Genomic DNA, 57,671 nt, shown 5'->3' with positions numbered 1-57,671 from the left:
CTGTCATCCCAAACCAATTCGGCACGGCCAATGCGTACCACATCACCGTCTTGCACACCGGCAGCAATCAGGGCCTCGTTAATCCCGCTCGCCTCAAGCACGCGCTGAATGCGGTCGATAGCCTCGTCTTGTTCCAGATTACTCATCGCAATCAAGCGTTCGATCTTCACCCCTCGTACTCGGAACGCATTACCTTCACGTTCGATGGTAAAGGCATTCTCATCAACCGGCGGCAGCGGCCACTCAAGTGGCGGCTCATCAGGATCGACGGGATCGCGCTGGGGCGGTGGATCGGCCCGCAGCAACTCAGCCACCCGCTGCAAGAGTGGTTCAATACCGGCTTGGGTAGCAGCGGAGATGACAAACAAATCTTCCGGCGCTACCGGTAGGCGTTCACGCAAGATAGGTAGATTAGCCTGGGCAGCCGGTAAATCAGCCTTATTGAGCGCCACTACCTGCTTACGCTGCGCTAATTCAGGCTGATACAGGCGTAGCTCGGTATTAATCTGCTCGTAGTCATCCCATGGGGCACGACCATCAACACCGGCAGCATCGATAATATGGATGAGCAAACGCGTCCGCTCGATATGGCGAAGAAAATCGTGACCGAGACCGACGCCGGCGTGGGCACCTTCGATAAGACCGGGAATGTCGGCCACCACAAATCGCTGCACCCCCACCTCAACAATTCCAAGGTTAGGCGTCAGCGTGGTAAAGGGGTAGGCTGCGATTTTGGGGCGAGCAGCACTAATCACGGACAATAGCGTTGATTTACCGGCGTTAGGAAAACCTACCAGACCGACATCGGCCAGCATCTTCAATTCTAGTTCAAGGGTCAATTCCTGGCCGGGTTCACCCAGTTCGGCCAAACGTGGGGCTTGGCGGGTCGGGGTAGCAAAATGGATATTCCCCAGCCCACCGCGTCCACCCCGAGCAGCAAGCAGGCGTTGACCGGGGCGGGCCAGATCGACCGTGTAAGTCACTCCGTTGATCGTCGCGCGCACGACGGTGCCGGGCGGTACCGGTACGTAAACATCGGCCCCATTGCGGCCATGCATGGCATTCTTACCGCCATGACCACCATTTTCGGCAACAAACTTGCGCTGATAGCGAAAATGGAGCAGCGTATTATACTCTGGGTCGGCGATGAGATAGACGTGTCCACCACGGCCACCATCGCCACCGTTGGGGCCACCGCGTGGCACATATTTTTCACGCCGAAACGTTGCGGCACCGTTACCACCATTACCGGCGCGCACCACAATTGTTGCCTGATCGAAAAAGTCAGTTTCCGTTGCCATAGCAAACAGTCGAGGGGCGCAGCTTACGCGCCCCGTTCCTTTACACGTCTCATCTTTCGGGTGAAGTAAAACCTTACCGGTGCCGGCTCATGTTGCCAAATCACCGTGATATAGTATCGCTTTACAGGAGTTGCCGTCAACGGTAGATGATACACCCTCGCGACACGAAAACAACACTCCCGTTGAGGAAGGCGAACGAGGGTTGTTGATACAACCGAGTAAGGATGCTGTTCAACCGCGCCAATGGTTACCCAAGGAACCAATACCAACGTTCCATAGCATCGGCGAGGATTGAAGATACCGTCGAATGTTACGCCTTCGTTTCACCCTCAGTCTTGGTATCACTCCGCGGCTCGTCGTCGCCCTTCACCGCCTTACGGAACTCGCGAATGCTACTACCGAGCGCGCCACCCAAACCGGCCAGCTTTCCGGCACCAAAAATCGCGATCACAATGATCAGAATAATTAACAGTTCACCCCAGCCAAGACCGCCAATCATAACTACACTCCTTCCGCATGCCACCCATGCGCAACAGCGTTACGCATTCCGAATCATTATACTCCAGTGCAAGGGGGTGTCAACGCGAAGCTACCAACAACGCAGAACAGGGACAGGTATCTCAGCGTATATACGCCATTTCGGTGCTCACTTCCCGATACACCGCCAACGTCTTGGCAGCAGTTTCGGCCCACGAGAAGCGACGAGCACGTTCCAAACCACGTTGGCGTAAGGTGGCATGCAGATCGGCATCGGTAAGCAACTGCATCATCGCATCGGCGAGCGCGGCAGGGGCGGCAGGATCTACCATCAAACCGGCATCGCCAACCACTTCCGGCAGGCTTGACGTATTGGAGGTAATCACCGGCGTTCCACATGCCATTGCCTCAAGTGGTGGCATACCAAAGCCTTCGTAAATCGACGGGAAAACGAAGATAGTAGCAGCGGCATACCACAGCGGCAATTCCTCTTCGGGAATATAGCCAACAAACTTCACTCGGTCTTGCAGGTTCAATTGCGCGAGACGGGCAAAGATCGGTTGATACATCCACCCCTTCCCGCCACCGATCAGCAATGGGACTGAGGGAACACGACGGCTGACCAGGGCAAACGCTTCGAGCAGCGTCGTCAAATTTTTGCGTGGTTCAAGGGTGCCGACGTACAAGATACAGCGAGCGGGTAACCCCTTACGAGCACGAAATTGGTCGATGATGTCCGCTGCGAATGGACGAAAATGGCTGCGCGTTGCATTTGGCGTCACGACAATACGTTCTGGTGGGATACCGAGCAAGCCGGCTACTTCGCGTTTGGTATGTTCAGACACGGCTAAAATCCGACTGGCCCGTCGTGCGCTCAGCCGGGTCGCCAGATCAAGATAGATCCGGTTGTAGGCACGAAAGGTTTGGGGAAAGCGAATAAAGGCCAGATCGTGAATTGTGATAACGGTAGGTACTGGACTCAGCAACGGAGCTACGTTAAGACACCCGTGATAGAGATCGACCTTGCCGCGCAGGAGGAACGGCGCGATACCCTGTTCCCATGGAATACGGATCCGCGGGTTGATCGTCGGCAACCGTGATGGTTTGACGACAAAGTTGGGTGGCAAACCCAATGCCGCTTGATCGAGGCCGCGCGTCGTGTAGATCGTATACCGATTCTCGTGGTCGATCTGGGCAAGATGGAGCAGAACTTGCTCGATATAATGCGAGACACCAGCACGACGAAACGAGGTAGTATGGGCCAAGAGATGAGCATTAATTGCAACATGCATACCGATCGAACCGTTTCAAGGGGTGGCAACCGTCGTTGTATTGTAACGATGGTGCGGCACCAACCCCCAATCGCTAAAGGGGTAGTAGATCAACCACGCCTGCCCAATAACCCGATCAAGAGGCAGGGCATCCCATTCACGTGAGTCGGAGCTATTCCCCCGATTATCACCCATCACAAAGATCGAGTTAGGCGGCACCGTCACCGGCCCTTGAGCGCACGGATACCCACCAAGGCAGTAGGTAAATGCGCCGCGTAAGTATGGTTCATCGAGCAAGACGCCATTGACGTAGACTTTGCCCTCAAGAATCTCGATCACATCACCTGGTAGCCCGATCACCCGCTTGATATAATCACGGCGCACATCACGGGGATACTCGAACACAATAATATCGCCACGTTGGGGTGGACGGAAGGGATAGACAATCCGTGGCGGTAGATCGGACTGACCGGGGAGGAGCCGCAACGGGGCATTGAGATCAAAGTGAAAATAGATCAATTTATTGACCAAAATATATTGACCGGTGTGAAGCGTCGGCTCCATACTTGAGCCTTCGATCTTGAAATTTTGCACCACACTACGCACAATCAGAAATACCAACAGAATAAAAATCGCCGTTTCAAGTAACTCGCGCACAACGTACCGCAATGGGGCACGTGGATGGCGCACTGTCTCGGTTTCTGGCAGTGTAGGAACCGATTCAGATGGTGAATGTAGATCGTTCATAGCACCGTTTTGCGCGCTCTATGCTACACTACAGGGTAAGGTGCAATCTAGGATCACCGGCAGAGGGAAGGTTTTCCTCCATAATCTCTGGCATTATACTCGAACGAACTGTAAATTGCCAGTACCTGAAACCATTTAAGGATTATTTAAACCTATGTCATCGTTGGCCACTTTAGCACAACCGCTCGCCGACGGACGCTTCCAGTGTCTCGCTTGTCAATGGCAATGCAGCCTAGCTGCAGATGAGCCAGGACGCTGCCGGATGCGAGTCGGACGAACTGACGGCATTGAGCTGCTCAATCATGGAATGATCAGCGGTGCGGCAATTGGCCCTATCGAAGACCATCGGCTCTGGCACTTTTTTCCCGACACCACCGTCCTCGCAATTGGCGGCTGGGGATACGCCTTGCCGCTCGATCAACAACGTGGGCAATACGGTTCTTTACCGGTCGAACCGGCCAAGCGGCGGCGTCTCGATCCACAACGAGCAGCCGATTTCGCGCTTGAACGGCTCTGCCGAGGCGTGGTGTGGGCTTTTGGTGAACCGGCGGTCAACTTTGAATACGTTCTGGCACTCATGCAACTCAGTCGGGCAGCGAGTCGTTATACAGCGATTGTCACCAGTGGGCTTCTGAGTAGCGAAGCCCTCGCCGAACTTGGCCCGTATCTCAACGGTATTAGTCTTGATCTGCGCGGTTTTTCCGACAATGCCTATCAACGGCTTGGCGGGATCAGCCATTGGCGTCCGATCTTGCGCTTTGCCGAAGAGGCCCAGCAGCGTTGGAAGTGTCATATCGAGATAACCACCCGCATCCACCACGGTGTGAACGATCACCCGGATGAACTTCGTGAGTTGGTGCATTGGATCAAGACGACGCTCGGTGAGGAGACGCCGTGGCATGTCTTACCGGGTAATGCCGGGAGCGAAACGGCGGCTGCCACTATGCGCGCACGCCGTATCGGTCACGAGGGCGGATTACAGTTCATTTACGGTGCTGAACCAAACCAGCCTACCCGCTGCCCGCTGTGTCACGCAACGTTAATCAGCCGGCAACAGGGAACGAGTCGTCGGGTGGGGCTTGACGGCAATCGTTGTACGAACTGTGGATACGCGGCGAACTTCTATCTGTCGATCTTTAAACACCATCGAGAGAGCGAGACGTGAGTACAACAACCGACAGTTGCCACTTCGGTAACGTATGACCACCAACCAATCGGTACACACCATGCATAAACCCGAAATTATGAGTCCGGCCGGCTATTGGCCGCAACTCCATGCCGCGATTGAGGCCGGCGCCGATGCCGTCTATTTTGGTTTGACACATTTCACGGCACGCGCGAAGGTCGGTTTTACGCTCGATGAGTTGCCGGAGGTGATGAAGACACTCCATCGCCGCGGCGTTAAAGGATACGTTACATTCAATACCTTAGTGTTCGACCACGAGCTACGCACGGCGGCAAGAACTCTTGCAGCGATTGCCGCAGCCGGCGCCGATGCGATCATCGTGCAAGATCTCGGTATCGCAGCACTGGCCCATCAGATTGTGCCCGATCTCCCTATTCATGGCAGCACGCAGATGAGTATCACCAGTGCGGAAGGAGTAGCTTTTGCCGCACGCTATGGCGTCTCGCGGGTGGTATTGGCCCGCGAGTTGTCGCTGGCCGAGATTGCCGCCATTCGTTCACGTAGCCCTATCGAACTCGAAATCTTTGTCCATGGCGCCCTCTGCGTCTCGTATTCGGGACAGTGTTTTTCGTCAGAGGCATGGGGCGGGCGCAGTGCGAACCGTGGTCAATGCGCGCAAGCCTGTCGCCTACCCTACGAGTTGATCGTCGACGGACAACCGCGACCCCTCGGCGCGGCGCGCTATTTGCTCTCACCCGGCGATCTGGCCGCTATTGATGACATGACGACTATCGCTCGCCTGGGCGTGAGTGCACTCAAGATCGAAGGGCGGTATAAAAATGCTGAATACGTTGCGATCACAACCAACGCATATCGCCGCGCACTCGATGCGGCATGGGCCGGGCTTCCTTCCGATTTGACCGTTTCCGACCGGCTGTACCTCGAACAAGTGTACTCTCGTGGTTTGGGACCGCACTTTTTGCGCGGCACGAATCATCAGGCTGTCGTTGAAGGACGCGCCCCTCGCCACCGCGGTTTGTTGATGGGACGGGTGGTGCGTGTGCGTGCAGACGCGATCATTATCGTACCTGAACCGGGCCGCGAGGCGGCACCGCTCAAGCCTGGCGATGGTGTTGTCTTTGATGCCGCTGATTGGCGCAGCCCGGAAGAGCCAGAAGAGGGTGGTCGCATCTTTACGGTTGAACCGGTCGGTGATGGCTTGCTGGCAATTCGTTTCGCAAAGGGGGCGATTAATCCACGCCGTATTCGCGCTGGAGATCTGCTGTGGCGCACAAGTGATCCGCAAACCGAGCGAATAGCCCGCCCCTTCGTCCAACCGGCTGCACCGGTACGCCGCCAACCGGTGCGGGTCACAGCGCTGGTACGCGCCGGTGCGCCGCTTGAACTGCATTGGTCGCTTATTGCCCAACCGAGTTTGACCGTAACGGTACAGAGTCCGACACCTCTGACCACAGCCCAGAATCGGCCACTCGATGAAACGACGCTGCGAGAGCAATTGGGGCGGTTAGGCGACACTCCCTACCAATTGACCGAACTCAACGCGGTCATTGAAGGCAACCCGTTTGTGCCGGTATCGCTGCTCAACCAATTGCGCCGGCAAGCCACCGCTGCGCTCGCCGAGTTGCAAGGACGGCCACCGGCAATGAACATCCTTGATCCGGAGCAGGTGTTATCTACCATGCTTGCTGCCGTGGCCCCATCCGCACCACCGGACACTGCTCAGATTCACCTCCTGATCCGTTCACCCGATCAACTCGAAGCGGCGATTGCACTACAGCCAGCGAGTATCACGCTCGATTATCTCGACCTTGAAGGGTTGAAGCCGGCCCTGACCCACGTGCGCGCTGCCGGGATTGCAGTCCGTGTTGCCGCACCGCGGGTGCTCAAACCGGAAGATGAGCGAGTTACCCGCTTTTTACGTAAACTCAATGTACCGCTGCTCGTGCGCTCGACCGGCTTGCTCGACAGGCTGCGCGACGATCCGACGGTTGAGTTGACCGGTGATTTTAGCCTCAACGCAGCCAATATCCTCACCGCCGATCTGCTGCTGCGGTCAGGATTACAACGGCTCACGCTGACCCACGATCTCAACGCCGAGCAGATCGCGCACTTAGCCGAACGGATCGGTGGTAGTCGGCTAGAAGCCATCGTCTATCACCATCTCCCTGTCTTTCATACCGAGCACTGTGTCTTTTGTCGTTTCTTATCAACTGGAACCAGTTACAAAGACTGCGGTCGCCCGTGTGAACGTCACCACGTTGCGCTGCGCGACACTCATGGTCGGGCGCACCCGGTCATTGCTGATGTTGGTTGCCGCAACACGGTCTTTGGGGCTGAAGCGCAAGAAGTGAGCAAATATCTCGACCGCTGGCACGCTGCCGGGATTGCTCACTACCGGCTCGAATTTGTCCACGAAACAGCAGCGCAGATTACTGCGGTGACAGAAGCCTTCCGTGCGTATTTGCAGGAAGAGATTGATGCTGCTGAACTAGGGCGACGTTGGCAACAAAGCGCACCACAAGGCGTCACCGAAGGTAGTTTCTTCCTACCGGCAAATTATCAGTACATTCCACTGATGTGAGGAGATGGACTATGGTCACCAGCTTGTGGGATCAACTGGCACGAAGACTGGTTGACGCGATTGGTGCGCAGCGCGGTGAGTTGATCGAAGTACGCGATGAGGCGGGTAATCAACGTCTCCTGCATGCCATCTTATGGGCGATTGAGAGCGTTGGCGCCGAACCACTGGTGCAAATATTGCCACCCAACAACGTCGAACGGTTATTGACTACCGTACCGGCAGCAATTTTAGCCGAACGTGATCGGCGACGGGCCGAGTGGCTATGTCAGGTTGAACGTTCACTCACGTTGATCGGCGCCCAACCGAATGTACAAACTGCACCGGTGGAAGCCCGTCGCGTGTTTACCGAGGTATATGATCGGCTCGCAGCAATCAGAGCAGAACGGCGGATTCCACAGGTCATTGCGGCCATTCCCACTATCGGCAAAGCGGCTCAACTCGGCATCAGCCACGAGGAGCTAGAGCTGCGGGTGATGCCGGCATTGCTGGTTGAACTAACCGATCTGGCCGTACAGGGCGAGCGCATAGCAAGCATGGTAGAAACGGCAACTGCTATTACCATCACGAGTGGGGCAGATTGCGAGCTACGGATGCGGCGCAGTGCGCAACCATGGTTGCGCAATTTTGGACGACTGGAAACGGTTTCTGATCGACCCGGCCAGCCGGTGATTAACGTACCGGCCGGCGCACTAACCACCACGGTTGATGAAGAGAGTGTTGAGGGAACGCTCTTCCTGCCGGTAGCCGGACCGGCCCGCGCTGTCCGGCTTACGTTCGCTCAAGGGCAGTTGATCCAGATCGAGGCGGCAAATGGTGGAGAACAGCTCACGGATCTGCTCAACCGCACGTCACGTCGGATGCGCTTGATCGGCATTGGTTTGAACCCACATTTATGCCAACCGCTCGGCTGGTCAATCGTTGATAAGCACGTTCAGGGCGCGATCTTCACGACCTTCACCGCCGGTAACGCATATCACTCGTGGCTGAACATCGATGTTGCCACAACCTCGGCTAGTTTGCGCGCCGATGATCGGCTCATTGTGGCAGAGGGGAAGCTGGTAGGGTGAGAGGTTTCGCTCCTCTCCCCTGTGGGGGGAGAGGAGCGTCTTCACCTACCTTGTTGCGCTGCTGCGACGATCTTACCCTTCGCTACCAATTCGCTCATTGTGATGATGTAGGGATGCAGCAGCGTATCTTCGGCGATAAACGGGATGTGTTGACGGATCAACTCATACACCGGGCCGGTGCCGCGACCAAGTCGTGCTGCTGAACCCAAGGCTTGACGGCGAAAATCGATGCCTTGTGCGGCGGCAAATAGCTCCAACGCCAAGATCTGAGCGACATTATCGAGGATCGAACGTAATTTAAGACCGGCGGTTAGACCCATACTCACGTGATCCTCGACGTTGGCCGAGGTCGGAATACTATCAACGCTGGCCGGATGGGCGAGCACCTTATTTTCAGTGGCTAAGGCAGCAGCGGTATATTGGACAATCATAAATCCTGAGTTGAGACCACCGTCACGGGTGAGAAACGCCGGTAATACGTGCGTGTTGGAAGCTTCGTCAGTTAGGCGCATTAAACGTCGCTCAGCGATGTTGCCCAATTCGGCAACGGCTAAGCCGAGGTAATCTAACGCAATCGCGAGGGGTTCACCGTGAAAGTTTCCACCGGAGATTACCTCAACGTTACCATCATCATCGACAAAAATCAGTGGATTATCGGTCACGGCATTGAGTTCGATGGAGAATACCCATCGTGCATACGCAATCGCATCACGGACAGCACCATGGACTTGGGGAATACAGCGTAACGTGTACGCATCTTGGACGTGACGAGGATCGTTCGTGCGCACAAACTCACTACCGGCGAGTAAGTCGCGCAGATGAGCGGCACACTCGATCTGCCGCGGAAAGGGACGTAGCGCATGGAGACGCGGATCGAACGCTGCCGGTGTACCGTGAAGAGCCTCAAGGCTCAGACAACCGGCAATATCGGCGGTCGCACTCAACAACTCGGCACGTGCTGTTTCGAGCACGCCCAGCGCACACATGACTGCCGTTCCGTTCGTGAGTGCCAAACCCTCTTTTGCCGCCAAGTGGAGCGGTTGCCAGCCTAACCGTTGCAATACGACAGTTGCCGGCATCACCTCTCCATGCCATTCGACCTCTCCCAACCCGAGCATCGGTAACGCCATATGGGCGAGTGGCGCGAGATCACCGCTCGCCCCCAGCGAACCTTTACCAGGGATGCGCGGATGAACACCGTAGTTGAGCATATCGATCAGCCGTTCGAGCGTTTCCAGGCGCACACCCGAATGACCACGGGCGAGAGTATTGGCACGGATGAGCATAATGGCCCGCGTCGTAGGCAGATCGAAGACCGGCCCCACTCCTACAGCATGGCTGACCAGAATGTTGTACTGCAATTGTTCGACTTGTTCGGGCGCAATCACCCGATCCTTGAATGCCCCAAAACCGGTGGTGATCCCATAGGCGACCACGCCACGAGCGAGTAAATCTTGAACAGCTTGGGCTGCGCGGGTTACTCGCTCGCGCGCTACGGGGGCCAGGCGTACCGCCGGGTTACCGGGTTGACCATAGGCTACGGCCAAAACCTGCTCGATAGTAAGGCTTGCCCCATCAAGAAGCACTTCGTCACCAGACATAGCTTTCAACCATCGTAAACGTTACAATACGCTCGGTACCATGCTTAATCATTGGTAACTACGACCTGCCCTCGTTTGATCACCTGTGCCACCGGCATTCCACCTAACTCATACATCAGCCAGCGATAATCATCGGCGGCCAAGATGAGCAGATCGGCCTGCATGCCCGGCATTAATGCTCCAACACGCCCACCGCGACCGATCGCATAGGCAGCGTTGACCGTCGTTGCAATCAATGTCTCGGCAGGAAGCATGCGCAGATAGCGACAGGCGATTGCCATTGTCAACGGTAATGACAGCGATGGCGCCGAACCGGGGTTGGCATCGGTGCTGAGCGCAACGGCAACGCCGGCATCGATCATTGCCCGCGCAGCAGCAAAATGGCTCAGACCGAGATTGAGCGAGACGAGCGGTAACAAGACGGCGACGGTCGAGCTGGCTGCAAGTGCTGTAAAGGCCGACGGGCTGGTGACATCGAGGTGATCGACTGACGTGGCGCCCAGTTCAAGCGCCATTGCCAGCCCACCCAGCTCGACAAACTCATCGACGTGGGCTTTGCGCAGCAGGCCCAAATTGCGTGCTGCGTCTAACACTCGCCGGCTCTGCGCCACATCGAACGCACCGCGCTCACAGAAGACATCAACGAAGAGCGGAATCTCGCGCGCAGCGAATGATGAGACAGCATACCAGTCGCGAGCGAGCGGCAACATCGACTCGACCACCAGATCAATGTAGGCATCGGCTCGACCGGTAAACTCTGGTGGCACCGCATGCGCCGCGAGAAAGGTAGGGACAAGCTCAATCGGTTGTGCCGCATCAAGCAGCGCAATAGCTGCCAATTGACGTAATTCTGCGTCGCGTTCAAGACCGTAACCGGTCTTCACTTCGGCGGTAGTCGTCCCGAACGACAACATCTGCCGCAAGCGAGGTAGTGCCGCATGAACCAGTTCAGTAGTTGTCGCCGCACGGGTGAGCCGCATGGTGCGCAAAATACCACCACCGGCGGCCATAATCTCTTGATACGTAGCGCCGGCACAGCGCTGTTCAAATTCCTCAACCCGATCACCGGCGTACACGATATGGGTATGACAATCGACCAAACCGGGACACACGGCCCGTCCACGGGCATCAATCTCATGGGACGCACGGAAGCGACGGCGGACATCGGTGTCAGGACCAACGGCCACAATGGTCGATCCACGAATAGCGACTGCTCCGTCGCGGATGACTCCCAATTCGCGCATCGCCGGGCCACGACGCAAACCGGGCGGCCCGGCACACGTTACGAGTTGTGTGGCCGAGTGGATCAGCAGGTCACAGGGTTCTATCATACGCTACTGCCCCAACATCGGCATATCGATCCCGTGCCGGCGAGCAAATGCAATCGCCTCTGGATAACCAGCATCGGCGTGGCGCACAACGCCCATACCGGGATCAGTGGTGAGCACCCGCTCGATCCGGCGCGCGGCTTCGGGGGTACCATCGGCGACGATCACTTGCCCGGCGTGGATGCTGTAGCCGATACCGACGCCACCACCGTGATGAATGCTGACCCACGTCGCGCCGCCAACCGCATTGAGCAGGGCATTGAGCAATGGCCAATCGGCGATGGCATCAGAACCATCACGCATACCTTCCGTTTCACGGTTGGGACTCGCCACCGAGCCGGCATCGAGATGGTCGCGCCCGATAACAATCGGTGCTTTCACCGCTCCACGGGCGACAAGATCGTTTAACAGAAGACCGGCCTTTGCTCGTTCACCATAGCCAAGCCAACAGATGCGAGCCGGTAAGCCTTGAAACGTGACGTATTCACGGGCCAGCCGTAGCCAACGACCAAGATGCTCATTATCGGGGAACAACTCGCTGATTGCACCATCGGTAATGTAAATATCTTCGGGGTCGCCGGAGAGCGCCACCCAGCGGAACGGGCCTTTACCTTCGCAAAACAAAGGGCGGATATAGGCCGGCACGAAACCGGGGTAGCTAAAAGCATCCTTAACGCCGGCATCGAACGCGCGCTGACGCAGATTATTGCCGTAATCGAACACGATGCAGCCACGCCGTTGCCATTCAAGCAATACGCGCACATGCTCAGCCATCGACTCCAATGCCCGGCGATCGTATTCGTCAGGATCACGCTCGCGCAACGCAGCCGCTTCTTCCAACGACAGACTGGCCGGAATATAACCGTAGCGCACATCGTGGGCACTTGTCTGATCGGTAGCGACATCGGGTGTTACACCACGACGAAGCATTTCGGGTAGCACCTCACTCGCATTCCCGATCAACGCGATTGAGAGAGGAGTACCGGCTGCCCGCGCCTCTTCTGCCCACGTCATCGCTTCTTCGAGATCATCGCTCAGGCGATCAACTTGGCGGAGACGGAGACGCCGTTCAGCCCGCCAACGATCAACCTCTACGGCAATAATCACGCCCTCGTTCAAGGTCACGGCCAACGGCTGCGCACCACCCATCTCGCCAAGACCGGCAGTCACCACCAGTTTGCCACGCAGCGTCCCCCAACCGGCCGAGCGGGCCAGTGCGCCGAACGTCTCATACGTACCTTGCAAAATCCCTTGCGTGCCGATATAAATCCAACTCCCTGCCGTCATCTGCCCGTACATCGTCAGCCCGGCCGCTTCCCAACGGTCAAAATTGGCCTGCGTAGCCCATGCCGGCACGAGATGAGCGTTGGCGATCAAGACCCGTGGTGCATCGAGGTGGGTACGAAAGACGGCAACCGGCTTACCCGATTGTACGATCAGGGTTTCGTCAGGCTGAAGACGGCGCAAGGTAGCGAGAATCGCGTCGAAGCAAGCCCAATTGCGGGCAGCACGCCCACGCCCACCGTAGACGATCAAATGCTCTGGATCGAAGGCGACATCGGGATCAAGGTTATTTTGGATCATACGGTATGCCGCTTCGATCTGCCAATTTGCACAGGTGAGTGACGTACCGCGAGGGGCGCGAACAATCCGAGACATGCGTACCTCCTTGTACAAGCATGGCATTCATTGCCGCAGTGATGATATGGTAGCGCGAAATACGTATTCCGACAAGCGATAGCCGGCGCCAAGACGAGACGTACCTTACGGCACCCTTCATCAGCGTGCGCTCGCTGCTGCATGGCAATACAATGCAGCGGCGGCAGCATCCCATCCCTTGTCCATCATCGCAAGACAGCAACAGAACCGGTCTTGGGGAAGAAGCAGCAAGAGTACGACACAAACACCTGAATGGAGTGAAGAATTGCAAGCCTGCAAGACGATGCCATTTCAGGCAACCATACTCTCGACCAGCGGAGGAAACAGCAAGAGGATAACCATCATCAGTCCGGTATTCTGGTTCAGGCGCAACGGTTCGGCCAACAGCATTACTATAATCACCGCACCCGCGCCGATCAGCCAGAAGAACCAGGCTTTGCGTCTCCTGCCCTGACGTTTTGCCATTATAGCAGCACCTAGTCCGTTACCCACCATCACACCGAGGATTGAGCCGAGCACACCTAGCCCCAAATCTAACATTGACATTGAGCCACTGAAGAGGAAGCGTCCTATTAGCAAGCCCAAGGCACCTCCCGTCGCTCCAAGTATCATCGCGCCACTCAGTGCACCCATAAAGATCATGAAACGAGATTTTAATTTCATACAGAGAACTTCCTTACATCTTTGAGCGTTACCGTGGGTGACCATTCCTTGTATGAATTCGGCATTTGTTGTCGCAGTGATGATATAGTAGCGCGAAATACGTGTTCCAACAAGTGATCGCCGGTGCCAAGACGAGACTCACCTTGCGGCACTCTCATCAGCGTGCGCTTGCCGCTGCATAGCGATGCAATGCAGTGGTGGCGGCCCTTCCCGACAACGCCGGGCCGTAGCCAAAACAGAGTGTTGCAAACTGACGTTGGGCTAGACGGTGTACACTGTGGACCAACGCAGTGGCATCTTCGAGCACGATGGGTTGCTGTAAACTTTTTCCTCGATGCATAACTGTATCGGCAGCAAAAAGTACCTGTTGGCTCGACCAATACAACCCGATCTGACCGGCACTGTGGCCGGGTAGATGAATGACTTCGAGACCACCGGCCACAGGGATCGTTTCGCCATCGGTGACCAAGCGGTCAACACACGCCGGCGAAAACGTTGACGGCATAAACCGTTTGGCAACACCACACGCAACCCGATTAAACCAGCCGGGGGAACTGACGGTTGTTGGGCGTATCGCTTGGCCGGCTGCCACCAATTCGGCATCAAGCGGATGCATCCAGACCGTCGCGCCAGTTTGTGCTTGCAGCGCAGCCACATTACCGGCGTGATCGATATGGTGATGCGTCACAATGATATGTTGTACTTGTTTGGGAGAACGCCCAAGGAAGTTCAGTGCAGCCAATACTCGGGCGCCTTGATCGGGGTAGCCGGTGTCAATAATGGTGACGTGACCGGCCATCAGAATAAAGAAGACGTTGACTGAAGAGAGGGGAATCGGTAGGGTGAGTTCGTACAATCCGGGAACCAGCAGACGCGGTTTTGGCATATGGGTCTATACCCTTTCCATTATTAGGCGCGGGGTCGGGGCAACCCTTGTGGTTGCCCCAATGGTTGCCCCAACAGGACGACCCTCGTGGCTACCATCTCTGCTCAGTAATTCTCTTTCAGCCACTGCCGCCAACCAGCATCGAATTCGGCGTAGGTTATGCCAAACGCTTTTTGCAACGCCTTATCGTAAAACTCGATCCCAGTACCCGGCGTATCACGCACCGCAGCCGCAAAACGCCAGAACCCATCCAGCCCACCTTGCGTCTCAACGATATATGCGACCAGCGAGTACGCAAACCCGTAGGCAAGGCTCCGATCAACCTCCAACGTCGTCATATGGTCCATGTCCTGCGGACGAACGCCACCGTTAGGGTCGACCAACGGGATAATGCGGCCCCGGCGTACTGCGGCACTCACTGCATTGCGCCGCGGATTGTTTGAGACATACTCGGCCAAACCCTCACTCATCCAGTCAGTGATTCGATACTCTTGGGCAAATGCACGGGTATACGCCCAATGGGTCAGTTCATGCACAATCGTGCTGTACAGCTCCGCTTCCCAACCCACATTCGGGTCGTAGAAGCCAAAGGCATAGGAGAAGGGCGCAAAAATATCGACGCGGTCGTTGCGGGGGCGTGAACCTGCCGAATACCAAGCTAATGAGTTGGGATTGACCGGTGGCGTAATACCAAAGATCGGGCGGAGATAGACGTTGAACTTGTTCTCAGGCGTGCGACCAAGGGTGTCGATTACTTGCTGGCGGGCGCGCAGGACCATATCTTCAATGATAGTGTTGACTTCTGCCGACCATTCGTAGGTGTTGAGTGTGAAATACTCATTGTCGATCTTGATCTTTGCACCCAACTGCTCCTCGGTTGGCTCGCTCATCACCCAACGTCCGTCTTCCATCTGGCGGAAGAGCAGATCGCGCCGGTAGCCACCGTCATCAATTGCAGCCTGCCAAAAGCCATGCTCGCGCGGTTTGACCTCGAGCACACGCATACGGCTAAACCGTGAACCGCTGAACGATGACTCCTGAAACGTGTTGAACCGTTCTTCCACCAACCGACGGAAAGGCGCATTGGTCTGATCAACGACTGAGCGGAGTAATTCAACGTTGTTGGTATTGTACGCTTCAACATAATCATCGAGTACTTGCTGAATACCGGCAGACACCGCTTCCGGCGTCAACGTGTCGGTAGCCGGTGCAACCGTTGGTGGTACCGATGTGACAACAGCGGTCGGTGCTGCTGTTGGTTCAGCAACGGTACTGGCCGGCGTTTGCACTGTTTGGGGTGTACATGCTGTCAAAACAACAAGCAACAGCATCAACCAACTTCCGATGCGTAACATATAACCTCCCAGGGCAACTATTTAGGTATCTCACGATATTGTACCGCGTTCAGGATACTTATGGGATATACTACGGCGAGAGAAATGGTCGTGATAGGGAACTGAGAATCTATCCATTCTATCTTTGCTTCGCATGGATCTTACACTCATCGAATGGCTACACTCGGCAGAAGGTCAGGCGATCTTGGCCGAACTTGCTATTCGCGAGCTACGCGAAACCGACCTCTTGGCCGAACTAAACCGGCTTCGTCGCCACCTACCTGCTGAACGAGCGCGAGCGGCGATTGAACAAGCATTGCTACGGCGCAAAGCCATCGCGAAGTTTCCGTATGCCGACCGAATGCTGTTTACCCGCGACGCCCTCGAACAGGCATCGGCGGCTCCGGTAGCCGCACACCGTGCTGCGCGATTAGTCTGCCAGAGCAGAGTGGCCGATCTAGGTTGTGGGATCGGCGGTGATACGATTGCAATGGCCCTTGCCGGCATACAGGTGATCGCGGTGGAACGCGATCCGATTCGGTTGGCACTGGCGCAAGCAAATCTCGCCGCATTAGGGCTGGATGAGCGGGTGCTGTGGCTCGAACGCGACCTGTTGCACGAACCGCCACCGCACGCCGATGCGCTCTTCTGTGACCCGGCTCGTCGCATCGGCGACCGACGGGTCTTTGATCCGGCTGCGTTTCAGCCACCGCTGACTCACGTGCTAGGCTGGCAGCGCCACAATCCGGCACTCGTGGTCAAGTTGGCGCCCGGCATTGACCGCAACCACATACCGGCAGAGGCAGAACTGGAGTTTGTCTCGTTCGACGGTGAATTGAAGGAGGCAGTGCTCTGGTGCGGCCCTTTAGCGACGACCGAACGGCGAGCAACGGTATTGAACGGTGCAGGCAACGCGGTATCGCTGACCACCGGCGCAGCACCGCGACCACCCTTGAGTACACCGCAGACCGTACTCTACGAACCTGACCCCACCATCATCCGGGCCGGGCTAATTGCCGAACTGGCCGCTCAACTCGGTGCTGCCCAACTTTCACCCGATATTGCCTACCTCACCACCACGACCTATCACCCCACACCATTCGCCCGCCCATGGCCGATTGTTACGTGGCTGCCCTTTCAACTGAAGCGGCTCCGGGCACTACTGCGCGACCTTGACGCCGGCCCGGTCACCGTCAAGAAGCGAGGTTCACCGCTCGATACAACGACACTGGCCCACCAGCTCAGCGGCAATGGCAATCGTCGGCTCGTGGTCGTGCTAACCCGACTCCCCTCTGGCCCTATTGCAGTGATATGTGATGAAATGATCGCAAACGACAATCGGTAAGAGCAAACCCAGCAACTCGAAGGAACCCACTCCTGCACGGTCCACCTTGCGATTGATGGCAAACCTAAGGCAAGCATGCTACCTTATGCCAAGGAATTATTGACTCAGCAAAAGGTTTACCACAATGACCCTCGCACAGCACGCTCGCTATCGGGGCTTAAGCATCCTCATCGTGATTAACTTCATGATGTACGCCGGCTTTTTCATGGTCATCCCGCTCGTATCAGTCCATTATGTCCAAACGATGGGCTTTGCCGCAGTGACGGTCGGGATGGCGCTCGCGTTGCGCCAACTCGTTCAGCAAGGGGTGAGTGTCGGCGGTGGGGTGCTCTCAGATCGCTTTGGCGGACGTAGCCTGATTACCGCCGGCGTCTTGATCCGCGCTCTTGGGTTCGTCAGCCTTGCCTTTGCCAACACACCATTGCTGCTCTTCGCCGCGATGCTACTCTCGGCGCTCGGTGGAGCACTCTTTGAAGCACCGAGTCGAGCCGGAATTGCTGCGTTGACAACCCCTGACGAACGCGCCCATGCCTTTTCGATCAACGGAGTGGGCAGTGGTTTAGGTATGGTAGTCGGGCCGCTCGTTGGTTCACTCTTGCTCGATTTTGGCTTTACTACGGTAGCCCTGGCAGCCGCCATCTGTTTTGCCCTGATCGGCGTGCTCAGCTTACTCTTGCCGCCACTTGAGACGGCAAGTGATCGGACACGGCTAGGGTTTGGTTTAGGGTTGGCATTGCGCGACCGGCCCTTTCTGATCTTTACAGCCTTACTAATGGGCTACTGGTTTATGTGGGTCCAATTGACGATCAGCTTACCACTGGCCGGCGAGCGATTAGCCAATGCTGCCGATGCGGTGCGGTGGATCTATGGTATCAATGCGGGGATGACCGTCCTCTTGCAAATACCGATCATGGGGCTGGTTGAACGACGCCTCCGACCACCCACCATCCTGATCCTCGGGATTGCGTTGATGGCCGGTGGTCTGGGAATGGTTGCCATCGCCGAGACGTTTCCATGGCTCATCGGTTGTGTCGTTATCTTTACCATCGGCACCTTGCTTGCCACCCCATCCCAACAGAGCGTAACTGCCGCACTCGCCGACCCACGCGCACTTGGTTCATACTTCGGGGTTAATGCCCTGGCACTCGCATTTGGCGGCGGACTAGGGAACCTGAGCGGTGGTCTGTTGATCGATCTCGCTACCGTTCTCCATCTCCCGGCACTCCCGTGGATCATTTTTGCAACGATTGGTCTTATTAGCGCTACCGGTCTCGTCATCCTCGATCGTAAGTTGCAACGACAATCAAACATCGCCGTCAACGCCCAACAGCAATCATCGCCGTAAGCTGGTTTAGAATAGACACACTGCCCCTGATTTGGCTAGAAAGGACGAGCATTATGCCCAACAACCGTTTCGCATTCTTTAACGGCGACATCGTTCCGATCGAGCAAGCGCAAGTCAGTGTGATGACCAATGCGCTCAACTACGGTACCGGCTGCTTTGAGGGTATTCGTGGGTATTGGAATCCCGATCATCAACAGCTCTACGTCTTTTGTCTGCGCGAACATCTGGAGCGTATGCACCGCTCGGCCCGCATCTTGATGATGAAGATGCCTTACAGTGTTGACGAATTATGCCAGATTACCATCGATCTGTTGCGGCGCGAAGAGTTCCGCGAAGATGTCTACATTCGTCCACTGCTGTACAAGAGTGATCCGGCCATCTCGGTACAAATGCACGGTCTCACCGACAGTTTCACCATGTTTGCGCTTGGCTTTGGGCAATATCTCAGTGGTTCGTCCATTCGCGTGTGCGTTTCCTCGTGGCGACGGATCGATGACAACATCATCCCATCGCGGGCGAAGGCGTGTGGTGCATACCTTAACTCGGCGCTGGCGAAGAGCGAAGCCTTGCTCAACGGGTACGATGAGGCGATTGTGCTGAGCAGCGACGGCCATGTCTCAGAGGCATCGGCAGCGAATCTGTTTATCGTGCGTAACGGTGTGTTGATTACTCCGCCAACCAGCGGCGATATTCTGGAAGGGATCACGCGACAAGTCGTAATCGAGCTGGCACACAAGCAGTTAGGCTTGCCGGTAAAAGAAGCGCCGATTGATCGAACTGAGTTGTACGTCGCCGACGAAGCCTTCTTCTGCGGCACCGGCGTCGAGATCAAACCGATTGTTGAGATTGACCGCCGTCCTATTGGGAACGGTACCATCGGCCCGATCGGCACGATGCTGGTCAATTTGTACGCGGACGTGGTACGGGGACGGATCGCGGCCTACCGACACTGGTGTACGCCGGTGTATGCCAACTAAAAGGCGTTCTTGCCCTTCTCTGTTGAGGAGGGCAACCAACTATTCCGTATCTCGACGTGGCACAAAGCACATGTTATAATACGTATAACCTTTGACAGTGTTGTCAGCATAACGGCCCGACAAAGGAGTTTGGCCATGATTACGAAACGTCTCGGTCCTACCGGCAAAGTGCGGGTGACCTTCTCGCTACCCGCCGCTCTCTGGGCCGACACCATCTACCTCGTCGGTGATTTCAACGGTTGGAATCGTCATGCAACTCCCCTCCGCGCCACTGAACACGGTTGGATGGTAACGCTCGACCTTGAAGCTGGGCGCACCTACCAATACCGTTATCTCGTCAACGACAACGAATGGCATAACGACTGGAACGCCGACGGCTATGTACCAAACCCCTACGGTGGTGACAACTCGGTGGTAGATACAACTATCTTTGCCCACCTTCCCCCCGACGAAGAACGGGCTGTCCGTGAACCGATCTTGACCCCATTGCCCAAACACCCCCCTCGCCTACGGCACGTCTCAACCGGATGAAGCAAAGTTTGTTATAATGCCGATAGCGACGCGAAAGGGCGCAGCAACCTGCGCCCTTTTGTCTATCGGTACTTACAAGACAGATAGATCAGGTACATGATGACGACTCATAGTATTCCGGTGCTCGATTTTGGTTCCCAGACGGCGCAGTTGATCGTGCGACGGCTACGCGAATTGGGCTATTATAGCGAGTTGCTCGCACACGATACGCCGGAAGCGCAGATCCGTGCGCTAAACCCGGTTGGAATTGTCCTCAGTGGTGGGCCGGCCAGTGTGTATGAACCGGGGGCACCAACCTTACCGCCATGGCTCCTCGAAAGCAAGCTACCCGTGCTTGGAATTTGCTACGGTATGCAACTGATCAGCCACACCCTCGGCGGTATGGTGCGTCGTCCATCTGGGCGTGAGTACGGCCCGGCGATGATCACCGTCACCCAACCCCACCCACTTTTTGCCGATACCCCCACCGAACAGCCGGTCTGGATGAGTCACGGTGACCGGATCGAGCAGTTGCCCGCCGGCTTTACGGCAATTGCCTCCAGCCAGGCCACGCCGTTTGCCGCCATTGCCGACGACCACCGACGCTGGTACGGTGTCCAGTTTCACCCGGAAGTGGTGCATACCGTGTATGGGCGAGCACTTTTGACCAACTTTGCCAAACTATGCGGGGCAAAACCCGAATGGCAGCCGAGCAGTTTTGTCACCGAAGCGATTGAACGGGTCCGAGCACAGGTCGGCTCACACGGGCGCGTTATCTGCGCCCTCTCCGGCGGGGTTGATTCGGCAGTGGCGGCCCTGATCATCCATCGCGCTATCGGCGACCGGTTGACCTGCGTGTTCGTTGATAACGGCCTCTTGCGCGCCGGCGAAGCTGATCAGGTCATCAACACCTTCCGCGAACATTTTCACGTACCGCTGATCGCGGTTGATGCGCGTGAAGAGTTTCTCGCTGCATTAGATGGTGTGGTTGATCCTGAGCAGAAGCGCAAGATTATCGGTGAGAAGTTTATTCGCATTTTCGAGCGCGAAGCGCGTGCGTTAGCAGGCGTGGAGTTCCTCGCTCAAGGGACGCTCTACCCCGATGTGATCGAATCGACTGCACCGGACCGACCGAAGGCAGCGAAGATCAAAACGCATCACAACGTTGGCGGGCTACCCGCCGACATGCAACTGAAGCTGGTTGAGCCGCTCCGCTACCTCTTCAAAGATGAAGTACGCGCAGCAGGGCTGCAACTCGGCTTGCCCGAAGAGTGGGTATGGCGACATCCTTTCCCCGGACCCGGTCTCGCCGTGCGGATCATCGGTACCGTAACGTGGGAACGGCTAGAGACATTGCGCAAAGCCGACAGCATCTTCCTTGAAGAGCTGCGGGCAAGCGGCTACTACCGTGCAACCCAACAGGCATTCGCCGTTCTTCTGCCGGTGCAAAGCGTCGGTGTGATGGGGGACGGGCGTAGTTATGGGTTCACTATCGCACTGCGCGCGATTACCACCGAAGACTACATGACAGCCGACTGGGCGCGCTTACCCTACGAATTACTGGCACACGTCAGTAGCCGAATTGTGAATGAGGTCGAAGGCGTCAATCGCGTCGTATACGATATTTCGTCAAAGCCACCGGCTACTATCGAGTGGGAGTAGCGATCATCGCTGCCGGTATGCTACAATAAAGCCATGCGTGTACCACAAACCATCGCAATCGACGGTCAATCGGCAGCAGGGAAAAGTACACTCGGCGCTTTATTGGCCGAGGCGCTAGGCTATCTCTATTTCGATACCGGAGTGATGTATCGCGCACTAGCACTAGCCGCATTACGGGCGGGTATCGATCCCGACGATGAAGCAGCCCTGAGCGAATTGGCCCATCAGTTAGTCATTGATGTCACCCAACCGACAGTCGCCGATGGACGGCAGTACACCGTTTTGGTCAACGGTGAAGATGTAACGTGGGCAATCCGCAGCCCCGAAGTCGAGCGGATCGTCTCACGCGCCGCTCGTTTCCCTTCGGTGCGACGCGAAATGGTTCGTCAACAGCAACTTATCGGTCAGCGCGGACGAGTGGTGATGGTAGGGCGCGATATTGGTACCGTGGTCATGCCCGACGCCGATCTGAAGATCTATTTGCAAGCGTCATTGGCCGAACGTGCCCGCCGGCGGGCTGCCGAGTTGCGCAGCCGGAATATTGACATGCCCCTCGAACAAATTGCCGCTGCCCTGGCCGAACGCGATGCGCTCGATGCCCACGTTTCACAACCGGCTGCCGATGCGATCATTCTCGTTAACGATGGGTTGACCCCGGCAGAAGAGGTGGCATTGGTGCTCAACCGTTTTGTGTATAGCGAACAGGCGCTGGAGAATGGCCATTAATGTAGATTGACCTATGCCTCGCACGTTTAGCCAGTCATACGCTGGGGAACGCTGGTCTTCCTGCCCGTTGACCGATACGAGAGGGGCTGTACGGTGAAAATCGGTAAAGCCATCGATAAGCTACTCTACGAAGACGCTGACGCAGCGCTTGATCTGGCACCGAGTGAGGAGATCCTCTACGTTACCGGGCGCCATTGGCTCATCTTGATGGCGCGGCTGATCATTCCGTTAATCGGGATCGGTCTCTTCGGTGGCATTGCTTTTTATCGTGCGATTGGTGGTGGCTTTCTTGTCACCGATACCGGCGAACCAATCGGTTTTGATTTGTTCAATATCCTGTTGGTCCTGATTGAAGCGGTTTTGCTGCTCTTCTGGGTCGCACTATGGGTGCGCGGTGGCAAAGACCCAAATCCGGGGCGAGTGTTGTTGGCCGCGAATCTGGCTGTGCTCGCTCTGATCTATTTTCGCTATAACGGTGGACGCATTTTCTATATCGATCCCGGACGGTTCTTCGGGCAAGCTTTCGATCCGCTCAATCTGGTGTTCATCAGTCTAGCTATCGTCAGTCTCTTCTCCATCTTCCTTATCGTCTACGATTGGCTCAACGATGAACTGATCCTCACCAACCGCCGGGTCGTGTACGATAATGATCAGGTCTTTATTCCGCGCTTGATTGAACGGCGGGTACAGGAGCAAATCTTTATCGAAGAGATTCAAGACGTGGTTGCAACCACGAAGACCTACTTGCAACACTGGTTCCAATACGGCACTATCACGATTAAGTCGGCACGGATCGGCGGCAATATTGTATTCCACGGCGCGCGTAATCCGAAAGAGATGCAGCGCCGTATTATGGCACAGGTGAACGAAAACCGACGCAAACGTACCGAGACCGATCTCGAAAAGATGGTCGAAGCGCGGGTCTACAATGAACCACCACCGAAAGTCAAACGACCGTTACCGCCGGTCAAACCTCGGTGGGATTGGTTGAGTTGGCTGCTACCCGCCAACCCTGAAGTCAATGCGGAAAAAGAGACGGTCATTTGGCGCAAGCACTGGGTTTTTCTCTTGCGCGGATTATTCCCGCCTTTCGCCATGCTCTTTGTCGGATGGATAATCGTGGTGCTTCTTGGTAGTTGGGGGCTCCTACCGACGGTATGGATGACGGTGCTGATCGGTGCGCTACTGATCGCCTTTGTGCTGTGGTCGCTGTGGGAAGTAGAAGATTATCGCAACGATATTTACATCTTGACACCAACGAACATTATTGATGTTGAAAAGAAGCCGCTTGGTCCTGAAGATCGGCGTACCGCCAGTCTTGGGGCAATTACCAACGTCTCATTTGAGACGACCTTTATTAGTAACTTGCTGGGTTATGGTAATGTGGTAGTCGAAACGGCGGGCGGCGGTGGCAAGTTCACCTTCAACCACGTGCCAAACCCACGTGACGTAGTGGCGATGGTCAATGAATACTACGTGATGTTTAAGCGCTCTGAGAAAGAACGTTCACTCAACGACATGCTTGAATTGCTCCGCCATTACCATTTGGCTCAGCAACGGCACCACGAACTCCTCCCGATGAATGGCACTGGGGCGAACGAACCTACACCGGCTACGCAATCTCTTGCCGGGGCACCACCAACAACGGCAGCAACGGTATTGGCACCCGCCGTTTCTCCCGTGCAAACCGCGGCAACGATGCCGGTTTCCACCGAACAGCAGTTACACCCGGCAACAGACCCCAATCTGGCCGTGACCCAGACGGCAACCGACTCTGTACATTCTGTTCGTCCTGGAAAAGAGCAGTCATCAGCATGAGAGCACGCCTGTACCTCATAGTTATACTGGTACTCACGTTGGTACCAATCAGCACGGCTGCCCAACAATCATCGCCAATTAGCATCACCGTACAGGTAGGACTTGACGGCGAGGGAAGTTTTCGTCCCAAATACTGGATACCGGTCTTCGTAACGCTTGCCAATGACGGGCCAGACCAGCAGATCAAGCTCGAATGGCGAGACCAGAGCACAGGGTCTTTCACCCAAAGCTATGTGCTTGATCTACCCGGCGGTGCGCGCAAGCAGATCGTGTTACCGGTTATCCAAACCTCTCGTAGCGCAATCTTGACTGCGACGGCAAACGGCGTACAGGTGTTTCGCGAGCGGGTTTTCCTCAAGCAACTGCCTGATGATCAGATAACAATCGGCTTGCTAAGTACCGATCCCACTGTGTTGAGTAGCTTGACGATTGCCGATTTCGGAACAACCCGCGGCGCCACGATTATCCCGCTGACACCGGCGTTGATGGTCGATGACCCACTGCTACTGACGGCAATTGATGTGATCGCCGTGCGTGAACTCACCGCCGAACTGCGTCCAGAACAGCGGGAGGCTCTGATCACATGGGTGCAACAGGGCGGCACCTTACTGATAGGCGGTGGAGCAGTCGGCGAAACGGCCATCCGTACCTTTGCCGATGTGCTCCCAGTCACCGTTGGGCCGCTCCAGGGGAATTGGCCGGTCAACGCTTTGGAACAACTTATCGGTTTGAGTGGGTTAAGCAACAGCGTCCCCCAACTTACGGCACATACCGTCACGTTACGGGCAAATGCCTATGCACTGACCAATGATACGCTGATTAGCCAGATGGAGCTAGGAGTGGGAAAAATCATCTTCGCCGCGTTCGATCTTGCCACATTGCGGGCCTGGCCGGGTGAGGCCAAACTGTGGGCGAAGGTTCTCGCGTTCCAACCCCGAATTGACATCGGGGCAACGTTCCGTTTTAGTTTTAACGATCTGTTACAAAGTAGTTTGAATCAACCACTGTTTGAGCTACCATCAACGACGGTGATGCTCGGCCTTATCAGCTTGTACATTATCGTGATCGGGCCACTTCACTTCTTCATTTTACGTCAACTACGTCGGCTTGAATGGGCATGGCTGACCACACCACTGCTGATCGTTATCTTTCTGCTCGGCACTTATGGCATGAGCTTCGCCCTTCGTGGTACCCAAACGCAGATCGTTCAACTCACCATTGTACAAACCGCGGCTGAAAGTGAGACGGCCATCACGACAACATTTGCCGGCATCTTTTCCCCTCAACGGGAACGTTATACGCTGACCATCCCCAATACGACCTTCGTCACCCCAATGCGTACCGATGTCGGGCAGGTCGAGACACAACGCGACGACAACGCAGTGACCATCCCCGATCTTCAACTCGATGCGTCAGCATTTCAGACATGGATCGCCGAGGAAGGAGGCCCCAATCCGGTACAGATCGGTGCGCAAATCACGCGCGAGGGCCAGGCTTGGAATGGAAGTGTAACCAATATCGGCAAATTCCCACTCCGCGATGTTATGGTGGTCTGGCAGAACAATATGCAGTGGATCGGCGACTTGCCACCCGGCGCTGAGGCAACGATCTCGCTCAACTCCAATCAAGGTAATTTCCTGCGCGAATTCATCCCCAACGATCAGCATAGTTTGCTGAACCACACGTTTGTGCTAGAGAACTTGTTTTGGTATGGTCAGACAACGAACCGATTTATACCACCTGACGAACTACCTAGCATGCCCGGTACTAGTCTGTACTTGATCGGCTGGAGTGAGCAAGCCACACCGGTATTCCAGATCGACGGTGTCGAGACACGGACCCGTGGTGAGACGTTGTACATCGTAGCCCTACAGCAACGGTGATACTGATAGCGGTTGGTGGACAAACGTATGACGGCGATGGTTGAAACCAAAAATCTTACCCGCTACTACGGCGAACAACGAGCACTTAACCATCTCAATCTCCAGATACCGGTCGGGGCAGTGTACGGCTTTATCGGGCCTAACGGCGCCGGTAAGACCACCACGATGCGAATTCTCACGACTCTCTTGCAGCCATCGGGAGGGGAAGCGTGGGTAGCCGGACTATCGGTAACTCAGCAACGGGCCGAGGTACGACGTGTCGTTGGGTTCATGCCCGACTCGTTTGGCTTCTATAACAACATGACCGCTGCCGAATACCTCGACTTTTTTGCCGCCGCCTACCACGTACCACCGGCACGACGGCGAGCCTTGATCGATGATCTATTAGCACTGGTCGATCTCACCCATAAACGCGATAACGATGTTATGTCGCTTTCACGGGGGATGAAGCAGCGTCTCAGCCTTGCCCGTACCCTCATTCACGATCCATCACTCCTGATCCTCGATGAACCGGCTAGTGGTCTTGACCCACGCGCACGGGTGGAGTTGCGCGAATTGCTCCGCGAACTACGCCGGCTCGGCAAGACGATTATGATCAGCTCGCACATTCTCACCGAGCTGGCCGAGATGTGTACGCACATCGGTATTATCGAACGAGGCACATTACTGGCATCGGGCGATGTCGAAACGATCATGCGCTCATTGCGTCCGCATCGTACTTTTGCGATCCACGTCATTAGCGACATCGCAACCGCTGCCGAGATTGCCAGCACCGCCGATCATGTTCTGGCGGTACGTACTATCAATGACGACGGCCCACCCCGGATCGAAGTTGACATTGACGGCGATGATCATGCGGTGAGTGCATTGCTAGCACGCTTGGTGAGCAATGGCACTGCGATCATTCATTTCGCTGCCCAGACCGGCAATTTGGAAGAAATCTTCCTTAAAGTGACCGAGGGCATCGTAGGCTCATAGGCAGGCGTAGGATGAGCGGATCAACGTAGTACCTGCCTGCTCCAACGCGCCGCAGCACCGTCGTCGCATAAACGACCGGTCTACTCAACCTTTACCTCACGCAACCTGCTCTGCACCAACTCGATCAATTGTTGGGGAGTAACCCGCGGGAAATAATCGAAGTCGATCATGATTGCAGGCACATCATCGCACGCAGCCATACAATCTAGCTCAACAACCCGCAGTTTGCCAGGATGATCAGCACGCAGGCGGGCTAACGTTTGCCACAGATCAGGTCGGCTGCGGGCACAAAGCCGGCAGACGGTTAGTTCAATAGCGGCCATCGCCTGCCTTCCTTTCTTGATCCAGGCAGTGACTCGAAGGTGAGCACGGACAGCAACAACTCAGCGAGGCTCCGATTGAGTAAACGAGAACGTTCCGCATCGAATTGATCACGTAGCGTACCATCTAGCGATTACTGTCGGTTACTGCCGGTACCGCTCTTGGAGGGGAACGGGGAATACCAAGGGCGGCTTAACCGAGATGTCATTAACCTTTCAACATACATGCTGTGGAATGCAGTAGTCTTACTGCTACAAGCCATACACAGACCATACTGCCGCAGGCTACAGTCCGCACACTCCACTAACACACTGCCGCTCACAGATACTTTATCAGGACACCATCAGATAATGCTGTGCAAACCGGCACAATGTATGTTCCTAGTGTACACTCTTTGTCAATAGATTGCAAATACAAAATTCTGCACACATCGGAATACAACCGAGCATAGCGTTCGGACGAAACCCTCAGCACAATGGAATTATCTGGCACCGGAGGAGTATGAGCGTAGAGGTGAACAACGGTTCACCTCCACATCTACATATCACCAACCCGCACCGATGGGAGAACTACCCCCAGTTACCGACCGTCGCCTCATCGCGAAGTTGGGCAAGCTTCACGGCCAGCCCGATATACGCGGCTGGGGAGAGCGCCTGCAACTCAGCACGCACAGCATCGCTCACCGGCAAGCTCGTGATAAAGCGAGCCAATTCTTCGGCGGTTAGTGCTCGTCCGCGCGTAAAATCTTTCAGCAACTCATAGGGTTGCGCAAACCCTTCACGGCGGAGAATAGTCTGGATCGCTTCGGCCAACACTTCAGGATGAGCTTCGAGATCGCGACGTAGCCGCGATCGGTCTACTGCTACCTTCGTGAGACCACGCAGCAACCGTTGATAGGCAAGGAGACAGTAGCCGAAGGCCAACCCAAGGTTACGCAAGACGGTACTATCGGACAAATCGCGTTGCAAGCGCGACACCGGCAACTTACGGCTAAACAGCTCGAGCAATGCACCGGCGACGGCGAGATTACCCTCAGCATTTTCAAAGTCAATTGGGTTCACCTTGTGCGGCATAGTGGAAGAACCAACTTCACCGGCATAGGTCGCCTGCACCAGATAGCCATCACTGATATAACGCCAGCAATCTTGGCTCAGGTCGGTCAGAATAGCACCAATCCGCTTGAACGCATCACACAGGGCGGCCAGGGTATCGTGTGGCTCAATCTGGGTGGTCAGCAAGATCGGCTCAAGTTCGAGCGAGCGAACAAAGGCCCGTGAAAACTTCAACCAGTCAACTTGCGGCAAGGCCGCGTGATGGGCAGCAAAGACACCACTGGCACCGTTCAACTTACCGGTGATTCGAATAGCCATCAGATCGGCGAGCGCCCGTCGTAACCGCATATAAAACACATTCATCTCTTTGCCGAACGTGGTTGGGGTGGCGGGCTGCCCATGGGTACGCGCCAGCATTGGCGTCGCTGCTTCTTCATCGGCCAATTGGCGTAACCGTTCGAGAATCGCCTCAAGCGCGGGCAACATCACCAACTCACGCGCCTCCTTGACCATCAGCGCGTAGGCTAAATTATTGACATCTTCGGAGGTAATTGCGAAATGGATCGCTTCCAGATGCGATGTTAGACCAAGTGCTGTTAGACGCTCGCGCAACCAATACTCAACCGCCTTGACATCGTGATTTACTCGCCGGTCCCATTCGGCAATCGCTAACGCATCATCGTCGCCGAACTGACGATACAACGCACGCAGGGCAGCCTGTTGTGAGAGGGCCAACGGGGGCACAAAACTGATCCCGCGAGCACGCGACAAAAAAATAAGATACTCAACCTCGACCCGGACCCGATACCGAAAGAGTGCTGCCTCGCTAAAAAAGCCGGCCAGTGCCGCCACATCAGGACGGTAACGGCCATCGAGCGGGCCGAGCGCAGCCAAGCGAGCCATATCGTTCGTCATGAAAGCCTCCACCGTATGCTTACATCACCGCTACGCAGCGTACCACAAAAGCTACCCACCGATTGCGGCACGCAAAAAAACGGGATATCTTCTGTGCAAGTCATTGACATTCCATGCTGAATCGGGTACGATGGTAATAAGAATTCTAAATATTTGTTGAACGAATAATTCATATCTCAACAATCTTTTTCCAACAAGGCAGCGTATGCACGAACACGATCCGCGCACTCATTATACCGGTGCAATTGATGACATCGTTCGCCAAATCACGTGGCAGAGCCAGAAGCAGTTATTGCAAACCCTCAGCCGGCCTGAGATCAATCTCACATTACCGCAGATGGTAACGCTCTTTGCTATTCGGGAAGCAGGGGTCTGCCGTATGAGTGATCTAGCCGAGATCACACAACAATCGGCGGGAACGCTCACCGGCATCGTGGATCGCCTGATTGCCGAACATCTCGTTGGGCGTGTGCGTGATGTTGAAGATCGGCGGGTCGTGCAAGTGATGTTGACACGGCAAGGCGAACAACGGCTAGCACTCGTCGAAGCTGCGCGTCGTGCCGATATGGAACGTATTCTGTTGCGCTTTAGTATTGAACAGTTACATCATCTCGAACAACTCCTCCAACTTCTGCTCGACGGAATTAATGAGTTAATCGGCGAGCGTGAACTCACCCGGCATACCAACGGTCAGATCGACATATCTTCAATCAGCCGCGATGCCTAGGCAACGCCGGCGCTATGGCTCCAACGTAGTGATTTGAGACACACCATGTGGAACCCCACAACCATCCCTTGTGGCTAGCACCGGCTGTGCAGATCATCGTTGATAATGGTTTGCCGGTGAAACTATTTGAAGTATCATATCGTCATATTGACGCCTTGCTTATCAAACGCATCCACTCACTCAAGAGTGCGTCAGAGAGGAGGGTTCTATGAGTGAATCGTTACGTCCACGTCGCCGGCCAAACCGTCTTGGTTGGGGCATTGGTATCCTGCTTGTCATCAGCGGATTGGTCGCCGGCTTTTTTTGGTTTAACCGCAATCCATCGTCGACCAACCCACGACTGAACTATGCACTCACCCGCCCACAGCGAGGCCCGATTAGTGCCGTTGTCAACGCAAGCGGTACCATCCAGCCACAACAAGTACTTGATTTGACATTTACCAGCAGTGGCCTGATCAGCGAGGTGCTGGTCAAGATTGGCGATACTGTCAGTGCCGGCCAGCCGTTAGCACGGCTCGACACCCGCGATCTGGAATTACGGGTTGAGCAATCGGCTGCCCAACTAGCGCAGGCGCAAGCCAACCTCGACCGGCTACGTGCCGGCCCGACCGAAGCCGATATCGCTGCCGCCGAGGCCCAATTGGCCCAGGTGCAAGCGCAGCTTCGGCAGACGATGGGGAATGTTACCGAACAAGATTTGGCCGCTGCGCGCGCCCAAGTTGAACAGGCCAGGGCAAACCTTGAACGGCTCCTGGGTGGACCAAAAGCCAGTGAGGTCATCCAGGCCCAAGCGCAAGTCGATCAAGCGATCGCCGCATTGCAATCACAACGCGATTCGTTGTCGGCGGCCAAGACGCGCGCCGAATCACAGTTATTTCAGGCCGCTAATACACTCCGCGACCGACAAGCGGAGTATAGCCGCATCTACAACGAAAATCGCGAACGCGAACAACAATTGGCGCGGTTCGGGCAATCGTTGCCCCAATCGGCGCTGGATAACGAGGCAGCAGCGCTACGTGCTGTGCAAAATGCTGAGGAGCAAATGCGTCAAGCGCAGGTCGCCTACGAGCAGGCAAAGCAAGCCGAGATCACCGGTATCGCTCAAGCCGAGGCACAGGTGCGCAGTGCGCAGGCTAACCTTGATCGGGTGCTGGCCGGGGCCGATCCCGATCAAATTGCGGCAGCACGTGCTCAGTCGGCACAAGCTGAAGCGAATCTGAACAAGTTACTCGGTGATCAACGGGCAGGCAGTTTGGCTGCCGCCCAAGCGGCTGTAGCGAGTGCTCAAGCCAATTTGCAACGGGTCAAAGCACCACCGAGCGATGCCGATCTGGCAAGTGCTGAAGCTCAAGTTGCCAACGCGCGGGCCAGTCTGGCCCAAGCCCAATTGGCCCTGGAACGCGCTACCCTGGTAGCACCGATCAACGGGGTGGTTGCCGAAGTAAATCTTGAAGTCGGTGAACTGTATAACGCCGCACGCCCGGCTATTGTCTTGGCCGATCTGAGCGGCTACTACGTCGATGTGACGGTTGATGAGATTGATGTCGCGCAGATCGCGGTCGGTCAACAGGTGATCTTGACCCTCGACGCTCTCCCCAATCTTGAGTTGCAGGGAACGGTAGCGCGGATTAATCCACTCTCAACCGTTCAATCGGGAGTGACAGCATATACCGTCCGCATCGTGACCAACGATCCACCGGCGGCAGTGCGACCGGGTATGTCGGCCAGTGCCGATATTATTGTAGCGGAGAAGAGTGAGGCATTGGTTGTGCCGCGACGCGCGATCCGTGCAGAACGCGGTCAATTCTTCGTCGATGTGACTGCTGATCCGGGGCTGTGTGCGGTCGATATTGCTCAACGGCCGTTGCAACCGGTTACGCAAGCAATTGCTGTGCAGCTTGGCCTCAGCAACGAGCAGATTATCGAGGTCACTTCTGGGAATCTCGATGAAAATAGTTGTATCTATGTACCCGGCATCGATGCCCGCTTTAATTTCTTTAGTGGAGGACCACCGCCGGGGGTGCGGAATCGCTAATGAACCTCTCTGTCAGGGAACCACTGGGAGACCGCAAGAACAGGAACGCGAAGCCGCAAAGGGCGCGAAGAAGTGTATAGGGTGGAAAGCAAGTATTATGAACATCCTTGAAGCAATTCGGATCGCGCTGAACAGTTTGTTGGCGAACAAGCTGCGGTCCATTTTGACGATGCTCGGCATCATCATCGGGGTTGGTGCAGTTATTGCGCTGCTCGCGTTGGGCGGTGCAATTCAAACACTCGTCACCAGTGAGCTACAAGGGCTGGGAAGTAACCTAGTTTTCCTGTTTCCTGGCACCAATGATCCCGAAAACGACCGTCGCGTCCCGCCACGCCTAACGAACGAGGACGTGGCAGCGATTGCCGATCCACTCAACGTACCGGCAGTTGCCGCCGTTTGCGCTGAATACAGCCGACGAGCGTTAACAACTTACGGTGGCCTGAGCTACAACGCTCTGATTGCCGGGGTAAGCCCGACCTATCCCCAAGTCCGTAATGCGCAAGTAGCGCAAGGTATTTTCTTCGACACACGGGCGGTCGAGCTACGATCACGGGAAGCGGTCCTCGGTCATCGGGTTGCCCAAAGACTCTTTCCCAACGGTGAAGACCCGCTTGGGAAACGGATTCGCATCAACGGGATCGGCTTTCAAGTCATCGGGGTGATGGCCGAGCGCGGTGGTAGTTTTGCCTCGAATGAAGACGATCAGATTTTTGTCCCGATTACGACCGCCCAAGAACGCCTCTTCCCACCCGGCCAAAATACTACCCGCCGCGTTGAGGTATCGGTCGTTTATCTTCAAGCTCGCAATGAGAACAGCATCGATCCTCTGATCGATCAAGTGACGGCGGTTCTCCGTCAACGCAACGGTCTAACGTACCAGGACAACAATTTCACGATCATCACCCAACAAGATCTGGTCAGTTCATTTGCCACGATCACCGGCGCCATTACCATCTTTCTCGGCGCAATTGCCGCGATCTCGTTGGTGGTGGGGGGGATCGGGATCATGAACATTATGTTGGTGAGCGTCACCGAGCGCACCCGTGAAATCGGGTTACGCAAAGCGGTTGGCGCACGGCGCAACGACATCCGCTTACAATTTCTCGTGGAGGCAACGGTGCTCAGTCTCCTGGGTGGGCTGCTCGGCATTGGGCTTGGTTATATAGTCTCGGCTATCGGTACGGCTCTTCTCGCCAATTTTTCACCCAATGCCCGCGCCGAAGTCAGCCTCAACGCCATTCTGCTTGCAACACTCACCTCAATCGCCGTCGGTATCTTCTTCGGCCTCTACCCGGCGGATCGGGCAGCGCGGCTTGATCCGATTGCAGCGTTGCGGTACGAGTAGTGACGCACATGCTATACTGGTGGCGTAGATAATGGCCGTATAGTTCATAAGACTAGGTAATGTGGTGCGCATTCGGTCGTTATCTACGCGCTAGTATCCGTGTTGCACCACCAATACTGCGAGCATGCATATCCTCATTACCGGCTCATCAGGCATGATCGGCACTAATCTCGGCCTACGCTTGCTCGAGGCCGGTCATCAGGTGTTTGGAATTGACAGGCGTGTGAACCCATGGACTGATCGCATCCCCACCCTATTACAAGATCTCTCAATACCACAGCGTGATTTTCGGTCCGGTATTGGCGGAGCACCATACCCCCCATCCGATTTGGTTGTCCATCTCGCCGCCAACGCTAAAGTGCATGATTTGGTCAACGAACCGTACCGCGCCCTGGAAAATATCAATATCACGTATAACGTCCTCGAATATTGTCGCACCCACGATCTACCGCTCATCTTTGCCTCATCGCGTGAGGTTTACGGTGATATTCACCGTTACATCACCGAAGAGACGCGGGCCGATTTTAGCTTCACTGAAAGCCCGTACTCGGCCTCGAAAATAGCCGGTGAGGCGTTGATCTATGCGTATGCCCGTTGCTATGGGCTGCGCTACATCATTTTTCGCTTCTCAAACGTCTACGGTCGCTATGACAATGATCTATCGCGCATGGAGCGGGTTATTCCACTGTTTATTCACCGTATCAGACGGGGTGAACCGGTAACCGTCTATGGTGGTGATAAAGTGCTCGATTTTACCTACATCGACGATTGCATTGATGGAATTATGCGGGGAATTGTTCGTTTAATCCATGGTGAGGTGGTCAACCGCACGATTAATTTGGCCTACGGTGAGGGGAATACGCTGATCCGGGCCGCCGAACTGATCGGCGTTGCTTTAGGCCGTCATCCTGACATTATCGTCCAACCAACCAAACGGGTCGGCGAAGTGAGTTATTACGTTGCCGACATCGGGCGGGCGCGCGAGTTACTGGGGTACGACCCGCAAGTACCTTTGGCCGAAGGCATCCGGCGCGCCGTTGCTTGGTCCCTGGAGTACAAACGGAATGACTGAACCACAGCGTGAACTGAGCCTTGGTGTGAATATCCATGTCATCCCTGCCGAACGGATAAAACGTTGGATGCGAGCAAGCGCGACATGGCTGGCATTACAAGAGCCGGAGCGGCTGTTTCCAGCATTGACGTATAGTTTCATCGAAGTACTGCCAGAGATACGAGCAGCCATTCTCTGGTTGGTGAGTGCAAGTAGTTTACAACCGGTCGCCCAAGCAGGTTTAACCATGCCGGCTGTCTTGGCTGAGCAGTGGCTAAAGATCAAACTGCGACCGGGTGAAGGGGTGGCCGGTTTGGCGTGGCAGCGGGAGACTATCGTCCAGCAACATGGCGAGCATGGCTATCGTGAATTACAAGGATTGGCGCCACCATACGTGCAGGTTATCTTTCAGGCAATGAGCGACCTGTTGCCGCGGAGTCTGACCGTTACTGCGACGCCATTGCGTGCCGGTCACATGCTGGTTGGGGTCTTGGAATTGATCGGTAGCGATGCGAAAGCGCTCGATGTTGAGTCGAACGATCTCGAGTCGAACGATCTCGATATGATCGGCAGCATTGTGGCCGCAGCGATTCGCAATGCCCAGTTGTACGATGAGATTCGACGGAGCAACCGGCGGCTCAAGGCGTTCGATGCGGTGGTGACTTCGATTAGTACGGCTGCCGACCTGCCCGATCTCGTGCAAAGTGTGCTGACGGTGGTGCTCGAACTCACTCCGGCTCGTAGCGGCGCACTCTTGATTTTCGATCCGGCCCAAGAGCGCCTCCAGCTTAGTGCGTGGCGTAACCTTGATCGAGCGGTCTTGAGCAGTTTCGATCAAGTGCCGGTCGATACTAGTCCGTGCGCCGAGGTGGTACGTTATGGACAACCAGCGTTCCGTCCGCTGTTGAGTGAGCGCGGCGAAGAGGCGTTGCTCGCAGCCGGTATGGTAGAGGCCGCCTATTTACCACTCTTGGCGGGTGGTACGGTTACCGGAGTGCTGGCCCTGTTTGGCGAAGTCAATCTCAACCGTTCGCTCGATAAGGATATGCTGATGCCGATCTGTAATCAGGTTGGTTTTGCCATCGCGAACGTGCGCCTTTACGAAGATAGCCAGCGCGAACGACGTAAGCTGCACACTGTGGTGGAATCGATTGCTGAAGGGGTCTTGCTCTGTGATCGGCATGGACGGTTGACGCTCGCCAATCAAGCAGCGCAAGAACTGATTGATGAGGCAGTGCTGAGTTTCGAGACACCATTAGCTTCAATCCCTGAACTATACGATCTCCGCGATCTCGACGGCAATCCGCTCACGCCGGACGATTTGCCGTTTACGCGCGCGCTGCGCGGTGATACCTTCTACGACTACCGGCTGATGCGGCGGAAACCCGATGGGAGCGAACGATTTTTCAGCTTTACCGGTGCACCTGCCATTAATGAACAAGGTGAAGTTGAAGGGGCGGTGATCACGTTACGCGATATTACGGCTAACCAGAAGGTGCAACGAGCCAAAGACGAATTTCTGGCCGTGGCTGCCCACGAACTCCGTAGTCCGCTGGCGGCCGTTCGGAGTTACGCCGATCTGTTGCTACGGCGTGAACAGCAACGCGAAGGCGATGCCCGTGATCTTCACGGCTTGACGATTCTGACTCAGCAAGTGTCCCATATGTTACGACTGGTTGACAATTTGCTCGATGTCTCTCGTCTAGATGCCGGTCAATTCGATCTGCAATATCAGACGGTGAACCTCGTGACGCTTGCGCAGCAAGTCATCGATCAGCAACGACCAAGCGCCAACAACCGAGAATTGTTGCTCGAGACTGAGGCGCCAGAATTGTGGATCTCGTGTGATGCAATGCGCATCCGACAAGTGTTGACTAATCTCCTGAACAATGCAATTAAGTACAGCCCAGCCGGTAGCGTGGTCAGTGTGCGTGTCCGCAGTGCCTCGTTACCCGCGAACAATGCTCCAGCGGCGCTGATCAGTGTGAGCGATCAGGGACCGGGCATTCCGGCGAGTGAGCAAGAACGAGTCTTCCAACGCTATTATCGGTCGCCGGGTCGGCGCGGTGAAGGGCTGGGACTAGGGTTGTATCTTAGTCGGGAGATTGTGCAGTTGCACGGTGGGCAGATTTGGATCGAGAGCCATGAAGGGCAGGGAAGTACGTTTATGGTGCTCTTACCGATTGAGCGGCCGCAAGGGTAAAACCTTAGCGAGTAAAGCGGAGCGCACAGAACAGGGTTGCAGATTGCAATTTTAGAGTTGTTAACTGCGTTTTTTAACAGAACTACGATCATACCGAAGCCGACTGTACAGAACGGGGAGAATCACCTGTGCCGATCCACAAAAAGCCGTTTCTCGCCGCGTTACCACCGGCCCCCCCGCCGCGCCTTGCTGCCGACGGTCCACCACCGATCCGCATGGCAGCCAACGAAAACCCATTGGGTCCATCACCACGCGCGGTCGCAGCAGTACAAGCCGCTATCAATGAAATTCACCGCTATCCCGATGCCGGCGGTGCCGCTCTGCGCTATGCCCTGGCAACACGTAACGACTTGTCGCCCGAACATGTGATGTTGGGTAACGGCTCTGATGAACTCATTATGTTGATTTGCCACGCGATGCTGAGTGAGGGCGACGAAGCGGTATTGGCGCAGGGTTCATTTGTCAGCTATGCACGACGCATCCAGACGCAAGGAGCTATTGCCCGCCAAATCCCGTTACGTGAGATGACCCATGATCTACCGGCGATGGCCGCAGCAATAACGCCACGCACCCGCCTGATCTTCGTCTGTAATCCTAACAACCCGACCGGCACGACCGTCGGTGCGGCTGAGATGGCAGCGTTTCTCGCCCAAGTGCCGGATGATGTGCTCGTGGTTGTTGATGAAGCCTACATTGAGTTTGTCACCCGCCCTGACTTTCCCGATCTGCTGCCCTTGATCCGCAACGGACGCGATAATCTGCTGCTGTTGCGCACCTTTGCCAAGATTCACGGCCTGGCCGGGTTACGTCTCGGCTATGCGTTTGGTACGCCCGATCTGATTGCCTACCTTGAACGAGCACGCCCGGTGTTCAATGTGAACGCATTGGCCCAGATTGCCGGCCTGGCTGCGCTCGACGATACCAACCATCTCACTCGTTCGTTAGCCCACGCCAATGCGAGCCGCACCCGGTTGACGAACGCCTTACGCGCGCTCGGTTTGACGGTCATCCCCGGTGAGACGAACTTCATCGCTGTCGCCGTCCACGACGATCAGGCAATTGCGGCAACACTGGCCCGACGCGGTGTACTGGTGACACCCTTAACCGGTTGGGGATTGCCGGGCTGGATCCGCATATCATTTGGGACAGAGGAAGAAAACGACGCCTGCATTGCCGCACTGCAAGCTGCTGTATCGGACAGCTAGGCTTGTAGTTGACTGCTCGCGCAGCAAAGGAGAAGATAATGAGTGAGTCGCAACAGCCAAAGGTGTGTTCTAACTGCGGACATCCACTCCTACCAACCGATCGTTTCTGCCCGAACTGCGGCACTCGTGTACCAGAAAAAGCCGCACCGCCGACTGTCGTACTCCCACCCGATCAGCCGCCTGCCACGCCGCCCACAACGGTTCTTCCGCCAAGTCGTCCGCCGACTGCACCACCAACCAGTCTGCCTCCTACACAGCCATCATCGATCCCGACACCAACACCGCCCGTTGTTCCACCGGTACAAAGTGCCGGCGCCCCACCTGATCCCTTTATGCCGCCGCCGACGTACCACCCACCGGTCAGCCAGCAACCGCCGTTCCAGATACCTGCTACCCCAAGTGTTTCCACTACGCAGCCGAACAGGGGCATAGCTTGGTTACTGGTAGGCGGGATTGGGTGTCTTCTACTGATCTTTGTCGGAGTGTGTGTCCTTGCGTTGGTAGCGTTCTCCACAATTGCGACAGACACAACAAGCGGCAGCACCACACCTGTGGCGGGAAATAGTCCGCCAACCAGTGGGAGTGGAACCGGCGGTTCGGTGGGCGAGGGGCAGATTCTGTTCCAAGACAATTTTGACAATCCGGTGTCGAGTGCGTTGCCCACGAGTGAAGACAACGACTCGCGTTATGCTTACGAACAGGGCCGCTATGTCATTGAGGTCAAACAACCAGAGCTACTCGTATGGTCACTGATTGATGGGACATACCGCAACGTCACGATTGAAGCGAGCTACATCACACCACGCAACACGTCAAACGTTGCCGCAGGTCTGATCTTTCATTACCAAGACGAAGACAACTTCTACCTGTTTAGCGTCTCGAACGATGGCTATTACGCTCTCGAGCTACTCCAAAACAACCAATGGACAACGCTGATCGACTGGACCAAGCATCAAGCCATCGACCCTGAACGTAACCGCATCAAAGTTGAATTACGCAACGATAAGATTGTGCTCTATGTGAATAATAAACAGATCGATCAGACGCGCGATCCGACGTTTACCGATGGTAACGTAGCACTGGCGGTCACCAGTTTTGATAAAGGTGGGGCGGTTGTCGGATTTGAAGAGATAACGATCAGTCAGCGATAAGATGACCGGTTGCCGATCCCCTCCTCGCCCAACGGGCAAGGAGGGGATCGTTTTGTCTTGTTAACGATGATCGTCACGGAGAAACTTGACAAACGGCGTTCGTTGTTCTATACTAACAAGTAGTTTACAATATAAACTAGTCTACAGAGAGACAAAAGCGACGTTCCCTCATCTCGACATGGATCAACGTATCCGGCGCTATTGGCTGATTGACGGCCTCCCGGAATTGTTGATCGGCAGTATCTTCCTGCTCACCGGTCTCATCCAGCTCATCGCACTCGTTACGCCGGTTGGTATTGCCGGCTGGGCCAATCTGCTGCTCCCATGCATGATGATTCCGGCAATGCTGTGGGGACGACGGTTTCTCCATACCCTCAAAATGCACATTACCTATCCGCGCACCGGCTATGTCTCCTACCGCCAACCACAACTATGGCAGAAGGCATTAGGTGGGTTGGTGGGCATAGGGACAGGGATTGTGTTAACGACCTGGGTTCAAACCCAGATCGTAGCGACATGGCTACCGGTGCTTACCGGTATGACCTTAGCTGCCGGTATCGGCTATTTCGGCGTCTACCTCGGTATGCGGCGTTTCTACGTTCTTGCGGTGTTCATCGCTGTCAGCAGCATGCTGATGGACTGGTTGCCAATTGACCCCTTCCTTGCCACGAGTCTGGTGATCACGACAGTAGGCGTCTGGATACTAGTTTCCGGCAGTATTACGCTCTACCGTTATCTTCGATACACGCAGACAGAGTCATTATGAAGAAACTCGACATGCAGCAACTGAACACCTTAGACCGACTCATCCACGAACCGGCACGGCTGATGATCATGACCCTACTGTACACAGTTGAGGAGGCTGACTTTCTCTTTTTGCAGCGTACAACCGGTCTCAGCAAAGGGAATTTGTCGGTTCATCTGAGCAAGCTTGAACAGGCCGGCTACGTACAGATCAAGAAAACCTATCGCGGCAAGTTACCGTTGACTCTCTGCGCATTGACTGACAGCGGACGGGAAGCGTTTCAGCGTTACCGGCAAAATATACTCCATCTGGTAACGGCCACCGACGACGATGTACCACCCGCTTTGAGTCTCGCTCCGGCAGAGTAGCGGCCGAATATCAGTCCACCTATCGGAGGATTATCATGCATAGCGTCGCAATTCGCACGCACAACCTGACCCGTACCTTTGGCGCGATACGGGCAGTCGATCAATTGACGCTAAAGGTCCGGCAAGGTGAGATTTTCGGCTTTCTGGGCCCGAATGGATCAGGCAAGACGACGACCATTCGGCTTCTTCTCGGTCTATTACAACCCGATGCCGGCCAAATTGAGGTCTTGGGCTTTGCCGTACCGCAGCAAGCGTCTGAGGTACGAATGCGCACCGGCGTACTCCTCGAACACTCTGGTCTGTACGAACGCCTGAGCGCCGTCGACAATCTCGATTATTACGGGCGGATCTGGCACATACCGACTCCTCAACGCCACGAACGCATCCGCGAATTGCTGGTACAAGTGGGACTATGGGAACGACGCTATGAACTGGTGAAGACGTGGAGTCGTGGGATGAAGCAGAAGTTGGCAATTGCACGCGCCCTCTTGCATCGTCCCCAACTCATCTTCCTCGATGAACCAACCGCCGGTCTTGACCCCATTGCTGCTGCTGCGTTCCGTGATGATCTGCGTGCGCTCGCCGAACGTGAAGGTGTGACAGTCTTCCTCACGACGCACAATCTGGACGAAGCTGAGAAACTGTGTCACCGGGTCGGTATTATCCGACAGGGACGGCTGCTGGCGCAAGGCAATCTAGCCGAGATCCAACATCACAATGTGTTGCGCCTCGAAATCGTTGGGCGTAACTTTATACCCTCAGTCGAAGCAGCGCTTCGGTCGCAACCGATTGTGCGGCAGGTGGAAGCCAGCGATACGCGCTTATTGATCGACCTTGCTGCTTCAAGTGATCCGGCTCCACTGGTAAAACTGGTGATCGAACACGGTGGGCAGATTGAAGAGGTACACCGCAGCAGCAATCCAAGCCTTGAAGAGGTCTTTTTGACCTTGATGGCAGAGGAGACAACGTATGCTCACTGACATCTGGACAGTCATGCGCAAAGAGCTGAAGGAAATCGCAAACGTTCGCGAACGGATTGGGCTAATCGGCATACTCTTCATGATCGTCACCTTTGGCATACTATTGCCATGGCAGATGGGCAGATCGTGGATCGAGTCGCCGATCACGCTCATCTACTGGGCCTGGTTACCGCTCTTTCAGGTCATTACCGTCGTGGCCGATTCATTTGCTGGCGAGCGCGAACGGCATACGCTCGAAACGTTGCTTGCTAGCCGGCTGCCCGATCAGGCCATTTTATTCGGCAAACTGCTGGCCGCGCTGACGTATGGTGTCGGACTGACGTGGATAAGTCTGCTGGTAGGGTTGATCACGATCAATCTTGTGCATAGCCCAGGAAGCTTGATCTTCTACCCGCCGGATGTGGCATTCGCCGTGCTCAGCATCTCGCTCCTCAGCGGCGGCCTCGCTGCGGGTGCGGGAGTATTGGTGTCGTTGCGGGCCAAGACGGTGCAGCAAGTCACGCAACTGCTTAGTATTGCCGTGATGTTACTGATCTTCCTGCCTACGTTTGGGTTGCAGATGCTGCCGGCAGCATGGCAAGAACGGCTGTTGAAGAGTGTCGCCAATTGGGATGTGACGCAAACGGTGTTGACGGCGATTGTGGTACTGGTCGTCATCGACAGCATCCTGATCGGCGCGGCAATGCGTCGCTTCCAGCGGACACGGCTGATCTCCGAATGAGGCACTTCCACAAAAGCCGGGCATACGGATGTTACCGGTTGTCATTGTCACATGGGCAGGGTTGAACTCTATTCCCGTAGAAATGCACCAAACCTCACCAACCGGTATGGGGCAACTTACGCGCGCATATACGGTAGCTACTTACCACGCTCAATACCCGGTACAACTCGGTGGTCAAAGCTTCAGATTCGACCTTAGGTTGTACCGGCGACGCTCATATCACGCTACAACGCCCATACTGCGAAACACCCACGCCGCGCGGCCACCAGCAATTGACGAGAGGCAGCCGGTCCATCTAAGTCATTTGCCTCTTGCGGCAGCCAGAAAATTCAGCGCAATGTCAAACAAACGAGCGCAACCATTGTGATAAATTGCCACTTACCATCCCCGGCATCGGCAGATACAGCAGGATAGCCAGAGGGCACGTGGGCAACGGTTCGGGCATACGTCCTCCAATACTGCATTCACTACTGCTTCGATCACCCAGCGGTTGCCGTTTACGGCCACATCCACCGGCAGACGGTCGGCTGTCACGCCGGACGTATGATCAAACCCTAGACGCAATGCACCGGCTTGTTTGTCCCACGCGACCGAATCCGCAGCATACGAGGTTTCTAGCCACCTGTTCTGCTTGTACCTCGCATAACGCCACGGAACCGCAACTCTGGAAGCGCTTTCACGGTTTTGTGCAAGTGTTTCGCGCTTTTTGAAAAGCCAGCCATCGCCCCGGGCGAGTACTATAGGCTTAGTTGGAAGCGTTCCCAGTCAGTGGCAGTAGGCTATGCATATCACACTCGATGAAATTGCTCGGCGGGCCGGAGTCTCACGCTCGACCGCCTCACGGGTCATCAACAACCATCCGCACGTCAATCCGGCAGTACGCGAACGGGTGTGGCAGGCCATCCGCGAAACCAATTACCAGCCCAACCTACCGGCGCGTTCACTGGCCAGCCGCCGCTCGCAGGTGATTGGGATCATTATTCCGCAGCCGATCCATACCCTCTTCGCCGATCCCTACTTCCCATTGTTGATCGAAGGAATTGCCCAAGTCTGCAACGAACGGCAATTTTCGATCATGCTGGAACTGGCTACCAACCCAACCGGCGATCCATACCGGCACATTGGCCGGCAAGGTTTTCTCGACGGCGCCATCGTGGCCTCAGCCATCGAAGATCACTTTCTCAGTCAATGGTTAGCCCAAGAGAGCATTCCGGTGGTCTCGGTTGGCCGGATTAGCACCCATCCGGCAATTCCCTACGTCGATGTAGATAACCGCCAAGGTGCGCGGATAATGATCGAGCACTTGCTATGGTGCGGTTATCGCCGGATTGCGACGATTACCGGCCCGATGAATATCGTGGCCGGGCGTGATCGCTTTGCCGGGTACTGTGATGCCCTCGACGCTGCCGGCTTGCCACTGTTGCCCGAACTCATCGTTGAAGGTAACTTCAGCGAGCAAAGTGGATTTAGCGCGATGCAGAGCCTCTTGCAACGAGAACCACGACCTGATGCGGTCTTTGCCGCGAGCGACATGATGGCCCTGGGCGCATTCAAAGCGCTGCGCGCTGCCGGACTAAGCGTACCTGACGACATCGGCTTAGGAGGATTTGACGACATTCCACTAGCGGCAGCGATGACACCGACTCTTACCACCGTGCGCCAACCGATCAACGAACTTGGTCAAACGGCGGCACGATTGCTACTCGACCGCATCACTACCGCAGCCCGCGACCTCACCGTCGAGCGGGTGATATTGCCGACCACATTGGTGATTCGCGAGAGCTGCGTTCGGTAATGTTGAAAGGAGGTGATACAACACGGTCATGTAGCCTACGCTCGGTTGATATTTGAATGACGATGGCGTACCTATTCCAGAGGAGGAGAACCAATGAAATCTTTGAAAATGCTACTCGTCAGCTTCACGTTGATCGTCGTTGCCCTCGTTAATGCAGCATGCGGCAACAGCCCGACAACCCCTTCGAGCCAACCCACTTCTGCACCTGCCGAACCAACCGTTGCTGCTGCTCCCACCTCAGCGCCTGCTGCGACGCAAGCAACCACCGGTGACCGCATCAAAGTGCGCTGGTTCGTCGGCTTGGGCGCCGGCACAGATGAAGGTGCTATTCCGCCCCAGAATGCCTTTGTCGAACGATTTAATGCCAGCCAAGACAAGATCGAACTGGTGCTTGAGATCGTTGACAACAACGTCGCCTTCGACACTCTTGCCACCCAGATTGCTGCCGGCAACGCCCCGTGCATCGTCGGCCCAGTTGGCATCCGTGGACGCGACAGCTTCAAAGGTGCGTGGCTTGACTTGCAGCCGCTCATTGATAAATACAACTACGATCTGAGCGACTTCGATCCCAATCTGGTCAAGTTCTATCAGGTGAAGGAGGAGGGCCAACTCGGCATTCCATTCGCCATCTTCCCCTCGTTCATCATCTACAACAAAGATCTGTTCGATGAAGCCGGTCTTCCTTACCCACCCGCACGCCATGGTGAGCCATGGATTGACGAGAACGGCGTCGCGCGTGAATGGAACATCGAGACGCTGACCGAACTGGCCAAGAAGCTGACGGTTGACGTCAACGGCAACGATGCTACGTCGCCCGATTTTGATCCGACCAAAATTGTGCAGTTTGGTTGGATGAACCAATGGACCGACCCGCGCGGTATTGGTACCTTCTTCGGCGCCGGTTCGCTGGTCGATGAGAACGGTAATGCGCAGATCCCCGAACACTGGAAGGCAGCATGGAAGTGGACTTACGACGGCTGGTGGAAGGATTGGTTCATTCCGAACGGCCCCTACGGCGGTGCCGACTTCCTGCAAGGCCCCGGTGGTCCCTTCTCGTCGGGCAATCTGGCGATGATTCACATCCATATGTGGTACGTCGCGCCATGGGCACTCGGTAATGTTGATTTCGACTGGAATCTAGCTGCGACACCCAGCTACAACGGCACAATCACGGCCAAGATGCACGCCGATACCTTTGGTATCCTCAAAGGGTGCCCGTACCCTGATGCCGCCTTCGAGGTGTTGAGCTACATGCTCAGTGCCGAGCACGTCAACGAGCTGCTGACCATCTACGGCGGTATGCCGGCCCGTCTCTCGCTGCAAGACAACTACTTTGCGCAGTATAATCAGACCAGCTTCCCCAATAAGACCGACATCAACTGGGACGTGGTCGTGGAGGCAATGGCCTACGCCGACAATCCCAACCACGAGAGCTGGATGCCCAGCTTCCAAGAGACGACCGACCGCTACAACGAATTCTGGAACTACCTCGCCAACACGCCCGATGCCGATTTCGAAGCTGAGGTAGCGAAGCTGAAAGCCGATTTGCAGAAGATCTTCGACGCAGCAAAATAGTTAGGTATTGGTTGTCAGGACAAGTGGGCGGCCCGCGACAGCCGCCCCTTCTCACAAACACTACGTGCGATAGCCGCAGAGAGAGCGGTGTCGCCAACAAGGAGGCAACGCTATGGCCCCCTTACCGGAATTGAGCAGTGTGTGGCGAAACTTGCGGCGTGGTCGCGTCAAACAGGCTCAGCGACGAACGTTGAGCAGGCTGGAAAAGAAGGAGATTACGTGGGGGTTGTTCTTTATCAGCCCGTGGATAGTAGGGTTCTTACTCTTTTACTTTTTACCGATGGTGGCTTCGTTCGGCTTCTCACTCTACGATTTCAACCCGGCCGTACCCGATCAAGCCCGCTTTATCGGTTTCGCCAACTGGCAACGGGCCCTTTTTCAGGATCAGGAGGTCTGGCTATCGTTAAGGCGGACTCTGCACTTCGCCGCCATTTCCCTACCGATCTCGCTGCTGTTTGCACTGTTTCTCGCTATTTTGTTGAATTCAGAGCATGTTCTCGGCAAGAGTGTCTACCGCACCTTGTTCTACATGCCGACCATGATCCCGCTGGTGGCAACGGTATTGATCTGGAACGGCGTGCTCAACGAGCAGTCTGGCTGGATCAACGTGATCATTGAACGATTGACCGGCATCAAAGCGACCGGCACGCAAGGCTTGCGTTGGCTGGCCGACCCCAAGCTTGTCTATTACGCCTATACAATGTTTGGTCTTTGGGGTGTTGGCAATGCCATGATCATTTTTCTGGCCAGCCTACAGGGTGTGCCGACGGAACTCTACGAAGCAGCTCAGATCGACGGGGCCAACTGGTTTCACCGCCTGATCTTCATTACCATTCCGCTCATCACCCCGGTAATTTTCTACCAACTCGTGCTGGGAGTGATCGGTTCGCTGCAATACTTCCTCGCCCCCTTTGTCCTCAACGGCGGCACCGGCTTCCCCGAAGGAATGACCCGTTTCTTCATGGTCTACTTCTACAAGCAGTCGTTCAGCTTCTTTAGTATGGGCTACGGCGCAACCCTGGCATGGCTGATGCTCATCATCGCCATGATTATTACAATTGTTCTCTTTGGCACCTCGCGATTCTGGGTTTTCTACGCAGGGGAGGAACGCTAATGATACTCTCACAACGTGCTCGCGGTAATCCGCTGTCTAAATCAACCCGCGAGGCTATTGCGCGGATCACGCTCACCAGCCTTACCCTCGCCGTGCTCGCGCTGTTCTTGATCCCGATGGTTTACGGCATTACGACTGCGGTCAAGACCGACAGCCAAATCGCCGAAACCGGCGCCCCGTGGTGGCCGGCAAGCGAACGCACGTTTGCATATGAGGGAAAATTGTACGATGTCTATCTGGTACCAATTGATGGTGAAATCCGTGAACTGGCCCTGTACCGCCCTGGACGCCAAAGCAGTTGGTTTGTAGACCCGGAAAATCCGGCGGCAGGCCCGTTTGAGTGGCAAGGTCAGTGGCGGCAACTCGAACGGGTGTGGCAGCTCGATATTCAGTGGGGCAATTTCACCCGTGCCTGGAATACGATCAACTTTCCTAATCTGCTGCGCAATACGCTGATGTATGCCGGCATCACCACGTTCGGCGCAGTGTTATCGGCAGCGCTGGTGGCTTACGGTTTCGCTCGTTTTCGTATTCCCGGTAAGAATATCCTCTTTATGATCATGCTCTCGACCGTGATCTTACCCGGTGCAGTAACACTCATTCCAACCTACTTCGTCTTCTTGCAGATCGGATGGGTGGGGACGTGGCTGCCGCTGATCGTGCCGGCGTTCTTCTCGTGGGGCACTAACGTTTTCTTGTTGCGTCAGTTCTTCCTCGGCATTCCGCGTGATCTCGAAGAGGCTGCCCAGATCGACGGTGCTAGCCCGTTGCGAATCTTCTTCTCAATCATTTTGCCGATGTCACGCCCGGCCCTGACCGCTGTCGCCCTCTTTCACTTTTTCTGGGCGTGGAATGACTTCTTCGGCCCATTGCTCTATCTGGCCGGTCATCCCGATAAGTTCCCGATTACGGTGGGGCTAACCGCGTTCAACAATCTCTACTCGCAATCGACGAATCTGATCCAGGCGGCATCACTGATCTCGGCGATTATTCCGATTGTAGTCTTTTTCTTCGCCCAACGTATCTTCCTTGAGGGCGTGGTGATCACTAACATTGAGAAATAGAGTGCGCGCATGCGTCTGCAATATTTGCTTTGTCTTGTGATGTTGGTTAGCGTATTTGGCGCTTGTGGGACGCTGAATGCACCCACCGCTACACCGACACCGGTCATACCGCTCTACCGTAATCCGGCAGCACCTATCGCCGAGCGGGTCGAGGATCTGCTACAGCGGATGACATTGACCGAGAAGATCGGCCAGATGACGCTGATCGAAAAAAATAGCATCACCGCCGATCAGGTACGTGAATTGGCCATCGGTGGTGTACTCAGCGGTGGCGGTGGCTATCCACGCGACGAGAACTCGCCGATGGCGTGGGTGGAGATGGTCAATGCCTTGCAACAGGCGGCATTGAGTAGCCGGCTCGGCATTCCGATCATCTATGGGGCTGATGGTGTTCACGGACACAACAACCTCTACGGCGCAGTCATCTTTCCGCATAACATCGGGTTGGGGGCAGCGAATGACCCTGCACTGGTCGAGCAGATCGGGCGGGTGACGGCCCACGAGATGGCCGCTACCGGTGTCTTTTGGAACTACGCGCCGGGGGTGATGGTGGTGCAAGATGTGCGTTGGGGGCGTACCTACGAAAGCTATGCCGAACGCCCTGAACACGTTGCATCGTTGGCAGTCGCTTTCTTGCGTGGCTTGCAAGCTCCCGATATTGCGGCACCAAACCGGGTCATCGGCACTCCCAAACACTATGTCGGTGATGGCGGCACGACGTGGGGCACGTCAACCACGGCAAACTATCAACTCGATCAGGGGGAGACGTTTGGTGATGAAACCACAATCCGAACCGTGCATCTCCCACCGTACCGCGCGACCATCGCTGCCGGTGCGCATGTGATTATGGCGTCGTATTCGAGTTGGAACGGGCAGAAGATGCACGCCAGTTCGTATTGGCTCACCAATGTGCTGAAAGAAGAACTCGGCTTTACCGGTTTTATTGTCTCAGATTGGGAAGCCATCGATCAGATTGATCCCAACTATGAACGGGCGGTGGTGACGGCCATAAATGCCGGGATCGATATGAATATGGTGCCTTACGATGCGGTGCGCTTCATCGAGACACTGACTCGCGCCGTCAATGCCGGTATGGTGAGCGAAACGCGGATTGACGATGCGGTGCGACGAATCTTGACGACCAAGTTTGTGATGGGGTTATTTGATCAACCCTTCGCCCACACCGAATTACTGGGCGACATCGGTAGTCTGGCCCACCGCGCATTAGCCCGTACCGCCGTTGCCCAATCGTTGGTCTTGCTCAAAAATGACGGTGACCTCCTCCCTTTACCGAAGGATGTTGCCCATCTTTACATCGGTGGGCAGGCTGCTCACGATCTCGGTATCCAAGCCGGCGGCTGGACGATTGAGTGGCAAGGGAAGTCAGGTGCGATTATCCCGGGAACGACGATTCTCGAAGGGATTCACGCCGCTGTTACACCGCAAACGGTCATTGAGTACGATCCACATGGGCAATTTCGCGGTGATCCGATGGCTACCGATGCCGTCTGCATTGCGGTTGTCGGCGAATTGCCTTACGCCGAAGGACGTGGTGATAGCGCAACCTTGCGCTTACCACCGAACGAACAGCGCACACTGCGTCGTATGGAGGAGAGCTGCGCCCGCCTCGTCGTCGTACTCGTCAGTGGCCGTCCGCTGATCATCACCGACGATCTACCTCGTTGGGATGCGCTTGTTGCCGCGTGGCTGCCTGGGAGCGAAGGGGCCGGTGTCGCCGATGTTTTGTTCGGAGATCGACCATTTCGCGGGCGATTGCCGGTGACGTGGCCGCGCAGCCTCGATCAATTACCGCTCGGATCAGGAAACGGTGACCCACTCTTTCCCTATGGATTTGGGCTGACCCCATAATATAGAGTTGTGACAACCTGCGGTGGTTCCCTCACCGCAAAGGAGAGGAATTGCTGTGTATCAGAGGGTTTCTGGTATTGTCGTTCGTCGGCTCCTTCTGCTTGGAGTGATACTCCTGATCCCGACCGGCTGCACGCTGACATCAGCTACACCGAGTACGACTAGCACACCGGTGCCAACCGTATCACCGTGGATGCTCGTGTGGAGTGATGAATTTGACGGCGAGACACTCAACCCAAGCAATTGGCTGTTCGATAAGGGAGCCGGCGGCTGGGGCAACAACGAACTGCAATTCTACACAAACCGCCCAGAAAATGCGCGGATTGAAGCAGGTGTGTTGGTGATTGAAGCACGTCAGGAAGAGTATCTGGCGTGGGAATACACCTCGGCCCGGATCAAGACGCATTATCTGCACGCATGGACGTATGGCCGGATCGAGGCACGTATGCAGTTACCGGCAGGAGGTAAAGGGATTTGGCCTGCCTTCTGGATGCTAGGTGAGAATATCGCCACAGCACGCTGGCCCAACTGCGGCGAAATCGACATTATGGAAAACATCGGTAATCCGACGATGGTGTACGGTTCGGTCCATGGTCCCGGTTATTCAGGTGGTAACGCCATTACCAAACCCTTCGTTAGTTCCCAACCACTGAGCGACGATTTTCACATCTACGCTGTGGAATGGGAACCGGATGAAATTCGCTGGTACGTTGACGATCAGCTCTACCACACGTTACGCCGCGACCAGGTCCCCGGAGAGTGGGTATTCGATCATCCCTTTTTTCTCATTCTCAACCTTGCCATCGGCGGCAACTGGCCTGGGTATCCCGACGAAACAACCGTCTTCCCGCAGCAGTTACGGGTCGATTATGTGCGCGTGTATCAGCAGCCCTAACCTATGCCCGCTTACTCCGTCGCTTATCCTACATACGCAGAGGAACCTTATGCCAAATCACATCGAACATCTGGTACGTCAACTAACGCTTGACGAAAAAATCGCCTTACTTGCCGGCGCCGATGCATGGCATACCGTCGCCATTCCGCGCCTCGGCATCCCTGCCATCAAAGTCACCGACGGCCCCAACGGTGCGCGCGGCGTGAGCCGCAACGGCATCCACACCTCTGCCTGTTTTCCGATTGGTGTTGCGATGGGAGCCACGTGGAACCCGGCACTGGTTCGGCAAATCGGCGAAGCCTTAGCCGAAGAGACGAAGGATAAAGGAGCGCATATTCTGTTGGCGCCGACGGTTAACATCCACCGCTCACCACTGGCCGGGCGTAACTTCGAGTGCTTTTCTGAAGACCCCTACCTGACCGGCGTGATGGCAGCGGCCTACATTACCGGCTTGCAAAGCCGTGGCGTCGGTGCATGTATCAAGCACTTCGTGTGCAACGACTCGGAATTTGAGCGCTTTAGTATCAGTTCCGATGTTGGTGAGCGCCCATTGCGCGAAATCTATCTCCGCCCGTTCGAGATGGCGATCAAGCAGGCAAAACCGTGGTCGATTATGTCGGCCTACAACCGGATCAATGGGGTATGGGCCAGTGAAAATCGCCGGTTATTGCTCGAAATCCTCAAAGGCGAATGGCAGTTCGATGGACTGGTGATGTCAGACTGGTATGGCACCTATAGCGCTCGCGCTACCCACAACGGTCTTGACCTTGAAATGCCGGGGCCAGCACGTTGGTTGAACCGTGAGCACGTCTTGGCTGCGCTCGAGCGTGGTGATCTGCGTGAAGCCGATCTCGACGATAAGGTGCGTCGTTTGTTACGGACTATCGAACGGGTCGGCGGCTTCGCGAACCCCACACCGGCAATCGAACAGGCCAACGACCGGCCTGAGCATCGGACCCTCATTCGGCGCGCCGGTGTTGAATCAATCGTGCTCCTCAAGAACAACGAACGGGTCCTTCCGTTGAATCCCGCCCAAGGACAAACTATTGCCGTTATCGGCGCCAACGCGCATTGGGCGGCGATTATGGGCGGCGGTAGCTCGGAAGTCGCACCGCACTACGTGGTCACCCCGTTACAGGGCATTCGAGCGCGCGCCGGCGAGCAGTGCGTGGTGGACTACGCCATCGGTACCCCCATTTTTCGTCGCTTGCCGAACATTGATCCAGCATGGGTGCGCATCCCCGCTAGCGACCGACCGGGAGTGCAGCTTGATTATTACACCGATCTCGACTTCGGTGGTGAGCCGGTACGCACCGACTACCTGACGACCCTCGAAGCGAGCTGGTTTGGCGACCGGATCGAATATCTCAACCTCACAACCTTCGCTGCCAAACTCAGTTGCGATCTCTTACCGCCTCATACCGGTCATTACCACATTGGGCTGTCATGCGTCGGGCAAGCCCGGGTTTGGCTCGAGGGTGAATTAGTGCTTGACCGGTGGGAAAAAGAACTCATGGACGGCAATGAGCAGCGCCAAATGGTAACCCTCGAAACCGGACACCGCCACCGGCTGGTGGTTGAGTTCCGCTGGCCAACGCCCGGCAACTGGCGTGCCGTGCAGGTTGGTCTCTGGCCGGAACGGGAAGATGATCCCATCGCGGAAGCGGTAGAGCTGGCTGCTCGCTCGCATGTAGCGATTGTGTTTGCCGGCCTAACCAAAGAGTGGGAAAGCGAAGGATTCGACCGGATTGATATGGAACTCCCCGGTTGCCAAAATGAACTGATTCGCCGAGTGGCGGCGGTCAATCCGCGCACAATCGTAGTGCTCAACGCCGGATCACCCGTACATATGCCGTGGATTGACGAAGTAGCGGCTGTGATCCAAGCGTGGTACGGCGGCCAAGAGGCGGGTAATGCGATTGCCGATGTACTCTTCGGCGACGCCGATCCGGGTGGACGATTACCGACAACCTTCCCCAAACGACTGGCCGACAATCCGGCGTACATCAATTATCCCGGCGAAAACGGGCACGTCCTCTACGGCGAAGGCCTATTCGTCGGCTATCGCTACTACAACCGTAAAGGCATCGAACCGCTCTTTCCATTTGGGTTTGGACTGAGTTACACCGAGTTTTCCTATGATCGGCTTCACCTCTCTGCCCCGACGATGCGACCAGATGAAACCATTACCGTCAGTGTCGATGTTACGAACATCGGTGATCGTCCGGGAATGGAGGTTGTCCAGCTCTACATCCACGACCAGGTGGCCCGACTGGTGCGACCCGATAAGGAACTGAAGAGCTTTGCCAAGGTGACACTGCAACCGGGTGAAACCACGACGGTAACGTTTACCATTGACCAACAGGCACTGAGTTATTACGATCCGGCCGTCCCCGGTTGGGTTGCTGAACCGGGCATCTTTACCGTGCTCGTTGGCCGATCGGTGGTCGATATTCGGCTGAAGGCCTCATTTGAGCTGGTCGCCGAAAGATGAGCAAGATCACTCGCCTCACAGCAGGAGGGGAGGGAAACCGCCCCTCCCCTGTGATCATACCGGTGGCCACGGCACATGCGGTCCGGGGCCGGGTGGTGGATAACGCCCGCTGGCAAGCAGATTGTCCAAACGACGGCGCAAAGCACGTACCTCTGACCGGTCGAGCAGGTGATAGAGCGCACCGGTCAATTGCGGATTGTGGTCGAGCTGTTGGCGAAAACCGGTAAACGCCGTTATAACCTCATCGGGGAGCGGTTCACCGACAAAATCCCACAACACAGTGCGCAATTTAGGCTCGACGTGGAAGCAGATACCATGATCGATAGCCCACAACCGGCCATCACGCCCTTGCAGGCAATGACCACTCTTACGGTCGGCATTGTTGACGAGACAGTCGAAGGCACAGAGCTGCTTAATTTCGCGTTCGTAGCCACCCCGCTTCAACATCGTAAACAAATGCACCTCTTCATCGTTGTCGATAAAGAGCTGCACCATACCGATCCCGTAAGGCCCATCACGTACCACCGTCGGTGGGACGAGGTGAAAGCCTAGCGCTTCGCTGACAAGGTAAGCCGCTGCCTCGCGTCGGTAGAGCGTACCACGTGGAAAATCCCACAGCGGCCGTTCGCCACGCTGCGGTTTGTACACCGCCAACAGATGAAGATCCTCGTGGACGATGCTGGTCAGCAGGGTGTAATTACTACTGTACGGCATGGCCGCCTCAACGTTCATCTCTCCCTGGGCCAGCGCCGTGAGGACACGGGTAACGCTCAACTCTCGCGAGAAGCTGTTCTCCATACCGTCCCCTTATGGCTGATGGGTTATGATCTAGCGATGAGCAACGCACATCCTCCCCACCATCTACCGATCAACTGTACACCGGACCGTGACCATTGCGGTGAGGACAGAAATGGCCACTCGGATCAATTGGACGACCACAATTACCACAGATCGGGCGCCCGGCGGCTACGACTTGCTCGGCGTGGATGCTCAACGCCTTCATCTGCTCACGGGTAGCGGAAAAGCGAGCTGAGAGAGGCTCATCATCACCACCCTCCGGCATCCCCTGGGCCAGCAACACGACCCGATCACGCTCGCTATCGTAGCCCAAGCCCAACTGGTAAATGCGGAACTCCGGTTCGAGTGGCTCTTCCAGACTCATATCGGTCACGAGCAGATCGTCGGAGGTTGCCAAGCGCGGATTACGTTCACTAATCGCTTCTAGTAAACGATTGATAGCGTTCGCCAACTCACGGATCTGCTCTTTTTCGGCCAGCAACGTCACCAGCCGGTTACCACGTCGCGCTTGAAGATAAAAGACGCGCCGGCCACGTGGCCCTACTGCTCCGGCAGTAATCCGATGCACCGATTCGAGATCAAAGGTAAACTCTGCCATGGTCCTAGTGTGCCTCCGTTGACGACGGGGACGCCGCTGCCTGTTCAGCCTGAGGTGTCGGCGGTTTCGGACGAAGGTGTTCTAACGACCCAGTCTCATTGTAGGCTAACAAACGCGGACCCATCGGCTCGAATGCAACGGCGCTCAGTGAGCACGGATTGATAACTAGCCGCTGAAACAGATCGATGTGCATACCAATATAGTACGCCAACGCCAATCGGATCAAATCGGCGTGGGAAACGACTGCAATCATTTCCCCTTGGTGACGCGCACGCAATTGGTCGAGTGCGCTTACCATACGCATTTGTGCTTCCCCTAGCGTCTCCCCCTTGGGAAAGCGCGTCCCACTGGGATAATGCTGTACCCCCGGCCACAGTTCGTGTTTATAGAGTTCTTTCAGTTCGGCACCTTCCCATTCGCCGTACCGCACTTCGCCGAGCTGTTCGACGATCCGCAATAGTAAGCCACGCGGTTCGGCAATCGCCTGCGCCGTTTCGATACAGCGATCAAGAGGGCTGGTATACAGCGCCGTAATCGGTAGATCACCGAGTCGCTCGCTTAGCGCTACAGCTTGCCGGCGACCCTCTTCGCTCAGATGTACTCCCGGCAACCAGCCGGCTAAGCGGCCATGAACCCAATCGTTCATGCCATGGCGGATCAAAAGGAGTATGGTCACGCGGTGTGGTTTCTCTGACACAAGACCTCTGTGTTTGCCGATAATGCGGCGAATACACGATACATACCCATATTCAACATGCTATAGTGCATGATACCACGGATAGCACGCTATCCGATGACAATCAGGCCGGTCCTGCGATATTCATGGTTAATACGGCGGCGAGTTTGGCGGTATCGAGGGTAAACGCGCGGCCAAACCCGCCAATGTAGCGGGCTTCGTACAACTGCACGCGAAACAACGTGAAATCGGGCAGCGCAAAGAGATGCTCTTGTCCGGGAAGTTGGTGCAAATAACACGCCTTCGCCGCTGAGTATTCGGGCGCCTCGCGCGCAATCGGCGTCGCCTCACCCTGGATCGTCACCCGCGCCAGAGCCTGCGGATCGGCAACACTCGTTGGTACGGCGGTAATGAGCAACGAAAGGCGTGGATCGGCCAACAGATGACTGGTATGCGCCGACAATCGGCTGAGGAGGAGTAAGAACGTTGGGTCATACCCTGCACGCCGCTCGACCGCGTATAAGACATACGACACAAACGGCGCCCCATCGGCAGTGATCGTACCCAGCGCCGCAGTGTAATGGTGATCGATCAATGTTCGTAAGGCTCGTTGATCTTCGTATCGCATCGTCTGCCTCTTTTCGCATTGGACCCAGACACGCAACCGCAGCAACCGTGCTCCCGACCAACACCGAATTAAGACACAGGAGCGGCAAGATCGGCCAGTACCGCATCGTAACGCGGGGCAAGGTTGGGCCAGCAGTACGGTTCGGCCAGCGCTGCCCAATCACGTTGGGCCAACTCCGGCAAACGTGCCACCGTGCGCGCCAATGTCGTCGGTAACTCGGTATCGTCGGCATACAGACAGTCGGCGTACCATTCTGGTGGAATCAGATCAGGATAGTTGAGCCGCGCCGGCAGTACCGGCACACACCCACACGCCATCGCCTCGAGAATGGCCAGACCAAAAAACTCTTGGATAGCCGCCGAAACTACAATATCGGCTTGTTGCAACAAATGGAGATACGCTGCACGATTTACAGCGTACCCCCAGTGGATCGTCTGTGCCGCCCACCGTTGCCGCGCCGCCACCAAATCATCGGCTACGGGATCGATATGCTCGCCGGTGACGATGAGGCGAAAGTCGATCCCCTGTCTTGCCAGATACTCCAGCGCTGCCATCACGACCTGCGGTTGTTTGTCATATTCCCAACGTGCATTCCAAACAATGACCGGCGGAGCCGTCGGATCACGCGGTGGTCGTGGCGGTAACGGCGGCAGATCGAGGCCTGGCGGTAAGACCAGCGCTTTTGCTGCAATCTGACCAACCGTCTGGAGTTCATGATAATCGTGATAGCGCCGTAACAGGCTCGGCAGCGCCGTCAAAAAATCACGCCGATGAAACTCTGAATTGAAGATCACCGCATCGGCAACCAACGCACTGGTCAGATTGATCCACGCAAACGCATCATCACGCTTACGGCCCGGCGGTAATGGGTAGGTCAGTTGATTTTCGTGAAAATAGATCACCATCGGCACGTGCCCCAACCAGCGCCGGGTCAAGGCCCGAAACGTCGCCAGATCGAGCATATCGGTCGTGACGATCAGGTCGGGCACATCGTGCCGTTCGCTAACCATCCTCGCCAAGGTCAACGCGGCACCGCGCATACGCCACCGCCACCCCCCGGCTTGACTCAACGTAATGAGGGTAACACGATGTTGGCTGTGCGCGGCATAACCGGTTGCTACTGCCGCGTGCGATCCACCATGAAACGGATCGATCCACCAGATGTGCATAGCATTATCTCGCACCAGCGAGGTCCTTCCCTTTACGCATCAACCCGCATCAGATATGTATTGACGCCCGCCACACCCATCTGCGCCTCTAGTTGCAAGAAATACCGCAACGGTTGATGGTACGGCTGATGCTCATCGAGCAACCGCGCCGCCGCCTTGTGGCTTCCCAATTGTTGCAAATGGTGATAGGCAACCCATTCGGCATGGCCCTCGCGGAGAAAGTCATTGCGCAACAGTGGACAATGCTCGGCTTGCCACGCATGGGCATATTCGTGAGCCGCCGTAATGCGAAAGATCAGCATCGGTAAGGCATAGAGCAGGTAGATCATCCGTAGATGACCTTGGCGCTGATACAAGCCAAGGGTATGTTGAGTGTCGATCGCGGGACCACGCAGCTTGACCATTGTTAGTGCATCCACCATACGAAATGTTACGCCCACGCTCAAGCGTAATCCCATCCCCTCGGCTAACATTCCTACCGTCTGCCGAAACAGTTGCTCAGCGTGGTCGGGATGATAGACCGCCACTGCATGACATGTATCACACTGGCGGCGACCATCGTGCAACTGCCAGAATCGATTGCTCAACGGTGCACCACACGTATCACAGCGCGGTCGGGTCGCAATACACTGGGGGCAAAATCGCTCAGGCCGATCAAGCAACACGTAGTAACCGTTGGTTAACGGTTGACCACAACTGGCACAGCGCGTGTGATCGACCACCATAGCCATATCCTTGACCGATGATGCACTTTGTCACGCAACAAAGGTACATCGTCTGCTCGTATCACCTAATAGATAGCATAGCACTTTCAATCCAAGATTGCGCAGTCGCTCACACTCACAAAGAAAACGGTTCGCGCGCGTCCCCT

Annotated in this window: 48 protein-coding genes (1 of these 48 cut by a window edge); 30 read left to right on the top strand and 18 right to left on the bottom strand. The window is 55.8% G+C overall.

Translation table 11 applies throughout. The features are described from left to right. The 4 genes from obgE to lepB form a co-directional block, all read right to left on the bottom strand. Positions 1-1,301: the 5' portion of a GTPase ObgE gene (gene obgE / locus ACP5OT_RS04945; protein ID WP_424675483.1), read on the bottom strand. It extends 19 nt beyond the left edge of the window; the window shows 1,301 of its 1,320 coding nt (coding positions 1-1,301); the start codon lies at positions 1,299-1,301; its stop codon lies off the left edge, out of view. A 310-nt stretch (positions 1,302-1,611) separates the two neighbouring features. Further along, complete coding sequence (gene tatA / locus ACP5OT_RS04940; RefSeq protein ID WP_424675484.1) at positions 1,612-1,800, bottom strand: twin-arginine translocase TatA/TatE family subunit; 189 nt, start codon at positions 1,798-1,800, stop codon at positions 1,612-1,614. Positions 1,801-1,921: 121 nt separating this feature from the next. Further along, positions 1,922-3,070 (bottom strand): glycosyltransferase family 4 protein, encoded by a 1,149-nt coding sequence (locus tag ACP5OT_RS04935; protein WP_424675485.1) that lies wholly within the window; start codon positions 3,068-3,070, stop codon positions 1,922-1,924. Between the two features lie 15 nt (positions 3,071-3,085). Next, positions 3,086-3,796, bottom strand: coding sequence for a signal peptidase I (gene lepB, locus ACP5OT_RS04930; RefSeq protein WP_424675486.1), 711 nt, complete (start codon positions 3,794-3,796; stop codon positions 3,086-3,088). A gap of 154 nt (positions 3,797-3,950) precedes the next feature. Here lepB and ACP5OT_RS04925 point away from each other — a divergent pair, with 154 nt between their 5' ends. The 3 genes from ACP5OT_RS04925 (at position 3,951) to ACP5OT_RS04915 (ending at position 8,591) form a co-directional block, all read left to right on the top strand. Further along, positions 3,951-4,961, top strand: coding sequence for a radical SAM protein (locus ACP5OT_RS04925; protein WP_428131500.1), 1,011 nt, complete (start codon positions 3,951-3,953; stop codon positions 4,959-4,961). A gap of 61 nt (positions 4,962-5,022) precedes the next feature. After that, positions 5,023-7,524 (top strand): DUF3656 domain-containing U32 family peptidase, encoded by a 2,502-nt coding sequence (locus ACP5OT_RS04920; RefSeq protein WP_428131497.1) that lies wholly within the window; start codon positions 5,023-5,025, stop codon positions 7,522-7,524. An 11-nt stretch (positions 7,525-7,535) separates the two neighbouring features. Beyond that, positions 7,536-8,591 carry a leucyl aminopeptidase gene (locus ACP5OT_RS04915; RefSeq protein WP_424675489.1) on the top strand — a complete coding sequence of 352 codons (1,056 nt, stop codon included), beginning with the start codon at positions 7,536-7,538 and terminating at the stop codon, positions 8,589-8,591. A 41-nt stretch (positions 8,592-8,632) separates the two neighbouring features. Here ACP5OT_RS04915 and hutH read toward each other — a convergent pair whose 3' ends face one another. From hutH to ACP5OT_RS04885, 6 genes are all read right to left on the bottom strand, one after another. Further along, positions 8,633-10,192, bottom strand: a complete 1,560-nt coding sequence (gene hutH / locus ACP5OT_RS04910) for a histidine ammonia-lyase (RefSeq protein ID WP_424675490.1) — start codon at positions 10,190-10,192, stop codon at positions 8,633-8,635. Between the two features lie 44 nt (positions 10,193-10,236). Then, complete coding sequence (gene hutI / locus ACP5OT_RS04905; protein WP_424675491.1) at positions 10,237-11,523, bottom strand: imidazolonepropionase; 1,287 nt, start codon at positions 11,521-11,523, stop codon at positions 10,237-10,239. A 3-nt stretch (positions 11,524-11,526) separates the two neighbouring features. Further along, the gene (gene hutU / locus ACP5OT_RS04900; RefSeq protein ID WP_424675492.1) at positions 11,527-13,179 is read right to left on the bottom strand and encodes a urocanate hydratase; all 1,653 of its coding nucleotides are present in this window, start codon (positions 13,177-13,179) and stop codon (positions 11,527-11,529) included. A 291-nt stretch (positions 13,180-13,470) separates the two neighbouring features. Beyond that, the gene (locus ACP5OT_RS04895) at positions 13,471-13,842 is read right to left on the bottom strand and encodes a hypothetical protein (RefSeq protein WP_424675493.1); all 372 of its coding nucleotides are present in this window, start codon (positions 13,840-13,842) and stop codon (positions 13,471-13,473) included. A gap of 157 nt (positions 13,843-13,999) precedes the next feature. Further along, entirely contained in the window at positions 14,000-14,728 is a 729-nt protein-coding gene (locus ACP5OT_RS04890) for an MBL fold metallo-hydrolase (RefSeq protein WP_428131495.1), read from the bottom strand. Between the two features lie 104 nt (positions 14,729-14,832). Then, a complete protein-coding gene (locus ACP5OT_RS04885) occupies positions 14,833-16,083 on the bottom strand; it encodes a hypothetical protein (protein ID WP_424675495.1) in 1,251 nt (416 codons plus the stop codon). Positions 16,084-16,216: 133 nt separating this feature from the next. Here ACP5OT_RS04885 and ACP5OT_RS04880 point away from each other — a divergent pair, with 133 nt between their 5' ends. The 9 genes from ACP5OT_RS04880 to ACP5OT_RS04840 all read left to right on the top strand — a co-directional run bounded on the left by ACP5OT_RS04880 (position 16,217) and on the right by ACP5OT_RS04840 (position 27,306). Then, the gene (locus tag ACP5OT_RS04880) at positions 16,217-17,407 is read left to right on the top strand and encodes a class I SAM-dependent methyltransferase (protein ID WP_428131492.1); all 1,191 of its coding nucleotides are present in this window, start codon (positions 16,217-16,219) and stop codon (positions 17,405-17,407) included. Positions 17,408-17,531: 124 nt separating this feature from the next. Further along, positions 17,532-18,752: an MFS transporter gene (locus ACP5OT_RS04875; RefSeq protein ID WP_424675497.1), complete on the top strand. Its 1,221-nt coding sequence runs from the start codon at positions 17,532-17,534 to the stop codon at positions 18,750-18,752. A 53-nt stretch (positions 18,753-18,805) separates the two neighbouring features. Next, a complete protein-coding gene (locus ACP5OT_RS04870) occupies positions 18,806-19,729 on the top strand; it encodes a branched-chain amino acid transaminase (RefSeq protein ID WP_424675498.1) in 924 nt (307 codons plus the stop codon). A 135-nt stretch (positions 19,730-19,864) separates the two neighbouring features. Further along, positions 19,865-20,260: an isoamylase early set domain-containing protein gene (locus tag ACP5OT_RS04865; protein ID WP_424675499.1), complete on the top strand. Its 396-nt coding sequence runs from the start codon at positions 19,865-19,867 to the stop codon at positions 20,258-20,260. Between the two features lie 99 nt (positions 20,261-20,359). Continuing rightward, complete coding sequence (gene guaA, locus ACP5OT_RS04860; RefSeq protein WP_424675520.1) at positions 20,360-21,901, top strand: glutamine-hydrolyzing GMP synthase; 1,542 nt, start codon at positions 20,360-20,362, stop codon at positions 21,899-21,901. A 33-nt stretch (positions 21,902-21,934) separates the two neighbouring features. Beyond that, the gene (cmk, locus tag ACP5OT_RS04855; RefSeq protein WP_424675500.1) at positions 21,935-22,627 is read left to right on the top strand and encodes a (d)CMP kinase; all 693 of its coding nucleotides are present in this window, start codon (positions 21,935-21,937) and stop codon (positions 22,625-22,627) included. Between the two features lie 93 nt (positions 22,628-22,720). After that, positions 22,721-24,445 carry a PH domain-containing protein gene (locus ACP5OT_RS04850; protein WP_424675501.1) on the top strand — a complete coding sequence of 575 codons (1,725 nt, stop codon included), beginning with the start codon at positions 22,721-22,723 and terminating at the stop codon, positions 24,443-24,445. Next, entirely contained in the window at positions 24,442-26,328 is a 1,887-nt protein-coding gene (locus ACP5OT_RS04845) for a hypothetical protein (protein WP_428131488.1), read from the top strand. The genes ACP5OT_RS04850 and ACP5OT_RS04845 overlap by 4 nt, the downstream gene beginning before the upstream one ends. A gap of 27 nt (positions 26,329-26,355) precedes the next feature. Continuing rightward, positions 26,356-27,306: an ABC transporter ATP-binding protein gene (locus tag ACP5OT_RS04840; RefSeq protein WP_424675503.1), complete on the top strand. Its 951-nt coding sequence runs from the start codon at positions 26,356-26,358 to the stop codon at positions 27,304-27,306. Between the two features lie 80 nt (positions 27,307-27,386). Here the strand turns inward: ACP5OT_RS04840 and ACP5OT_RS04835 are convergent, their stop codons facing one another. Both ACP5OT_RS04835 and purB read right to left on the bottom strand, forming a co-directional pair. Continuing rightward, on the bottom strand, positions 27,387-27,629 hold the full coding sequence (locus ACP5OT_RS04835) for an NAD(P)H-dependent oxidoreductase subunit E (protein ID WP_424675504.1): 243 nt from the start codon (positions 27,627-27,629) through the stop codon (positions 27,387-27,389). Positions 27,630-28,196: 567 nt separating this feature from the next. Beyond that, positions 28,197-29,594 carry an adenylosuccinate lyase gene (gene purB, locus ACP5OT_RS04830; RefSeq protein WP_428112542.1) on the bottom strand — a complete coding sequence of 466 codons (1,398 nt, stop codon included), beginning with the start codon at positions 29,592-29,594 and terminating at the stop codon, positions 28,197-28,199. Between the two features lie 205 nt (positions 29,595-29,799). Here purB and ACP5OT_RS04825 point away from each other — a divergent pair, with 205 nt between their 5' ends. The 18 genes from ACP5OT_RS04825 (at position 29,800) to ACP5OT_RS04740 (ending at position 52,931) form a co-directional block, all read left to right on the top strand. Next, positions 29,800-30,321, top strand: coding sequence for a MarR family winged helix-turn-helix transcriptional regulator (locus ACP5OT_RS04825; protein ID WP_424675506.1), 522 nt, complete (start codon positions 29,800-29,802; stop codon positions 30,319-30,321). Between the two features lie 208 nt (positions 30,322-30,529). Continuing rightward, on the top strand, positions 30,530-32,356 hold the full coding sequence (locus tag ACP5OT_RS04820) for an efflux RND transporter periplasmic adaptor subunit (protein ID WP_424675507.1): 1,827 nt from the start codon (positions 30,530-30,532) through the stop codon (positions 32,354-32,356). Positions 32,357-32,453: 97 nt separating this feature from the next. After that, entirely contained in the window at positions 32,454-33,701 is a 1,248-nt protein-coding gene (locus ACP5OT_RS04815; RefSeq protein ID WP_424675508.1) for an ABC transporter permease, read from the top strand. Between the two features lie 124 nt (positions 33,702-33,825). Then, positions 33,826-34,773 (top strand): NAD-dependent epimerase/dehydratase family protein, encoded by a 948-nt coding sequence (locus ACP5OT_RS04810; protein WP_424675509.1) that lies wholly within the window; start codon positions 33,826-33,828, stop codon positions 34,771-34,773. Then, entirely contained in the window at positions 34,766-36,955 is a 2,190-nt protein-coding gene (locus tag ACP5OT_RS04805) for an ATP-binding protein (RefSeq protein ID WP_424675510.1), read from the top strand. Before ACP5OT_RS04810 ends, ACP5OT_RS04805 begins: the two co-directional genes overlap by 8 nt. A 128-nt stretch (positions 36,956-37,083) precedes the next feature. Further along, positions 37,084-38,160 (top strand): histidinol-phosphate transaminase, encoded by a 1,077-nt coding sequence (hisC, locus tag ACP5OT_RS04800; protein WP_428112538.1) that lies wholly within the window; start codon positions 37,084-37,086, stop codon positions 38,158-38,160. Between the two features lie 38 nt (positions 38,161-38,198). Beyond that, complete coding sequence (locus tag ACP5OT_RS04795; protein WP_424675513.1) at positions 38,199-39,311, top strand: zinc ribbon domain-containing protein; 1,113 nt, start codon at positions 38,199-38,201, stop codon at positions 39,309-39,311. 178 nt (positions 39,312-39,489) lie between these two features. After that, a complete protein-coding gene (locus ACP5OT_RS04790; protein ID WP_424675514.1) occupies positions 39,490-40,077 on the top strand; it encodes a hypothetical protein in 588 nt (195 codons plus the stop codon). After that, positions 40,074-40,424: a winged helix-turn-helix domain-containing protein gene (locus ACP5OT_RS04785; RefSeq protein WP_424675515.1), complete on the top strand. Its 351-nt coding sequence runs from the start codon at positions 40,074-40,076 to the stop codon at positions 40,422-40,424. Before ACP5OT_RS04790 ends, ACP5OT_RS04785 begins: the two co-directional genes overlap by 4 nt. Before the next feature lie 35 nt (positions 40,425-40,459). Then, on the top strand, positions 40,460-41,404 hold the full coding sequence (locus tag ACP5OT_RS04780) for an ABC transporter ATP-binding protein (RefSeq protein WP_428131485.1): 945 nt from the start codon (positions 40,460-40,462) through the stop codon (positions 41,402-41,404). Beyond that, complete coding sequence (locus tag ACP5OT_RS04775; RefSeq protein WP_424675517.1) at positions 41,394-42,125, top strand: ABC transporter permease subunit; 732 nt, start codon at positions 41,394-41,396, stop codon at positions 42,123-42,125. The genes ACP5OT_RS04780 and ACP5OT_RS04775 overlap by 11 nt, the downstream gene beginning before the upstream one ends. Before the next feature lie 781 nt (positions 42,126-42,906). Next, on the top strand, positions 42,907-43,920 hold the full coding sequence (locus ACP5OT_RS04770) for a LacI family DNA-binding transcriptional regulator (RefSeq protein ID WP_428112534.1): 1,014 nt from the start codon (positions 42,907-42,909) through the stop codon (positions 43,918-43,920). A gap of 93 nt (positions 43,921-44,013) precedes the next feature. Then, a complete protein-coding gene (locus ACP5OT_RS04765; protein WP_428112533.1) occupies positions 44,014-45,495 on the top strand; it encodes an ABC transporter substrate-binding protein in 1,482 nt (493 codons plus the stop codon). Positions 45,496-45,607: 112 nt separating this feature from the next. Continuing rightward, positions 45,608-46,609 (top strand): carbohydrate ABC transporter permease, encoded by a 1,002-nt coding sequence (locus tag ACP5OT_RS04760; protein WP_424676212.1) that lies wholly within the window; start codon positions 45,608-45,610, stop codon positions 46,607-46,609. Then, entirely contained in the window at positions 46,609-47,673 is a 1,065-nt protein-coding gene (locus tag ACP5OT_RS04755) for a carbohydrate ABC transporter permease (RefSeq protein WP_428131482.1), read from the top strand. Before ACP5OT_RS04760 ends, ACP5OT_RS04755 begins: the two co-directional genes overlap by 1 nt. A 9-nt stretch (positions 47,674-47,682) precedes the next feature. Then, positions 47,683-49,542, top strand: a complete 1,860-nt coding sequence (locus tag ACP5OT_RS04750; RefSeq protein ID WP_428131480.1) for a glycoside hydrolase family 3 protein — start codon at positions 47,683-47,685, stop codon at positions 49,540-49,542. 55 nt (positions 49,543-49,597) lie between these two features. After that, on the top strand, positions 49,598-50,437 hold the full coding sequence (locus ACP5OT_RS04745) for a glycoside hydrolase family 16 protein (RefSeq protein ID WP_424676215.1): 840 nt from the start codon (positions 49,598-49,600) through the stop codon (positions 50,435-50,437). A gap of 49 nt (positions 50,438-50,486) precedes the next feature. Then, the gene (locus tag ACP5OT_RS04740) at positions 50,487-52,931 is read left to right on the top strand and encodes a glycoside hydrolase family 3 C-terminal domain-containing protein (protein WP_428131478.1); all 2,445 of its coding nucleotides are present in this window, start codon (positions 50,487-50,489) and stop codon (positions 52,929-52,931) included. A 54-nt stretch (positions 52,932-52,985) separates the two neighbouring features. Here ACP5OT_RS04740 and ACP5OT_RS04735 read toward each other — a convergent pair whose 3' ends face one another. The 6 genes from ACP5OT_RS04735 to ACP5OT_RS04710 all read right to left on the bottom strand — a co-directional run bounded on the left by ACP5OT_RS04735 (position 52,986) and on the right by ACP5OT_RS04710 (position 57,525). Further along, entirely contained in the window at positions 52,986-53,729 is a 744-nt protein-coding gene (locus ACP5OT_RS04735) for an SCO1664 family protein (protein ID WP_424676217.1), read from the bottom strand. A 70-nt stretch (positions 53,730-53,799) separates the two neighbouring features. Then, on the bottom strand, positions 53,800-54,327 hold the full coding sequence (locus ACP5OT_RS04730) for a DUF3090 domain-containing protein (RefSeq protein WP_424676218.1): 528 nt from the start codon (positions 54,325-54,327) through the stop codon (positions 53,800-53,802). A 4-nt stretch (positions 54,328-54,331) separates the two neighbouring features. Then, positions 54,332-55,003 carry an MSMEG_4193 family putative phosphomutase gene (locus ACP5OT_RS04725; protein ID WP_428131475.1) on the bottom strand — a complete coding sequence of 224 codons (672 nt, stop codon included), beginning with the start codon at positions 55,001-55,003 and terminating at the stop codon, positions 54,332-54,334. A 124-nt stretch (positions 55,004-55,127) separates the two neighbouring features. Further along, positions 55,128-55,631 (bottom strand): HugZ family protein, encoded by a 504-nt coding sequence (locus tag ACP5OT_RS04720; protein ID WP_428131473.1) that lies wholly within the window; start codon positions 55,629-55,631, stop codon positions 55,128-55,130. A gap of 68 nt (positions 55,632-55,699) precedes the next feature. Beyond that, positions 55,700-56,800, bottom strand: a complete 1,101-nt coding sequence (locus ACP5OT_RS04715) for a tRNA-queuosine alpha-mannosyltransferase domain-containing protein (RefSeq protein WP_424676221.1) — start codon at positions 56,798-56,800, stop codon at positions 55,700-55,702. Between the two features lie 32 nt (positions 56,801-56,832). Then, positions 56,833-57,525: a zinc-binding protein gene (locus ACP5OT_RS04710; RefSeq protein WP_424676222.1), complete on the bottom strand. Its 693-nt coding sequence runs from the start codon at positions 57,523-57,525 to the stop codon at positions 56,833-56,835. Between the last annotated feature and the right edge of the window lie 146 nt (positions 57,526-57,671).

The organism is Chloroflexus sp., from assembly GCF_049970315.1.
In the GTDB taxonomy this organism is placed as follows: domain Bacteria; phylum Chloroflexota; class Chloroflexia; order Chloroflexales; family Chloroflexaceae; genus Chloroflexus.
This window is presented reverse-complemented; position numbering and strand designations above follow the sequence as displayed.

What these genes read in the sequence shown, in the direction of transcription:
- tatA (WP_424675484.1), bottom strand. Translation starts at nt 1,800, where the DNA reads ATGATTGGCGGTCTTGGCTGGGGTGAACTGTTAATTATTCTGATCATT.
- ACP5OT_RS04935 (WP_424675485.1), bottom strand. Translation starts at nt 3,070, where the DNA reads ATGCATGTTGCAATTAATGCTCATCTCTTGGCCCATACTACCTCGTTT.
- lepB (WP_424675486.1), bottom strand. Translation starts at nt 3,796, where the DNA reads ATGAACGATCTACATTCACCATCTGAATCGGTTCCTACACTGCCAGAA.
- ACP5OT_RS04925 (WP_428131500.1), top strand. Translation starts at nt 3,951, where the DNA reads ATGTCATCGTTGGCCACTTTAGCACAACCGCTCGCCGACGGACGCTTC.
- ACP5OT_RS04920 (WP_428131497.1), top strand. Translation starts at nt 5,023, where the DNA reads ATGCATAAACCCGAAATTATGAGTCCGGCCGGCTATTGGCCGCAACTC.
- ACP5OT_RS04915 (WP_424675489.1), top strand. Translation starts at nt 7,536, where the DNA reads ATGGTCACCAGCTTGTGGGATCAACTGGCACGAAGACTGGTTGACGCG.
- hutH (WP_424675490.1), bottom strand. Translation starts at nt 10,192, where the DNA reads ATGTCTGGTGACGAAGTGCTTCTTGATGGGGCAAGCCTTACTATCGAG.
- hutI (WP_424675491.1), bottom strand. Translation starts at nt 11,523, where the DNA reads ATGATAGAACCCTGTGACCTGCTGATCCACTCGGCCACACAACTCGTA.
- hutU (WP_424675492.1), bottom strand. Translation starts at nt 13,179, where the DNA reads ATGTCTCGGATTGTTCGCGCCCCTCGCGGTACGTCACTCACCTGTGCA.
- ACP5OT_RS04895 (WP_424675493.1), bottom strand. Translation starts at nt 13,842, where the DNA reads ATGAAATTAAAATCTCGTTTCATGATCTTTATGGGTGCACTGAGTGGC.
- ACP5OT_RS04890 (WP_428131495.1), bottom strand. Translation starts at nt 14,728, where the DNA reads ATGCCAAAACCGCGTCTGCTGGTTCCCGGATTGTACGAACTCACCCTA.
- ACP5OT_RS04885 (WP_424675495.1), bottom strand. Translation starts at nt 16,083, where the DNA reads ATGTTACGCATCGGAAGTTGGTTGATGCTGTTGCTTGTTGTTTTGACA.
- ACP5OT_RS04880 (WP_428131492.1), top strand. Translation starts at nt 16,217, where the DNA reads ATGGATCTTACACTCATCGAATGGCTACACTCGGCAGAAGGTCAGGCG.
- ACP5OT_RS04875 (WP_424675497.1), top strand. Translation starts at nt 17,532, where the DNA reads ATGACCCTCGCACAGCACGCTCGCTATCGGGGCTTAAGCATCCTCATC.
- ACP5OT_RS04870 (WP_424675498.1), top strand. Translation starts at nt 18,806, where the DNA reads ATGCCCAACAACCGTTTCGCATTCTTTAACGGCGACATCGTTCCGATC.
- ACP5OT_RS04865 (WP_424675499.1), top strand. Translation starts at nt 19,865, where the DNA reads ATGATTACGAAACGTCTCGGTCCTACCGGCAAAGTGCGGGTGACCTTC.
- guaA (WP_424675520.1), top strand. Translation starts at nt 20,360, where the DNA reads ATGACGACTCATAGTATTCCGGTGCTCGATTTTGGTTCCCAGACGGCG.
- cmk (WP_424675500.1), top strand. Translation starts at nt 21,935, where the DNA reads ATGCGTGTACCACAAACCATCGCAATCGACGGTCAATCGGCAGCAGGG.
- ACP5OT_RS04845 (WP_428131488.1), top strand. Translation starts at nt 24,442, where the DNA reads ATGAGAGCACGCCTGTACCTCATAGTTATACTGGTACTCACGTTGGTA.
- ACP5OT_RS04840 (WP_424675503.1), top strand. Translation starts at nt 26,356, where the DNA reads ATGACGGCGATGGTTGAAACCAAAAATCTTACCCGCTACTACGGCGAA.
- ACP5OT_RS04835 (WP_424675504.1), bottom strand. Translation starts at nt 27,629, where the DNA reads ATGGCCGCTATTGAACTAACCGTCTGCCGGCTTTGTGCCCGCAGCCGA.
- purB (WP_428112542.1), bottom strand. Translation starts at nt 29,594, where the DNA reads ATGACGAACGATATGGCTCGCTTGGCTGCGCTCGGCCCGCTCGATGGC.
- ACP5OT_RS04825 (WP_424675506.1), top strand. Translation starts at nt 29,800, where the DNA reads ATGCACGAACACGATCCGCGCACTCATTATACCGGTGCAATTGATGAC.
- ACP5OT_RS04820 (WP_424675507.1), top strand. Translation starts at nt 30,530, where the DNA reads ATGAGTGAATCGTTACGTCCACGTCGCCGGCCAAACCGTCTTGGTTGG.
- ACP5OT_RS04815 (WP_424675508.1), top strand. Translation starts at nt 32,454, where the DNA reads ATGAACATCCTTGAAGCAATTCGGATCGCGCTGAACAGTTTGTTGGCG.
- ACP5OT_RS04810 (WP_424675509.1), top strand. Translation starts at nt 33,826, where the DNA reads ATGCATATCCTCATTACCGGCTCATCAGGCATGATCGGCACTAATCTC.
- ACP5OT_RS04805 (WP_424675510.1), top strand. Translation starts at nt 34,766, where the DNA reads ATGACTGAACCACAGCGTGAACTGAGCCTTGGTGTGAATATCCATGTC.
- ACP5OT_RS04795 (WP_424675513.1), top strand. Translation starts at nt 38,199, where the DNA reads ATGAGTGAGTCGCAACAGCCAAAGGTGTGTTCTAACTGCGGACATCCA.
- ACP5OT_RS04790 (WP_424675514.1), top strand. Translation starts at nt 39,490, where the DNA reads ATGGATCAACGTATCCGGCGCTATTGGCTGATTGACGGCCTCCCGGAA.
- ACP5OT_RS04785 (WP_424675515.1), top strand. Translation starts at nt 40,074, where the DNA reads ATGAAGAAACTCGACATGCAGCAACTGAACACCTTAGACCGACTCATC.
- ACP5OT_RS04780 (WP_428131485.1), top strand. Translation starts at nt 40,460, where the DNA reads ATGCATAGCGTCGCAATTCGCACGCACAACCTGACCCGTACCTTTGGC.
- ACP5OT_RS04775 (WP_424675517.1), top strand. Translation starts at nt 41,394, where the DNA reads ATGCTCACTGACATCTGGACAGTCATGCGCAAAGAGCTGAAGGAAATC.
- ACP5OT_RS04770 (WP_428112534.1), top strand. Translation starts at nt 42,907, where the DNA reads ATGCATATCACACTCGATGAAATTGCTCGGCGGGCCGGAGTCTCACGC.
- ACP5OT_RS04765 (WP_428112533.1), top strand. Translation starts at nt 44,014, where the DNA reads ATGAAATCTTTGAAAATGCTACTCGTCAGCTTCACGTTGATCGTCGTT.
- ACP5OT_RS04760 (WP_424676212.1), top strand. Translation starts at nt 45,608, where the DNA reads ATGGCCCCCTTACCGGAATTGAGCAGTGTGTGGCGAAACTTGCGGCGT.
- ACP5OT_RS04755 (WP_428131482.1), top strand. Translation starts at nt 46,609, where the DNA reads ATGATACTCTCACAACGTGCTCGCGGTAATCCGCTGTCTAAATCAACC.
- ACP5OT_RS04750 (WP_428131480.1), top strand. Translation starts at nt 47,683, where the DNA reads ATGCGTCTGCAATATTTGCTTTGTCTTGTGATGTTGGTTAGCGTATTT.
- ACP5OT_RS04740 (WP_428131478.1), top strand. Translation starts at nt 50,487, where the DNA reads ATGCCAAATCACATCGAACATCTGGTACGTCAACTAACGCTTGACGAA.
- ACP5OT_RS04735 (WP_424676217.1), bottom strand. Translation starts at nt 53,729, where the DNA reads ATGGAGAACAGCTTCTCGCGAGAGTTGAGCGTTACCCGTGTCCTCACG.
- ACP5OT_RS04730 (WP_424676218.1), bottom strand. Translation starts at nt 54,327, where the DNA reads ATGGCAGAGTTTACCTTTGATCTCGAATCGGTGCATCGGATTACTGCC.
- ACP5OT_RS04720 (WP_428131473.1), bottom strand. Translation starts at nt 55,631, where the DNA reads ATGCGATACGAAGATCAACGAGCCTTACGAACATTGATCGATCACCAT.
- ACP5OT_RS04715 (WP_424676221.1), bottom strand. Translation starts at nt 56,800, where the DNA reads ATGCACATCTGGTGGATCGATCCGTTTCATGGTGGATCGCACGCGGCA.
- ACP5OT_RS04710 (WP_424676222.1), bottom strand. Translation starts at nt 57,525, where the DNA reads ATGGTGGTCGATCACACGCGCTGTGCCAGTTGTGGTCAACCGTTAACC.